The 56,972-nt window shown below is 52.4% G+C and carries 55 protein-coding genes (1 of these 55 only partly in view); 28 read left to right on the forward strand and 27 right to left on the reverse strand.

Features of this window, described 5'->3' with window-relative positions:
* Nucleotides 1–662: 662 nt before the first annotated feature.
* Nucleotides 663–2,285 (forward strand): hypothetical protein, encoded by a 1,623-nt coding sequence (locus DZC79_RS19480; RefSeq protein ID WP_118953294.1) that lies wholly within the window; start codon nt 663–665, stop codon nt 2,283–2,285.
* A gap of 282 nt (nt 2,286–2,567) precedes the next feature.
* A complete protein-coding gene (gene hppD / locus DZC79_RS19485) occupies nt 2,568–3,707 on the forward strand; it encodes a 4-hydroxyphenylpyruvate dioxygenase (protein ID WP_118953295.1) in 1,140 nt (379 codons plus the stop codon).
* 75 nt (nt 3,708–3,782) lie between these two features.
* On the opposite strand, the gene DZC79_RS19490 is transcribed toward hppD, so the two are convergent.
* Nucleotides 3,783–5,111 (reverse strand): saccharopine dehydrogenase C-terminal domain-containing protein, encoded by a 1,329-nt coding sequence (locus DZC79_RS19490; protein ID WP_118953296.1) that lies wholly within the window; start codon nt 5,109–5,111, stop codon nt 3,783–3,785.
* Between the two features lie 157 nt (nt 5,112–5,268).
* Between DZC79_RS19490 and DZC79_RS19495 the strand changes: the two genes are divergently transcribed.
* Together DZC79_RS19495 and DZC79_RS19500 are read left to right on the forward strand one after the other, a co-directional pair.
* Nucleotides 5,269–5,703, forward strand: a complete 435-nt coding sequence (locus DZC79_RS19495) for a hotdog fold thioesterase (RefSeq protein WP_118953297.1) — start codon at nt 5,269–5,271, stop codon at nt 5,701–5,703.
* Nucleotides 5,704–5,745: 42 nt separating this feature from the next.
* Nucleotides 5,746–6,543 (forward strand): glycosyltransferase family 2 protein, encoded by a 798-nt coding sequence (locus DZC79_RS19500; protein WP_118953298.1) that lies wholly within the window; start codon nt 5,746–5,748, stop codon nt 6,541–6,543.
* On the opposite strand, the gene DZC79_RS19505 is transcribed toward DZC79_RS19500, so the two are convergent.
* The 9 genes from DZC79_RS19505 to DZC79_RS19545 all read right to left on the reverse strand — a co-directional run bounded on the left by DZC79_RS19505 (nt 6,522) and on the right by DZC79_RS19545 (nt 14,332).
* Nucleotides 6,522–7,757 carry a 4-hydroxy-3-methylbut-2-enyl diphosphate reductase gene (locus DZC79_RS19505; protein WP_118953299.1) on the reverse strand — a complete coding sequence of 412 codons (1,236 nt, stop codon included), beginning with the start codon at nt 7,755–7,757 and terminating at the stop codon, nt 6,522–6,524. The two genes, DZC79_RS19500 and DZC79_RS19505, sit on opposite strands and share 22 nt — an antisense overlap.
* Before the next feature lie 10 nt (nt 7,758–7,767).
* The gene (locus DZC79_RS19510) at nt 7,768–8,322 is read right to left on the reverse strand and encodes an SRPBCC domain-containing protein (RefSeq protein ID WP_118953300.1); all 555 of its coding nucleotides are present in this window, start codon (nt 8,320–8,322) and stop codon (nt 7,768–7,770) included.
* 18 nt (nt 8,323–8,340) lie between these two features.
* Entirely contained in the window at nt 8,341–9,288 is a 948-nt protein-coding gene (locus DZC79_RS19515) for an arginase (RefSeq protein WP_118953301.1), read from the reverse strand.
* Between the two features lie 99 nt (nt 9,289–9,387).
* Entirely contained in the window at nt 9,388–9,876 is a 489-nt protein-coding gene (locus DZC79_RS19520) for a TlpA family protein disulfide reductase (RefSeq protein ID WP_118953302.1), read from the reverse strand.
* A gap of 69 nt (nt 9,877–9,945) precedes the next feature.
* Nucleotides 9,946–10,764, reverse strand: a complete 819-nt coding sequence (locus DZC79_RS19525; RefSeq protein WP_118953303.1) for a TPM domain-containing protein — start codon at nt 10,762–10,764, stop codon at nt 9,946–9,948.
* Between the two features lie 12 nt (nt 10,765–10,776).
* On the reverse strand, nt 10,777–11,241 hold the full coding sequence (locus DZC79_RS19530; protein WP_118953304.1) for a TPM domain-containing protein: 465 nt from the start codon (nt 11,239–11,241) through the stop codon (nt 10,777–10,779).
* A 57-nt stretch (nt 11,242–11,298) separates the two neighbouring features.
* The gene (locus DZC79_RS19535) at nt 11,299–11,898 is read right to left on the reverse strand and encodes a LemA family protein (RefSeq protein WP_118953305.1); all 600 of its coding nucleotides are present in this window, start codon (nt 11,896–11,898) and stop codon (nt 11,299–11,301) included.
* Nucleotides 11,899–11,990: 92 nt separating this feature from the next.
* Nucleotides 11,991–12,869, reverse strand: a complete 879-nt coding sequence (locus DZC79_RS19540; protein WP_118953306.1) for an NAD kinase — start codon at nt 12,867–12,869, stop codon at nt 11,991–11,993.
* An 80-nt stretch (nt 12,870–12,949) separates the two neighbouring features.
* Nucleotides 12,950–14,332: a BamA/TamA family outer membrane protein gene (locus DZC79_RS19545; RefSeq protein ID WP_157977290.1), complete on the reverse strand. Its 1,383-nt coding sequence runs from the start codon at nt 14,330–14,332 to the stop codon at nt 12,950–12,952.
* Between the two features lie 292 nt (nt 14,333–14,624).
* Here DZC79_RS19545 and DZC79_RS19550 point away from each other — a divergent pair, with 292 nt between their 5' ends.
* Nucleotides 14,625–15,476 (forward strand): class I SAM-dependent methyltransferase, encoded by an 852-nt coding sequence (locus tag DZC79_RS19550; RefSeq protein ID WP_118953308.1) that lies wholly within the window; start codon nt 14,625–14,627, stop codon nt 15,474–15,476.
* A 6-nt stretch (nt 15,477–15,482) separates the two neighbouring features.
* On the opposite strand, the gene DZC79_RS19555 is transcribed toward DZC79_RS19550, so the two are convergent.
* A complete protein-coding gene (locus tag DZC79_RS19555) occupies nt 15,483–16,121 on the reverse strand; it encodes a DUF2306 domain-containing protein (RefSeq protein ID WP_118953350.1) in 639 nt (212 codons plus the stop codon).
* 127 nt (nt 16,122–16,248) lie between these two features.
* Between DZC79_RS19555 and DZC79_RS19560 the strand changes: the two genes are divergently transcribed.
* From DZC79_RS19560 to rmuC, 7 genes are all read left to right on the forward strand, one after another.
* On the forward strand, nt 16,249–16,614 hold the full coding sequence (locus DZC79_RS19560; protein ID WP_118953309.1) for a winged helix-turn-helix transcriptional regulator: 366 nt from the start codon (nt 16,249–16,251) through the stop codon (nt 16,612–16,614).
* A 41-nt stretch (nt 16,615–16,655) separates the two neighbouring features.
* The gene (locus DZC79_RS19565; RefSeq protein WP_118953310.1) at nt 16,656–17,012 is read left to right on the forward strand and encodes a bleomycin resistance protein; all 357 of its coding nucleotides are present in this window, start codon (nt 16,656–16,658) and stop codon (nt 17,010–17,012) included.
* Nucleotides 17,013–17,073: 61 nt separating this feature from the next.
* The gene (gene mnmH / locus DZC79_RS19570) at nt 17,074–18,132 is read left to right on the forward strand and encodes a tRNA 2-selenouridine(34) synthase MnmH (protein ID WP_118953311.1); all 1,059 of its coding nucleotides are present in this window, start codon (nt 17,074–17,076) and stop codon (nt 18,130–18,132) included.
* A gap of 45 nt (nt 18,133–18,177) precedes the next feature.
* Nucleotides 18,178–18,567 carry a DUF1801 domain-containing protein gene (locus tag DZC79_RS19575; protein ID WP_118953312.1) on the forward strand — a complete coding sequence of 130 codons (390 nt, stop codon included), beginning with the start codon at nt 18,178–18,180 and terminating at the stop codon, nt 18,565–18,567.
* Nucleotides 18,568–18,644: 77 nt separating this feature from the next.
* Nucleotides 18,645–19,700 carry a selenide, water dikinase SelD gene (gene selD / locus DZC79_RS19580; RefSeq protein ID WP_232831885.1) on the forward strand — a complete coding sequence of 352 codons (1,056 nt, stop codon included), beginning with the start codon at nt 18,645–18,647 and terminating at the stop codon, nt 19,698–19,700.
* Nucleotides 19,701–19,714: 14 nt separating this feature from the next.
* Nucleotides 19,715–20,404 (forward strand): acyl carrier protein, encoded by a 690-nt coding sequence (locus DZC79_RS19585; RefSeq protein ID WP_118953313.1) that lies wholly within the window; start codon nt 19,715–19,717, stop codon nt 20,402–20,404.
* 58 nt (nt 20,405–20,462) lie between these two features.
* On the forward strand, nt 20,463–22,082 hold the full coding sequence (gene rmuC, locus DZC79_RS19590; RefSeq protein WP_118953314.1) for a DNA recombination protein RmuC: 1,620 nt from the start codon (nt 20,463–20,465) through the stop codon (nt 22,080–22,082).
* Nucleotides 22,083–22,301: 219 nt separating this feature from the next.
* On the opposite strand, the gene ytxJ is transcribed toward rmuC, so the two are convergent.
* Together ytxJ and DZC79_RS21760 are read right to left on the reverse strand one after the other, a co-directional pair.
* Nucleotides 22,302–22,637, reverse strand: a complete 336-nt coding sequence (ytxJ, locus tag DZC79_RS19595) for a bacillithiol system redox-active protein YtxJ (RefSeq protein WP_118953315.1) — start codon at nt 22,635–22,637, stop codon at nt 22,302–22,304.
* A gap of 1 nt (nt 22,638) precedes the next feature.
* A complete protein-coding gene (locus tag DZC79_RS21760; RefSeq protein WP_262607368.1) occupies nt 22,639–22,764 on the reverse strand; it encodes a hypothetical protein in 126 nt (41 codons plus the stop codon).
* 462 nt (nt 22,765–23,226) lie between these two features.
* Here DZC79_RS21760 and DZC79_RS19605 point away from each other — a divergent pair, with 462 nt between their 5' ends.
* Nucleotides 23,227–29,526 (forward strand): papain-like cysteine protease family protein, encoded by a 6,300-nt coding sequence (locus DZC79_RS19605; protein WP_118953317.1) that lies wholly within the window; start codon nt 23,227–23,229, stop codon nt 29,524–29,526.
* A gap of 140 nt (nt 29,527–29,666) precedes the next feature.
* Here DZC79_RS19605 and DZC79_RS19610 read toward each other — a convergent pair whose 3' ends face one another.
* Nucleotides 29,667–30,089 (reverse strand): winged helix-turn-helix transcriptional regulator, encoded by a 423-nt coding sequence (locus DZC79_RS19610; protein WP_118953352.1) that lies wholly within the window; start codon nt 30,087–30,089, stop codon nt 29,667–29,669.
* 99 nt (nt 30,090–30,188) lie between these two features.
* Here DZC79_RS19610 and DZC79_RS19615 point away from each other — a divergent pair, with 99 nt between their 5' ends.
* Both DZC79_RS19615 and DZC79_RS19620 read left to right on the forward strand, forming a co-directional pair.
* Nucleotides 30,189–30,566, forward strand: coding sequence for a nuclear transport factor 2 family protein (locus DZC79_RS19615; protein ID WP_118953318.1), 378 nt, complete (start codon nt 30,189–30,191; stop codon nt 30,564–30,566).
* A 108-nt stretch (nt 30,567–30,674) separates the two neighbouring features.
* The gene (locus DZC79_RS19620; RefSeq protein ID WP_157977291.1) at nt 30,675–30,959 is read left to right on the forward strand and encodes a hypothetical protein; all 285 of its coding nucleotides are present in this window, start codon (nt 30,675–30,677) and stop codon (nt 30,957–30,959) included.
* A gap of 66 nt (nt 30,960–31,025) precedes the next feature.
* On the opposite strand, the gene DZC79_RS19625 is transcribed toward DZC79_RS19620, so the two are convergent.
* From DZC79_RS19625 to DZC79_RS19645, 5 genes are all read right to left on the reverse strand, one after another.
* Nucleotides 31,026–31,787, reverse strand: a complete 762-nt coding sequence (locus DZC79_RS19625) for an SDR family oxidoreductase (protein ID WP_118953353.1) — start codon at nt 31,785–31,787, stop codon at nt 31,026–31,028.
* Nucleotides 31,788–32,104: 317 nt separating this feature from the next.
* On the reverse strand, nt 32,105–33,040 hold the full coding sequence (locus tag DZC79_RS19630) for a helix-turn-helix domain-containing protein (RefSeq protein WP_118953320.1): 936 nt from the start codon (nt 33,038–33,040) through the stop codon (nt 32,105–32,107).
* Nucleotides 33,041–33,381: 341 nt separating this feature from the next.
* A complete protein-coding gene (locus DZC79_RS19635; protein ID WP_118953321.1) occupies nt 33,382–33,933 on the reverse strand; it encodes a DNA-3-methyladenine glycosylase I in 552 nt (183 codons plus the stop codon).
* Nucleotides 33,934–33,936: 3 nt separating this feature from the next.
* Complete coding sequence (locus tag DZC79_RS19640; RefSeq protein WP_118953322.1) at nt 33,937–34,857, reverse strand: helix-turn-helix domain-containing protein; 921 nt, start codon at nt 34,855–34,857, stop codon at nt 33,937–33,939.
* A gap of 18 nt (nt 34,858–34,875) precedes the next feature.
* Nucleotides 34,876–35,673 carry an SDR family oxidoreductase gene (locus DZC79_RS19645; RefSeq protein ID WP_118953354.1) on the reverse strand — a complete coding sequence of 266 codons (798 nt, stop codon included), beginning with the start codon at nt 35,671–35,673 and terminating at the stop codon, nt 34,876–34,878.
* A 227-nt stretch (nt 35,674–35,900) separates the two neighbouring features.
* Here DZC79_RS19645 and DZC79_RS19650 point away from each other — a divergent pair, with 227 nt between their 5' ends.
* The 6 genes from DZC79_RS19650 (at nt 35,901) to DZC79_RS19675 (ending at nt 42,012) form a co-directional block, all read left to right on the forward strand.
* Entirely contained in the window at nt 35,901–36,794 is an 894-nt protein-coding gene (locus DZC79_RS19650; protein WP_118953323.1) for a DUF72 domain-containing protein, read from the forward strand.
* Nucleotides 36,795–37,007: 213 nt separating this feature from the next.
* On the forward strand, nt 37,008–38,090 hold the full coding sequence (locus DZC79_RS19655) for an NADH:flavin oxidoreductase (protein WP_198666958.1): 1,083 nt from the start codon (nt 37,008–37,010) through the stop codon (nt 38,088–38,090).
* Between the two features lie 72 nt (nt 38,091–38,162).
* Nucleotides 38,163–38,498 (forward strand): YciI family protein, encoded by a 336-nt coding sequence (locus DZC79_RS19660; protein ID WP_118953355.1) that lies wholly within the window; start codon nt 38,163–38,165, stop codon nt 38,496–38,498.
* Between the two features lie 3 nt (nt 38,499–38,501).
* Nucleotides 38,502–39,722: an RNA polymerase sigma factor gene (locus tag DZC79_RS19665; RefSeq protein ID WP_118953325.1), complete on the forward strand. Its 1,221-nt coding sequence runs from the start codon at nt 38,502–38,504 to the stop codon at nt 39,720–39,722.
* Nucleotides 39,723–40,030: 308 nt separating this feature from the next.
* Complete coding sequence (locus DZC79_RS19670; protein ID WP_118953326.1) at nt 40,031–40,936, forward strand: hypothetical protein; 906 nt, start codon at nt 40,031–40,033, stop codon at nt 40,934–40,936.
* A gap of 179 nt (nt 40,937–41,115) precedes the next feature.
* On the forward strand, nt 41,116–42,012 hold the full coding sequence (locus DZC79_RS19675; protein ID WP_118953327.1) for an alpha/beta fold hydrolase: 897 nt from the start codon (nt 41,116–41,118) through the stop codon (nt 42,010–42,012).
* 177 nt (nt 42,013–42,189) lie between these two features.
* On the opposite strand, the gene DZC79_RS19680 is transcribed toward DZC79_RS19675, so the two are convergent.
* The gene (locus DZC79_RS19680) at nt 42,190–43,299 is read right to left on the reverse strand and encodes an MBL fold metallo-hydrolase (RefSeq protein WP_118953328.1); all 1,110 of its coding nucleotides are present in this window, start codon (nt 43,297–43,299) and stop codon (nt 42,190–42,192) included.
* Nucleotides 43,300–43,378: 79 nt separating this feature from the next.
* The gene (locus DZC79_RS19685; RefSeq protein ID WP_118953329.1) at nt 43,379–44,587 is read right to left on the reverse strand and encodes a phosphoglycerate kinase; all 1,209 of its coding nucleotides are present in this window, start codon (nt 44,585–44,587) and stop codon (nt 43,379–43,381) included.
* A 215-nt stretch (nt 44,588–44,802) separates the two neighbouring features.
* On the opposite strand from DZC79_RS19685, the gene DZC79_RS19690 reads away from it, so the two are divergent.
* Nucleotides 44,803–45,282 carry a hypothetical protein gene (locus tag DZC79_RS19690; RefSeq protein WP_118953330.1) on the forward strand — a complete coding sequence of 160 codons (480 nt, stop codon included), beginning with the start codon at nt 44,803–44,805 and terminating at the stop codon, nt 45,280–45,282.
* Nucleotides 45,283–45,306: 24 nt separating this feature from the next.
* On the opposite strand, the gene DZC79_RS19695 is transcribed toward DZC79_RS19690, so the two are convergent.
* Entirely contained in the window at nt 45,307–45,501 is a 195-nt protein-coding gene (locus DZC79_RS19695) for a hypothetical protein (protein ID WP_118953331.1), read from the reverse strand.
* A gap of 133 nt (nt 45,502–45,634) precedes the next feature.
* On the opposite strand from DZC79_RS19695, the gene DZC79_RS19700 reads away from it, so the two are divergent.
* The 3 genes from DZC79_RS19700 to DZC79_RS19710 are packed head-to-tail and all read left to right on the forward strand — an operon-like array spanning nt 45,635 to nt 47,188.
* On the forward strand, nt 45,635–46,528 hold the full coding sequence (locus DZC79_RS19700; protein WP_118953332.1) for a pirin family protein: 894 nt from the start codon (nt 45,635–45,637) through the stop codon (nt 46,526–46,528).
* Nucleotides 46,529–46,915 carry an OsmC family protein gene (locus DZC79_RS19705; protein WP_118953333.1) on the forward strand — a complete coding sequence of 129 codons (387 nt, stop codon included), beginning with the start codon at nt 46,529–46,531 and terminating at the stop codon, nt 46,913–46,915.
* 60 nt (nt 46,916–46,975) lie between these two features.
* Entirely contained in the window at nt 46,976–47,188 is a 213-nt protein-coding gene (locus DZC79_RS19710; protein WP_157977292.1) for a lipoprotein, read from the forward strand.
* A gap of 262 nt (nt 47,189–47,450) precedes the next feature.
* Here the strand turns inward: DZC79_RS19710 and DZC79_RS19715 are convergent, their stop codons facing one another.
* The 5 genes from DZC79_RS19715 to DZC79_RS19735 form a co-directional block, all read right to left on the reverse strand.
* Complete coding sequence (locus DZC79_RS19715; RefSeq protein ID WP_118953335.1) at nt 47,451–49,754, reverse strand: multicopper oxidase family protein; 2,304 nt, start codon at nt 49,752–49,754, stop codon at nt 47,451–47,453.
* Nucleotides 49,755–49,889: 135 nt separating this feature from the next.
* Nucleotides 49,890–50,333 (reverse strand): DUF3347 domain-containing protein, encoded by a 444-nt coding sequence (locus DZC79_RS19720; protein WP_118953336.1) that lies wholly within the window; start codon nt 50,331–50,333, stop codon nt 49,890–49,892.
* Nucleotides 50,334–50,346: 13 nt separating this feature from the next.
* Complete coding sequence (locus DZC79_RS19725) at nt 50,347–50,778, reverse strand: heavy-metal-associated domain-containing protein (RefSeq protein ID WP_118953337.1); 432 nt, start codon at nt 50,776–50,778, stop codon at nt 50,347–50,349.
* Between the two features lie 96 nt (nt 50,779–50,874).
* Nucleotides 50,875–53,286 carry a heavy metal translocating P-type ATPase gene (locus DZC79_RS19730; protein ID WP_118953338.1) on the reverse strand — a complete coding sequence of 804 codons (2,412 nt, stop codon included), beginning with the start codon at nt 53,284–53,286 and terminating at the stop codon, nt 50,875–50,877.
* Between the two features lie 117 nt (nt 53,287–53,403).
* Entirely contained in the window at nt 53,404–53,967 is a 564-nt protein-coding gene (locus DZC79_RS19735; protein WP_118953356.1) for a helix-turn-helix domain-containing protein, read from the reverse strand.
* Between the two features lie 358 nt (nt 53,968–54,325).
* Here DZC79_RS19735 and DZC79_RS19740 point away from each other — a divergent pair, with 358 nt between their 5' ends.
* The 3 genes from DZC79_RS19740 to DZC79_RS19750 form a co-directional block, all read left to right on the forward strand.
* Entirely contained in the window at nt 54,326–55,198 is an 873-nt protein-coding gene (locus tag DZC79_RS19740) for a T9SS type A sorting domain-containing protein (protein ID WP_157977293.1), read from the forward strand.
* A 172-nt stretch (nt 55,199–55,370) separates the two neighbouring features.
* A complete protein-coding gene (locus DZC79_RS19745; RefSeq protein ID WP_118953340.1) occupies nt 55,371–56,033 on the forward strand; it encodes a FadR/GntR family transcriptional regulator in 663 nt (220 codons plus the stop codon).
* 68 nt (nt 56,034–56,101) lie between these two features.
* A protein-coding gene (locus DZC79_RS19750) for an MFS transporter (protein ID WP_118953341.1) crosses the window boundary here: on the forward strand, nt 56,102–56,972 show its 5' portion. It continues 395 nt past the right edge of the window; the window shows 871 of its 1,266 coding nt (coding positions 1–871); it begins with the start codon at nt 56,102–56,104; its stop codon lies off the right edge, out of view.

The raw sequence follows: 56,972 nt of genomic DNA on the forward strand, positions 1-56,972 counted from the left end.
ACATAGCCGGCGGAGCAGATACCATACATCAATGCGCGCCATCCGCAGCATGTACGATACCCGCAGGCGGTTGCAACGAACAAGATTATACTGCTACTTGCCCTGCAGGCTGTGTATTTCCACCTCAATCCGTCAATCAGTGCAGTATCAGCACTGATACAATAAGCAAAATGCCATAGTGCCCCAACACAAAGCCCGTCTGTCTCCCCCACTTTTAATTAAGTGATGGGTCATCCGATACCAGGATCCATATTTTTCCTGTCAACGCAAATATTCAAAATTCAAACCGATGAAGAAACAATCAATCGATTTAAAAAAGCTGGAAATAAAAAAGACATCTATTTCCAGGCTGGAAAGCAGTAACATTACAGGAGGAGACGCTTCACAATTTTGTGTGCCGTCGGAACCACAGCAGTCCGATATTTGCTCACATTTAGACCAATGTGCCTCACAGAGGTGTACGTGGAGACTTTGTTATTCGGTGTTGTGCTCCACCTCGCCCGTATTGAAATGTGTCGCTTAGGTCCGTTCCTGGAAAATAAAGGCTGTCTCCTGCGCATGTACGCAAACGTAGGAGGCAGCCTCAGGCGATAAGGAGACCGGACCCGGAATAGTATTGTTTCCGCTGGTGAATTTCCGCAGTATTTGCCTATCTTCAGCCCATGAATTTTGCCGGTAAAGGCCTGCACTGGCTTACAGCGAAAAATCACAGGATATTCTTTTTCTTCCTGGCGCTGGCCGGTTTGCTCTACCTGCCTTCCCTCGATGCCAAGTTTACCTCCGATTTTATTTTTTGGTCAAATCGTTATGATAAGCAGGGGACTGCCGGTTTAAAAAACGGCTTCGGCGATCCCAGCCTCAAGTATATGTACCACCTGCTGATGTATGGCTGCTACCGCTTGTTCGGTACGCATCCTTTTGGCTGGTATCTCATCTGCCTGGGACTGCATGCGCTTAACGCCACATTGCTGCAGGTTCTGCTGCGCAAGATCCTGCAACACCTGCAGATCGCACGCCCTTGGCTGCCGCTTACGGCGACCTTATTCTTCCTCCTCTCTCCTTACCAGACGGAAGCGGTGGTATGGGCTGCGACTATTCATTTCCTGTTTGCTTCCGTTATGTTGCTGACAGGTCTTATCGCATTGATCCGTTTCTGGGAAACGGGTGCCTTAAAAGCACTGGCCGGCCTCTTTATCCCGTTTGGCATTGGCCTGTTTGCGACTGAAGCCATATTCGTGCTGCCTTTGCTGCTGTGCTGCCTGACGGCTTTGTTTGTCTTAAGAAGCGACCTGAAAATACCTTTGGGTAAAACAATCCTTTGGGCACTGCTGCCGGCCTTCCTGATGGTAGCCGGCTTTGTGGGACTTACCTATCTCCGTTTCGGCAATCCCGTAGGGCACTATGGCGCTGCCATGCACCTGAATACCGACTTATCCTATATCGGTGTCAACTGTTTTAAATACTTCCTGAAGTTCGTTCTGTGGTTCCGGTACCTGCCTTTCAGCCACGCGGCCTTTCTCAATTACCTGGATAAGGATATGAACGGTGTGTATGTATTGCTGGCGCTGGGGACCGTGCTGCTCCTGTGCCTGCTCCTGCTTAGGAAAACGGGTCGAAAGGGAATGCTGCTGTGGTTTTTGTTCTTTAGTTTCCTGGCCGCCCTGCTCCCTGTGATCAACCTGGAGACTTTGTTTGTAAAAGACATCCAGTCGGATCGTTATGGCTATCTGCCTTCTCTTTTCTTCTACCCGCTCGCGGCTGCAGCCATTAGCTTCCTGTTCGGGGAATGGCTGCGGAAGCTTGTGGCCAGCTTGTATCTTATCGCCAGCATCATCTGTCTCAGCAACGCTGTACAAAAATGGCGCTTCGCCGGTGAGATGATCGAGAATCTTGTCCGTACTTTTCCTCATAAGGCAAGCGGCCGTGTCTATATCCTTAACCTGGTTGACACTTACGGCGGCGCCTACTGCCTGCGTATGGGCTTTGACGTCAAACTCACCCGTAAGTATGGCCATGATTTGCCGGATATAACCTCGCTAGCGCACTATACGATGTATGCGCCTGAAGATTCGGTGAGCGTGGTACCGAAAGGAAACAATACCTACGAGGTGCGTGCCGGTGGCTGGGGTGGCTGGCTATGGGGGATGCCGCTGGGCGATAGCCCGGAATACGAGGTGACTACCGACGGCAGCACACGGCAGTATACTATACATTTCAAAGACCTGAAGCCGGAGGATATGATCCTTTACCAGGCGGGCCCCGAATGGCGCGTACTTTCCCGTTAACAGGTCATTCTGATGATGTTAGGCAATTTTCATTTATTTTTGTGTCACCGGCCGGTCATTTGTATGTTGGCCTGACTTTTCGAGGCAAGAACCTAAAATCAATAAGCAGTGGAAAGAGAATTTCATAACTCTTCTTACATCAGGGTAAAGAAGAGGCTCAAAAAGCTGGTCATGGCGATGTGGAGCTGATAAGATGTTTTTTTTAAAAAAGTATCAGGGAGCGCAAACTCCTTTATACCCGATTCTGAATCTACCAACTAACATCTTAAATTTAATAAAGACATGTCTACAGTAACCGGAAAAACATTTGCTGAGAAAATAGCTCAGGCCCAGGATTTCCTGCCGATCAACGGTACCGATTATATTGAATTTTATGTAGGTAATGCCAAGCAGGCAGCGCACTATTACAAAACAGCCTTCGGCTTCCAGTCTGTGGCTTATGCAGGCCCCGAAACCGGTGTACGCGACCGTTCTTCCTATGTATTGCAGCAGGGTAAGATCCGTCTTGTGCTGACCACTGCATTGAACTCCGAGCATCCTATTTCTGAGCACGTGAAAAAGCACGGTGATGGCGTAAAGGTATTGGCTCTGTGGGTTGAAGACGCTTACAGCGCATTTGAAGAAACCACCAAACGCGGCGGAAAACCTTACCAGGAGCCTGTTACGCTTACCGATGAGTTCGGCGAAGTGCGCATGTCGGGCATTTACACTTACGGTGAGACGGTACACATGTTCATCGAGCGTAAAAACTATAAAGGCGCTTTTATGCCGGGCTATGAGGCCTGGAAGAGTGATTACAACCCTTCCGACGCCGGTCTGCTGTATGTCGACCATTGCGTGGGTAATGTCGGTTGGAACCGTATGCTGCCGACTGTAAAATGGTATGAGGATGTGATGGGCTTTGTGAATATCCTTTCTTTTGACGACAAGCAGATCAATACCGAATACTCGGCCCTGATGAGTAAGGTAATGAGCAATGGCAACGGCTATTCCAAGTTTCCCATCAACGAGCCCGCCGAAGGCAAAAAGAAGTCACAGATCGAAGAGTACCTGGATTTCTATGAGGGAGAAGGCGTACAGCATATCGCCGTAGCGACCAAAGATATTGTGAAGACCGTGATCGAACTGAAAGCACGTGGTGTAGAATTCCTGAGCGCTCCGCCCGATGCATATTATGAAATGCTGCCCGAGCGCGTGGGCTCTATCGATGAAGATATCAAGAAGCTGCAGGGACTGGGCATCCTGGTCGATCGCGACGAGGAAGGCTACCTGTTACAGATCTTTACCAAGCCGGTGGAAGACCGCCCTACTCTTTTCTTCGAGATTATCGAGCGCCATGGTGCGCAGAGCTTCGGTGCCGGTAACTTCAAGGCTTTGTTTGAAAGCATTGAAAGAGAGCAGGCCAAGCGCGGCAACCTGTAAGGTTATCGTTGTGATATAAACAAAAGAGAAGTCAAGTTTCGAAACTTGACTTCTCTTTTGTTTTACCTGTTACCATTAATCGATGATCTCAATAAACTCGATACCGTTTTTCTTCAGCTCCTTCAGCACAGGCACATAAACCTCCGGCATTACCGGGATGTGCACACCAGTGATGTTCCTGGTGCTGATCTCCTGCAGCAGGATCTTCTTGGCCAGGATCGCCATAGGCAGGCCCACGGTCTTGGACATGGCGCTGTACTGGCGGTTGTCGCCGGTTACGATCATAGAGCTGGTAAGCTTTACCAGCACGCCTTTCCTTTCGTAATCGATCTGGTGCTGCATCACGACCATATCCTTATCCAACGCTTTCATTTTCCAGCGCTCTTCCAGCAGGGTCTGCAGGATATCGGCCGAAGACAGCTGGCCGACGCCATTGATGCGGCGGTTGTCGAACAAGCCCAGCCAATCCATTTGCTTCATCTCTTTTTCATCGGCGCCGAATTTCTTCTTGAATTGTTCGCGCAGCTTGGCATCGTTGGCCACACCGACCACTTTTGCAGTCCAGTCGGCATATGAGCTGTTGTCGGCCTGGAACTTGTCGTCCTCATTCACCAGGCCGGCCTTGATCACCAGGTCCCAGCCTTTCATAAAGGCCGGATGACGCAGCGTTGCGCGCATAAAGGTTTTGATCTCGGGAAGGCTGTAGAGCTCCAGATACTTCAGCGAATCCCGGTTGGGATAATAGCTGAGCGAACCCAGCTCCGCCACTTTGATCTTTTTGCTGGCAGAGAACAACTGCTCGTATTTCGCTTCATGCTGCTTGCCGTTTTCCAGCCATACGGCACCTTGTTTTCCAGCCAGGACAATGTTGCGCGGGTTCCAGCTGATCTTGTAATGCCAGGGATTGTCGTCGCTCTCGGGCGCTACCAAGCCGCCGCAGTAGCTTTTGAAACTCTGGATCGTGCCGGCAATACGCTGTACGCCATGAATAATGGCGTTGGCCGACATGTGGTCGATACCAGGGTCCAGGCCCATTTCACACATCATGCAGATGCCCGCCTTTTTTGCCTCGGCATCCAGCGCCCTGATCTCCTCAGATACATAGGACGAGGTAATGAGGTTCTTTTTGAATTTCAAGCAGTCTTTGGCCAGCAGGTAATGCAGGTGGGGCGGCATCAGCGACAGAACGATATCCGCATTTTTGACCAGCTGCTGCCGGGCATGCTCGTCCATAATATCGATCACTGCGGCTTCTCCCTTGGGGTGCCCGTTCAGCTTTTCAGCGATCATTTCCGGGTTGGCATCCATTACGACCACTCTCCATTTTTGCTTCGCGTTGGAGAGCATATAGTCAATGAGATGAGCAGACGACTTGCCTGCTCCTGCAATAAGAACTGTAAGCATAGTACATTTTGTTAATTGGTTAGTAAGTGCATTGCAAATATAGTCAACTAGTACACATTTTTTTTACATTTAAAAAAAAAGGTTTGTTTTAATTGCGCACTTTTTAAAGTATAAATAAATCGGGTAAGCATTAACTTTGACGGCTCAATCTTATTGCATGTCAATCTGGAAAAAAGAAAATATAAGCCTGGATGAGCTGAATGCCTTACGCCATAAAACACTGGCGGGTGTTCTGGACATGCAGTTTACCGAGATCGGCGACGATTTTCTGCGTTTGCAGATGCCGGTAGACGAACGGACGCATCAACCCTACGGCCTGCTGCATGGCGGCGCTTCAGCAGCCCTGGCCGAAACTGTGGGTAGTGTAGCCAGCTGGCTGTGCATCGATACCGATAAGCAGATCTGCGTGGGTATGGAGATCAATTGCAATCATGTACGCGGCAAACGGAACGGTATAGTTACTGCTACGGCCACTGCCCTGCATCTCGGCGCTACTTCGCATGTATGGGATATCCGGATCACGGATGAAGGCGGTAAGCTGGTCTGTATCAGCCGCCTGACGATGGCAGTGCTAAAGAAAAAAGAGCCGTAAGCCTCTTGCCCCAATCGTATTTCTAAACACTATTCTTGTCTCATGCCTTCCGATCTGCAAATACCCGCACCCATAAGCCTCTGTATCGTTTCCAACCAGCTGAACAGCATGTTGGAGCGGATCGTAAGGGCGGCCTCGGGTTGGTTTGCTGAGATATTGATCGGCTTCGATGGTCCGGCTTCGGATATACCGGAGGCGCTGCTATCGGCCGTACCCAACCTAGGTATTGTACCCGTACAATGGGAAGGCTATAGCACCACTAAAAATAAGCTGGCAGAGCGAGCCCGCTACTCCTGGATCTTATCGCTCGACAGTGACGAGCTGCCCGATGAGCAGCTGTTCCAGTCGATAACGGCTTTACCTTTTGCTGATCTGCCACGTAACCGGATATATGCTTTCAGAAGACTTTCCTTTTTTGAGGGGAAAAAAATCAGGTTTGGTGCCTGGGGCCGCGATCACGTTACCCGCTTATACAACAGGGAGATCACAGCGTGGGATAATGCTATTGTGCACGAGGCGCTGACACTGCCACCAGGTACGGAGGCGCTTCTGCTGGAAGGCGTCTTGCTCCATTATACCGCTGATGATTACGCCACCTTCCTGGAGAAGAACCGGCGCTATGCACAGCTGTCGGCTGAAAAGTACTTTCAGCGGGGTAAGAAAAGTCCTTTGTGGAAAAGGCTATGTTCGCCGACCTTTACCTTTCTGCGCGAATATGTGTTCCTCGGGGGCTTCCTGGATGGAACGGCGGGCTGCAAGGTCGCCCGGATCAATATGCTATACACCCGCTGGAAATACGTTTACCTGTCGAAGCGCTATCAGGATCGTCCTTCCAGCTGATCCTTCACTTCCACCAGCTTTTCCGCATTGCCTGTCAGCTGACTCAGCCGCTCTACCACCCGCTCTACCAGGGCATCGGGGCAGCTGGCGCCGGAAGTGATGAGCACTTTCAATGGCCTGCCCGCCGGTAAAAAGCCTGCGGTAACTTTTTCTTTGCGCTCGTGCAGGTCGTAATGACGTATTTGTTCCTGGTCGACCAGGCATTGCTCGTGGTTGATAAAATAAGTAGGCAGCTTTTCTTCGCAAAGCTCTACCAGGTGAGAAGTATTGCTGCTGTTGTAGCCGCCGATCACCAGGGCAATGTCGGCCTTCTGCTCCAGCATGCCGCTCACAGCTGTCTGGTTATCGTTGGTGGCGTAGCACAGCGTATCGCGGGTATCGGCAAAGCGCTCTTTTACCGAGGTATCGTCGAGCTGAAAATGAGCGATCATTACCTGCTTCAGGTAATCGGCAATACCCTGGGTATCGCTGGCCAGCATGGTGGTCTGGTTCACCACGCCGATCCTGCCGAGATCGGTAGCGACATTAAAGCCTTTTGAATACTGGCCTTCAAACTCTTCATAGAAATGTTCGGGCTTTTCCCGGCCGGTGATATACTGCGCCAGCCTTTGCGCCTGTTCCATGTCTTTGACTACGACGGTGGGCGTATGCGCCTTGCTGTGGGAAAAGGTAGCGCGGGTCTCTTCGTGTCGCGGCTTTCCATGTACCACGATGGTATAGCCTTCTTTACCGATCTTTTCGCTGCGGTTCCATACTTTCTCAACAAAGGGACAGGTGGTATCATACTTTGTCGGTTCGATATGCTTTTCTTTCAGCAGCTCCTCGATTTCCAGCGTAGTGCCGAAAGCCGGTATGATCACAATATCGTCGCTGCTGAGCTCATCCCAGCTAATGAGCTGTCGGCCGTAAGTATCCATGATGAATTGCACACCTTCGGCAATAAGATCGGCATTGACCTGCGGGTTATGGATCATTTCGCTCAGCAGGAAAATGCGCTTGCCCGGATTTTCTGTTACGGCTCTGAAGGCGATCTCAATCGCATTCTCTACACCGTAGCAAAAGCCGAAATGCCTTGCCAGTATCACTTCCAGGCTCCCGATATCCAGTATGGTGGGGCTAAAATCTTTCTTCAGCTTATCTTCTTTCCTGCGCTGGTTCTTAATCGCTGTGATCAGCGGACTGCGATAATGTACAGGAACATCAAATGTCTTCATCGTTATGTTATTATGCGATCAACGCCTTCAGGGCTTCCAGCCTTTCCGACCAGTACTGCTTCCGGATAGCTGCCTGCGCTGCATCAGGCAGCTTCATGTGCTGCACCACGACTTGTGTTTTCTCAGGTGTTTTGGGATAGAGTTCTACACTTACATTGGTCGTGCCATCGCTCCAGGTAATGCGCAGGGACTTGTTTCCCGTGGCTTTCCTGATGGTGATCTGCTCACCGGGCAGCCATCGCGCCCTCAGCTTATTGTCGGTCCAGCTTTGGTACAGCAGCTGAACCGGTACATTCATGGTTTTGCTCACGCTAATCTCGAAACCGTTCTCTTTTTCACCCCGCTGCTTCAGGCCGCGGCTCCATTCGTACGATGTTGTCAGGAGGTTCTGGTTCCATTGCCCCAGCGGCTCCAAACCTTTGATGGCGCTTACAAGACCGAATATCGCGGCATGCTTCATCTCCTTTGCACCCTTCTGATCGAGCAGCAGGAACCATTCTTCCATCGTTTTACCAGTCTGTGCCCTGACCAGCTTATCGGTAATGATCGATCTTTCTTTTTCCATCTGGAACGCTTGTTTTCCTTAATTCACCAGCAGCAGGTTGACGCTGCGCTGGAGGATATTGAAAGCGATCTCGGCCATCAGGTTTTCCTTATCCAGCGTGGGGTTCACCTCGGTAATCTCAAAGCAGCAGATCTTGTGGTTCTGCATCAGCGTAGCCATAATGTCTTCCGCTTCCCTTTCCCGCAGGCCGTTGCTTACCGGTGTCCCGGTTCCCCTGGAAATGGAACTGTCCATGCTGTCTACATCGAAGGAGACATAGATATCGTCGCAATTGCTCAGGTGCAGCAGCGTTTGCCGTACGACATTCTCCACTCCCTTTTTGCGTACTTCCTGTACGGGAATGACTTTGATGTTGTGCTTCTTCAGCAGAGCTTCCTCTTCTTTTTCATAATCGCGCAATGCAATAAATACCAGGTCTTCGGGCAGCACTTTGGGCTGTATCTTACCAATGCCCTTCAGCTTATTCCACCAGTCTACGGTAATGCTGTCCAGCTTGTGGGTCTTGTTTTCGGTATTGTCTTCGCCCAGGGAAGCCGCCAGCGGCATGCCATGCATGTTGCCCGATGGCGTCGTATACGGCGTATGCATATCGGCATGAGCATCGATCCAGATCACGCCCAGCCGGCTTTTGGGCTTACCCATTTTAATGCCGGCGATCGTACCGCCTGCAGTGCTGTGGTCGCCCGACAGCACTATTGGGAACAAGCCTGATTTCAGCGTCTCGCTTACCGACTGGGATATCCGCTCATACATCGTATAAATACCCTTGATCCGCTTGGCATAAGGCGATTCCACAGGCTCATACAGCAGCTTATTCTCATCGGGGATCACTTCGGTAGGAATATTCACAAAGAGGCTGCTCATAAAGTCAAGAGCGGCTACTTTAATGGCGTCGACGCCCAGGCTGGCGCCTCTTGTGCCGGCGCCTATTTCCGATCGTACTTCAATGATTTTGATATTGCGCATATGCTCCAAAAGTACAAAAAAGGGCACAGCTTTCCGAAAGCAGGCCGCTTTTTGCCTGAAACATAACCCTATAGCATTACTTGTCTTATAGGAAATCCCTTATTGTGGCAGCTGCTTGTCGATCCAGCTTTTCAGCTCATCGACGCTGATCTCGTCGGGATGCAGTTTTTTTTCGCCGGTCTTATTATTGATGAGCAGAGTGGCCGGTAAGCCGCCTTCCCATTCAGGAGCGATCTTGGGGATATAGCTGGTAGGATTGGTCTCATTGAACCAGGCTACTTCAGGACGCAGCTTCTTTTTAGCTACCCAGGACTGCAGCTTGACCGGGTACTGCTCTTTGAAGTCGAAGCTCACAAGCAAAACTTTTACCGGCTTATCCTTGTACAGGTCGTGCACCATATTGAAGGCAGGCAGCTCCTTAACGCAGGGCACGCACCAGGTGGCCCAGAAGTTGACGATGTAAAGGGTGTCTTTATCGGCCGTGCGGGCTACGAGATCTTCGGCATTATAAGAGGCAATCTTTTGCGCATGCGCTGTATAGAGACCGGCAAAAAAGAACAAAACCGGGAGTAATAATCTTTTCTTCATCCGGTAAAGTTAGGCCCTTCGCCTGTTGCACGTTCCCCTCAGGGCATCTTTTACATTTTCTTTATTTTCCTACCAGCTACCGCTCGCACCGCCGCCGCCGAAGCTGCCGCCGCCAAAACCACCGAAGCCACCGCCTCCTCCGCCACTGCTGCCACTACCCCAACCGCTGCCGCCACTCCCGCCGCTGCTGAAAATGCTGCCGAGTATGGCGCCGGTAAGGAAATCGCTGCCGCGGCGGCTCATGTAATTGCCCCGGCCACCGCCGCCGCCACCTTTAATGGCGGCGATGATAATGATGATGACAATCACCACCAGGATGAGGATGGGAACACCCCAGAAGCCATCGTCGCCGGCATCAGGCGGCGCATCGTTCTTATACTCGCCTTTGGTCGCCGCGATCACCGCCCGGGCGGCCTTATCCAGGCCGTTGTAATAATTGCCGCTACGGAATTCCGGCGCTATCTCATTACGGATGATGCGGCCGCACATGGCATCGGTAAGTACGCCTTCAAGGCCTTGGCCCGGTGAGATATTGATCTTACGGTCTTCGGAAGAGACGAGGATCACCACGCCATTGTTTTTTTCTTTACGCCCCACACCCCAGTAATTGCCCAATTGCGTGGCATAATCTGCGGGCTCATAATCGCCCAGGTTCTTTATCGTAACAATGGTGATCTGCGTAGAGGTAGTGCGGTCGAAGTCGACCAGCAAGCGTTCCAGCTCATCCTGCTGCGCCGGGGTCATGATACCGGCCAGGTCGTTGACCAGGCGCGGCGGCGAAGGCCTGGGCGGAAAATTTTTAGTATCGGGCGCGCTCCATACGGAGCTAAAGCCTGGCAGGAGCAGGAGTAAAGCAAGAAAAAAGCTGAAGAATGCGGTCCGTTTCATGAGCGAAGGTTATCAGTTGCCAAAAACGATATCATCTGGTAATTCATTTTTATCGGTATCGCCGTTGTGCGGAAAATGTGTTGACAAGGCCTTGCCGATATTGATGGCGCAGGAGGCGATCCCTTCGGCAATGCGCCCTTCCTGGAAGAAGCGGCGCAGCAAGGACAGTTCAAACTGCCAGTAAGGGTCGCCGCCGGTCTTTTTATAAATACCTTCGTCGCCATAGAGGGCCATTTGCCGGTCGGTGAGCGCTACGTAGATGAGCACGGCATTGTGGGCCGAAGTACGTTCCATCTTCAGCTTGAAGAAGACCTCTCTGGCCCTGTCCATAGGATCGACATAGGTACAACGCGATTCGACAAACACGCGCACTTCGCCGGAGGTGTTCCGCTCGGCAGCCTTGATCGCTTCAACGATCACCTGCTGGTCCGCTGCTGCAATCAGCGGCTTCTTTTTCGATGCAAATAAACCGAACATATAGCGGTAAATTAAAAAAGCGGTGTTACCCGCTTTTCCGTTAAGAACGATCTTGTTTTAGAATTTCACTTCAGGCCTTTTCTCTGCACCGGCTTCGGCCTGGAACACTTCTTTCTGCTTAAAGCCCAACATGCCGGCAAAGAGGTTATTGGGGAAGGACCTGACCTTTACATTATAGCCTTGTACCGCATCGTTGTAGGCCATACGTGCCGTATTGATGCGGTTCTCGGTACCGGCCAGCTCATCCTGCAACCCGAGGAAGTTCTGGTTGGCTTTCAGGTCGGGATAGCGTTCCACCATGATATTGATCATGGCGCGGGCGGCTTCCTGTGTCGCGTTGCTGGCTTTCTGGATCTCGGCAAATTTTTGCGGGTTCAGGCTATCGACGGGCACATTGGTCGCTTGTTTCAGCTCCCCTGCCCTGGCCTGGGCTACCTGTACATAAGTGCTGCGCTCAAAATCAGCTGCGCCTTTTACCGTGGCCACCAGGTTAGGGATCAGGTCGGCGCGGCGCTGGTACTGGGTTTGCACACCACCCCATTTATTTTTTACGCTTTCATCCAGCGTCACCATGCTCCGTTGCAGGTTACAGGCCTGGCAGCCGCCGATAAGCACGATAGCGGCAAGTACAAGAATAACGATGAGTCCCTTTTTCATGTGTTGTTGTTTTTGTTAGCGTTATTTGTTCAAAAATAAAACTATTTAGTTGATGCCGCAATATATACGGCGAAATTTCGGCTAATAGCCGCCTAGTTCCGGCTATCGATGCCCCAATACAGCTTTTGCCGTATCGTCTTCAGGAAGTTGTGCTCGTCGAGCCGCACCAGGGAAATGGTGAAACGCTCTTTTTTAATGGCCAGCTGCACCTCCCGTGTAATGGTCTCCACACGGGAGTCGAGGGTACAGAGGAAGTTATCTGTACGGCCTTCGATCTCAAAAGAGATCACATTATCGTCAGGCACCACTATAGGGCGTATATTGAGGTTATGCGGTGCTACAGGCGTGATCACGAAGCTGGAGGTTTGCGGAAACACCAACGGCCCGCTGCAGCTGAGCGAATAGCCCGTACTACCCGTGGGGGTGGATACGATGAGACCGTCGGCCCAGTAAGTATTGAGGAACTCTCCGTTAAGATAAGTATGGATCTTGATCATCGAAGAAGTATCCTTGCGGTGGAGGGTGAACTCATTCAGGGCAAAGGGGCTTTCTCCAAACAAAGGGATGCTGGAATCCAGGTGGACCAGCGTGCGCTTGTCGATGGTATAAGAGCCCCGGATAAGGCCGTTGAGCGCCATATCGATCTCGTTCTCGGGTATCGCCGCCAGGAAGCCCAGCCGCCCGAGGTTGATGCCGATAATAGGGATGCCGGTATCACCGATAAAGCATACTGCGTCGAGCATGGTGCCGTCACCGCCCAGGCTGATCATAAAATTAGTGTTCCGGCTCAGGTCACTGTATCCGGTAAAGAGCAGAGGCTCCTGCTCAAAGTCGATATGCGGCTGCATCCGCTCATAAAAATCCTTGAAGACGGTAACGCGGACATTGTTTTCCTTCAGCAGGTGAAAAGTGTGCTGCAGCAGCGGAATATCTGCTTCCTCAAACACGCGGTTGTATAAAGCGATCAGCATTGTTTCAAACGGATGGGAAGGGAAATGAATAATGCTATGATGAAGGCAATGCCTGCCAATGGCCGGTATTGCAGAAACCCTTACTCGCCATTCCGGTGTAAATATAGCCCTTTTTCGTTGAGGTGATTGATCGTATACTCGATACGCACTTTAATATCATATAAGGTGACAATATCGAGGCCTACGCCGGCCGAATACAGCGCGCGGTTGTACAGCCGGTCGTTGAGCGGGTATTTGTTGTACCCGGCGCCTGCATCGCCGTATATTTTGCCATAGACCCTGATTGGGATCACTTCAAAAAAGCGGATGGGCAGGTTGATGCGCCAGTTGATCAGCTCGCGCTTGAGATTGGCCCTGAAGATGCCGAAGCAGGAACCGTCGATCACATAATATTCGTAGCCGCGCACATAATCGAATTCATAACCCAGGTTCTGCCGGAAAATATAAGGCTGGTCCTGAGGCAGCGAAGCCCGGGCGCGCAGGATGAAAGAGGCATACCACTTTTTCCAGGGTTGGATAAAATGATCATAATGCAGGTTAAAGCTGGTTTGCCATTGACCGCTTTGCAGCGCCAGCTTTTGCTCAAACAATCCTACAAAACGCCGGCCGGTAAGCGGATAATTCCAGTTGTCGACGCCATTGTACTCGTAGCGGTATACCAGCTTCAGCACATTTTCCTGGGTACGGCCACCGCCCAGGTACGCGGGATTCAGCTGGGCGATGGTATCGCTGATCCAGTAATGATGGAAGGAAAGTTCTACCAGGTGCGTGGAAGCATATTGCGGCCGGTAAGTATACCATACCGCCGCATCGAAGCGACGCTGCATAAAATGGCTGCTGCTGCGCAGAAACCTGAGCTTGTTGGTATCTGTTAAATAGGCGATCTCCCGGTTTTGCAGGCCAAAGACCGATACTCCGTAACCATGTTTCTGCGCTTTATCGGCAAAGGGACGCGCATAGCTGAGACCGATCTTCTGGGTATAGCCCGCCTGTCCGGTCACGCCCACTGTCTCACGGTTGCCTCTGAAATTGTTATGGTTCAGGGTAAGCCCGAGGTTAATGCGCCGCAGGTCGCGGTTTTGCTCGGTCCACCAGACATTAAAATTACGGTCGGCAAATTCAAAATTGGGATCGGGCATGATGGGAAAACGATCCAGCACGAAGATGTCCATAGCAAAGGTATCGCCGGCAATAGGCGTCCAGCTGATCTTTACCTCTGTAAACAGGCGCAGGTTGATCAGCCTGAGGCGGTTTTTCTCCAGCACAGCGGCCAAATCTGCCTTGGGCAGGCAATCGCCGGGCTTTACGCTGATCTCCCGGAGAAGGATACGGTCCCTGGTTTTCCTTTTGCCCGAAATGGTAATCGTCTTCAGGAAGGCGCAACCTTCACTGCCGGGCATTTCCGGTTGTGCATGGGCGGCAAAGACACCAAGGCAGAAAAGGATCAGTAAGGGCAGTCTCAAGACAGGGCTTTTTCAGGAAAGGGGCAAAGATAGGGCTTTGCTATGACTGGCTGTATTGCAAAAGACCATAACAAAGTTTAAGGCATGCAAGGGCATCGTATCTTTGTGGGGAACGGTATGTCCGGTTTGGTGTTCCCAAAAACACCTTCCGCTTTCGCAGACTGGAGCAGCAACGATTGCCGCAAATGCCTGGCGGCTTATGAGCTTACCGACGAGATGATGGATATCTCATCAGCTTGCGTTCACAACAATAAGCAGCGCATTTTGTCATTAATAGATAGGAATTACCTCAATGGAAAAGAACAACGAACAGCCTGACAATACAGCGGTAAGAACCGCCTTATGGCGTGCCCTGCATGTGCAGATCGATGCACCGCCCCATATTATAGAAGATAGCAAAGGCCTGCAATTGGTCGCCCCGGACGAAGGCTGGCAACAGCGTCCCGATATGCATGCTGATTTTACCAAAAGGCTGCGGGCCTCGATGGTAGCACGTGCCCGCTTTATCGAAGACCTGGTCGTGACGCAATGCGAAGCCGGTGTCCAGCAATATGTGCTGCTGGGTGCGGGCCTCGATACCTTTGCACAGCGTCGCCCGGATATGGCTTCCCGGCTGCAGATCTACGAGATCGACCAGCCCGGCACCCAGGCCTGGAAACAGCAAAGGCTGCAGCTGCTGGACTGGCCCATGCCCCAGGGATTACACTTTGTTCCTGTCGACTTTGAGCAAACGACCTGGTGGGAGCAATTGATCGGAGCGGGCTTCGACCTGCAGCTGCCTGCTGTAGTGGCCTGTACCGGCGTTACCTTGTACCTTACGGCCGATGCTATTAAGGATACGCTGCAGCAGGCGGTAAGGCTGGCGCCGGGCTCAACACTGGCCATAACCTTTTACCTGCCCATGGAGCTGATGGATGAAGCGGATCAACCATTGCAGCAGATTGCCGAAAAAGGCGCGCGTGAAGCCGGAACACCTTTTCTCAGCTTCTTTGCGCCGGATGAAGTGCTGGCATTGGCTCGGGAAGCGGGCTTTAAGGAGACCCGGATCATCTCCTCAGGGGACCTGGACCAACAGTATTTTTCCGGGCGAACGGACGGGCTCGCACCTGCCAGCGGTGAATTTTTCCTGCTGGCTCAGACTTAGAACCCGCTATTTCGCCAGGCCTTTCCTGCTGCGGATGAGCTCATACACGTAAAGCGGTACGGCCCATCCCATCCAGAACAAAGGGGTAGATATTTCTTCGTAGCTGCCCAGCTGCTGCACATAAGGAATTTTATAGGCAAAGCCGGAAATGAGAAAAGCCACTGTAACGATATAGCTGCGCGTCATCCATTCGCGGTGTAGCTGGAATTTCCTTTTGACCGCCGCATAATAAGCCACGAATGTAGCGCTGATCCATACGGATGCCCAGACCTGCAGGGTAAAGGCATTGGCCCAGCTTACCTTGTAGGCTGTAGTAAAAGCCAGCACCAGCGCACAGCTGCTGCTTACCAGGATCGCCAGCAGGTACACAAAACCGATAAAGCGATGCAGCTTCCAGCTGTAGTTGCGCAGCTTGGGCCAGAACTGAACAATTCCGCTAATAAGTGCTCCGCCGCCCGCAGTAATGTGTGCGATCAGCACCCAGCGCAATTCAAAGTATTTCCCCAGGGCTTCGGGTGTCAGCTCCAGGAAGCGGTCGGCGCCATGCATAAACAGCCAGGTGATAAAAATGACGGCGATCCATATCAGAAAAGGGATCAAGTCGGTGCGGGAAGGCCTGAATACCGCTTTGCTCTTGTTGTTCATATTGGTCATATTTTTCACAAAAATCCTGTGTGGTCCGCAGCTGCACAATAACCGAAAAAAGATTCGGTAGGGATCCATCATCATTCCTTATAGAGGGAATGCTTAATTTTACCGAAACCGGTATGCGATGTACACCAAAAAGATAGAAGAAGACCTGGACTGCGGTATCCGTGTAGCAGCGAAAGTATTTGGCGGCAAATGGAAATGCTGTATCCTCGATGCGATCAACAGGGGTATTAATCGCCCGGCCGATATCGGGCGCTATATCACCGATGCATCGGCCCGCGTAATCGAAATGCAATTGGCCGAACTATTGTTCTTCGGCGCTATTGAGAAATGCGCCGGGGAAGGCTTTCCCAAACGCACCGAATACCGTCTTACGCCGCTTGGCGAAAGCATATTGCCGATCCTGGCGCAAATGGACCGCTGGGGGCTCAGCCATTCTGAATTCATTAAGGAGCGGCAACGGGAACTGGAAAATGCGGAGGTATGATACGCTTAAAGCTATCCGATAACCATTAAAGGAAAGTCAATATGCTCAACACCATTCATCCCAAGCTGCCGATGCGCGACAAAACTGCCACCCGGGCTTTTTACATCGGCCAGCTCGGCTTCCGCGACATCGGCGAGATCGACTATCCCGGCTACCTGATGCTTGAAAAAGATCATATCCAAGTCCATTTCTTTGAGTTCAAAACGCTTGATCCGCTGCAGAATTACGGCCAGGTCTATATCCGCACCAACGATATCGACACCTTATATCAGCAGGCTATCGATCGCCGGCTAATGCTTCCAGCAGCAGGATATATAGAAAATAAACCCTGGGGCCAGCGCGAGTTTTCCCTGCTCGATCCCGATCATAACCTGCTGACATTCGGGCAGGCACTGTAGACAGTGCCTGCCCGGCCGCTAAAAAGGATTACCTTTACGGGCTATTCCGCAGCAGCAGGCTATGATCCACAACATTTCCATAGATGAGCTCCTCAGGCAGGCCCCCGCCCTGCCCCTGGTCGACGTGCGTACCCCGGCCGAATTCCTGCATGGTCATATACCGGGTGCCAGTAATGTGGCTCTGTTCACCAACGAAGAGCGGGTGCAGGTGGGTACTACTTATAAGCAGGTTGGGCGCGACGAAGCAATCCTGACGGGTTTCGACTATGTAGGCCCCCGTTGGTCAGGCTATATACGGCAATGCCTGGAGATCGCACCGGATAAGCGTATCGCGGTGCACTGCTGGCGTGGTGGCATGCGTAGCGGCGCCATGGCCTGGGCGCTTAACCTGTACGGATTCGAGGTATACCTGGTGCAGGGCGGCTACAAAGCCTACCGGCGCTGGTGCCACCGGCAGTTTGCCCGCAACTATGATCTGCATATGCTTGGCGGTATGACCGGCTCCGGTAAGACCCGTTTGCTGCAGCTGATGCAGGCACATGGCCAGCAGGTGATCGATCTTGAGGACCTGGCCCAACACCAGGGCTCTGCCTACGGTACGATGAACCGGATGCTGCAGCCAACACAGGAGCAGTTTGAAAACGATCTGGCCTGGCAGCTTCAATATCTCAGCGAAACGCAGCCGCTCTGGCTGGAAGACGAATGCCAGATGATCGGCAGGCGTTGCATACCCCTTCCGCTGTGGCAGCAAATGCGTATTGCACCGCTCATCGACCTGCAGGTGCCCCTGGAGCAGCGTGTAGCCAGCCTGGTACAGGAATATGGCAGTCTCGATCCGGGTTTCCTGGTCGAAAGCACTGAACGTATCCGCAAGCGTCTCGGTCCTGAACAGACCAAACATGCTATAGCCGCTATCCGTGATGGGCGCATGGCCGATTTCATCCGTATTGTGCTTGTGTATTATGATAAGACCTACCGCAAGGGCCTGGAGCGGCGTGAAGCGGCACGTATCCAATCATTACCCGCAAGCGGTTTGTCCACTGAAGCCGATATGCAGAACCTGCTACGTACCGCAGCGGCCGGCATTCCAGCGACAGTAGCGCCGGATAATGTAAGCTAAACGCAATAGGGGTAAAAACCGGCATCTTTTCGTATATTAGCCTCTATGCATCCCGATATCATTACCTACAATAAGACCCAAAGCCCCGAAGATCAACTCATATGCCAACTGCTGGCCGAACAGATCGACTTGCACCTACCCGGCGCCGAAAGCAAAGTATGGCATGCCCATCCCGTATGGTTCCTGGAAGGTAATCCCATAGTGGGTTACAGCCGGCGCAAGAGCGGCATGAACCTGATGTTCTGGAGCGGGCAATCCTTTGATGAGCCCTTACTGCAGCCCGAAGGCAAGTTCAAAGCCGCCGAAATCCGCTACAATGCTGTTGAGGAGATCAATACGGAAGACATCCAGCGCTGGATGCATAAAGCCCGCAATATCCAGTGGGATTATAAGAACATCGTGAAACGGAAGGGGGTATTGGAACGGATAGCCTAGCGCGCCGGAACATTGTCTTTACCCGTATTCTCCTACCTTTGCCCTCGCAAATGCCTGTAAAAGGCTTTAAAGAACTTATGGATACTGCAATCGAAACGACAGAATACAAGCTTACCCAATATTCTCACGGCGCAGGCTGCGGCTGCAAGATCAGCCCCGCGCTGCTGGACAAAATACTGCATACGAATGCCGCTACAGCCGTACCCGATCCGCGACTGCTGGTGGGTAACGATAAGCGCGACGACGCTGCCGTGCTCGACCTGGGCAATGGCACAGCACTCATCTCGACTACCGATTTCTTTATGCCCATCGTTGACGATGCTTATGATTTCGGACGTATTGCTTCAGCCAATGCCATCAGCGATGTGTATGCGATGGGTGGTCAGCCGGTGCTGGCGATTGCCATCCTGGGCTGGCCTATCGACAAGCTGCCGCCCGAAGTCGCAGGTCGTGTGCTGGAAGGAGCCCGGGCCATATGCGCCGAGGCAGGGATTACCCTGGCGGGCGGTCATAGCATCGATTGCCCGGAGCCGGTGTTCGGCCTGGCGGTGAATGGCATAGTCGAGGTAGCGCACTTGAAGCAAAACTCCACAGCTACAGCGGGCTGTCGCCTGTACCTCACCAAGGCCCTGGGTGTGGGAGTGCTGTCTACTGCGCAGAAACGGGGACTGTTGCAACCTGAAGATGCAGCCATTGCGCTCCGCAGCATGACCACGCTCAATAAGCCCGGCGCATTGCTGGGCGCTCAGCCTACGGTAAAAGCCATTACGGATGTAACGGGCTTCGGCCTCCTGGGGCACCTGGCGGAAATGTGCGTGGGCAGCGGGTTGTCGGCCGCAATTGAATTCGACAAGGTACCGGTGATCTCTTCCATACATCGTTATCTCGATCAAAACTGCATTCCCGGCGGTACCAACCGCAACTGGGCCAGCTATGGATCGAAGATCGGCGCATTGAGCGATCGTCAAAAACATATCCTGGCCGATCCGCAAACCAGCGGTGGCCTGCTGATAGCCGTTGCCCCCGAAGGCTGCGCGGCTTTCGAAGCATTGATGCAGGAGCAGGGCTATACTTTGCAATCCTTCGGTGAGCTAAAGCCGCAGGGCGATGGGCCAATGATCCGGGTGGTATAAGCCTTTATGCTATTATGATAACCTCTGGTAAAACGACAACCTTGGCCCATTGTGACGATGATGATATTTTCGATATCGTTCATGAGCTGGAAAAGTCGTTCGGGTTAAGTTTTGCCCGGGATGCTTTTCGTGATGTAAAGACTTTCGGCGATCTGTGTACGGTTTTTGAACAGCATCTTACCGCAGAACATCGCGATGACTGCACCAGCCAGCAGGCTTTTTACCGGGTGCGGAGCGCCATAGTAACCACACTACCTGTAGACCAAAATCAGGTTACGCCGGACAGCTCCCTAAGGACGCTTTTTTCCAAACCAGGCCGCAGGAAAAGAATACATGCCTTTGAGACATGCCTCGGAGTTAAGGTCAGTTTGCTGGTCTATCCCAACTGGCTGGTCCCGGTATCTTGCTTCCTGTTTGCATGCTCATTTATTGCGCTTCTCTTCAGCGGGAAAATAGCCATAGCCGGATTTATCCTTCTCTTCGTTGTCAATCGTCTGGAAAAATATTACGACAGTCAATTTGCTATGACAACAGTACGACAGTTGGCGGAACAGCTGACCATAGAACATTATACAGCAGCAAGAAGGTTCAACCATACTGTGAATAGAACCGAAATACGATACATTATCACTCAGGCCTTCTGTAAGCGCTTTGATATGGACAAAGCATCACTTATCCCTGAAGCTACCTTCGGCTGGGCCTGATTCTTGCCGATTTATTTTACCTTGTGTCCACACTACAAGGCGTAGCCAACACAATCCTATGAACAGCTCATCTCTTATTATAGGCCTCGCAGCAGGCTTTATACTGGCATTCCTGTTTGTTTATCTCTGGCTGAAAGCGCGTATGGTCAGCCGGAGCAACTATGACCGGTTGGTAGCCATCAATAATGAACAAGCTTCCGAATTAAAGCTATCTGTCCATCGCCGGCAGGAAGGGGAAGCGCAGCAACAGGTACTTATGGGTAAGCTGGAGCAGAAAGAAGCCGAAGCCTCGGCGTTGCAAATACAAGCGACCACCTTACGCAGCGAACTGGCGCATGCAGAAAACAAGGTCCTCGCGTTGAACAACGAATTGGATGAACAGCGTAACGAATACAAACAGCAACAGGCAGAAGTACAAGCGCAGCACCGGAAGCTGGCGGAGCTCACCGCCCTCCACCAAAGCGCGGCAGACGCATTGCAGCAATATAAGGCGACCAACGAACAACAGGCGCAACAGCTGTCTGCAGCTACGGGGCGCATCGCTCAACTGACTGCGCAGGAGAGCCGCTTATCGGCCAATAACAGCACGCTGGCAGAAAAGCTGGCGACACAAAAAGAAGAAGTGGAACAGCTGCAACGAACGGCCCATCTGCAATTTGAAAAGATTGCCAGCCAGCTGCTGGAAGAAAAGTCAGCGCGCTTTACGGAGACCAATAAGACGACATTGGAAACTTTGCTGAATCCCTTAAAAGAGGATATCGGCAGGTTTAAAACCAAAGTAGAAGAAACCTATGACAAGGAATCAAAGCAACGGTTTTCGCTGGAAGAAAAAGTGCGGGAGCTGATCGAGCAGACAAATAAAGTGAGCGCCGAAGCCAATAACCTGGCTACGGCATTAAAAGGACAAACAAAGAAGCAGGGCGATTGGGGCGAGATGATCCTGGAACGGATCCTGGAAACCTCGGGACTGACCAAAGGCCGGGAGTATTTCGTGCAGCAGACGATTAAAGATGAGGAAGGCCGCCAGCTGCGCCCTGATGTATTGGTCAACCTGCCCGATGAGCGCGTGATCATTATCGATTCCAAAGTATCGCTCGTCGCCTATGATCGCTTTGCGTCGGCCGATAGCCCCGAAGAACAGCAGGCGCAGCTGCGGGCGCACGTGCAATCGATATACCGCCATATCGACGACCTGAGGGGTAAACAATACGATAACCTGGACCGGGCCCTGGATTTTACCATGATGTTCATTCCCGTCGAACCGGCCTACCTGGCTGCAATCCAGGCCGACGCCGACCTTTGGGCCCATGCCTATGCCCGGCGCATCCTGCTTATCAGCCCTACCAACCTGATCGCCTGTCTGAAGCTGATCTCCGATCTCTGGAATCGTGAAAAGCAGAGCCGCAATGCCATGGAGATTGTGAAACGGGGTGAAAAGCTGTATGAGAAATTCATCAACTTCACCACCTCACTGGAAGAAGTCGGACGTCACATAGGCAAAGCACAGATGGCCTATGGCACTGCCCTGGACCAGCTGCGCAACGGCCGTGGCAACCTCGTTACACAGGCCTTGCAATTGAAAGCGCTGGGCCTTAAATCCCCGAAAACGATTGCTCCTACCCTGCTACCGCCGGAGATAGAACTTACGGAGACTGAGGATACGGATCAGCCGGAATAGAGATTGGCACTTAGAGACGTTGCATCGCCAGGGGAATAGAACGTTTGATTAATGTTTTGACTGTAGAGACCTTGCATGCAAGGTCTCTACAGTCAAAACAACGACAGGATAACGTTGCATGCAACGTCTCAACACAGAATGGCACTACAGATATGCAACATCCCTACATAAAACGGGTTAACCCTAAAAAGCAAGCAACATTCCTATAACACTGTTCTGCTATAAATGCTGTGCAATAGTAGCCGGATGAATTGCATGGTGTGAGCTGGTATAGACCACCTGTCTGTCTTTGAGCACGATGATCTGCGGTGATTGATGGATTACACCCAACTCCTGTGCGATCAGGTTGGATATAGGACGGTAGGTCAGCAGATCGAGGTAATAGAAATCAGCCTGGCCTTCGATAGCTGCATAGCCCTCTTCCAGGCGGTGTTTGGCATGAGCGCTGATTCCGCAGGTGGTACTGTCCTTAAAAATGATCTGTGGCCGCTGCACAGAAGCTTCGATGATCTGCTGCAGATCGGCCGCTGTGGTAATGGTATTCCAGGTATTCATATCACAAAATTACAGCTTTCAGCTTAAGCAGTCCTGATAGTCCCATAGAGGGTATCTTCCGGCTGGCAGGAAACCAGGGTTGGGTAAAGAAGGTATTGCTCATCACCAAGGCGTTAATTCGCAGCATAAGCCGCAATTTGTCCGAAAATCATCAATGCATTTGAAAATTGCGGGTGCTGTAACCCGCTGTGCTGTTCTTTCGTTTCGCTATGCCGGTATCAGCTTTTACAAAGCATTGCAAGGATAGCTCATTTAGGTCTGTGACCGAAATTTTGTCTGGCTGAACGTAGCCGAAGCCTGGCAAAAATTTCCGTAAAAATGCGCAGCAACCGAAGTATCTCTCTTTTTCGTTCTCCAAGCCGTTAAGGCGACAAGCTTGAACATAAAGCGCCCTGTGGCATAGCGCCGTTTCGGGAAAAGTACCTGCCCATCTTTGTGCGCCCGGCCATTGTAAGCAACATTGCTCATGATTCTGCCGCGCTGCGGAAAGGCTACATTGAAAAATACGTTTTAAAACGTATTCAGGCAGCCCCGGATCGGTTTTAGCTTTGTGCCCTGTCAACATGTTTACCTTAAACCCTACCCAATCATGGCATCATTACACCAGACACTGCGCTATGAAGGAACCAATCTTTCGCAGATCCTCGGCGAATTTCCTTCTTTCAGGCAGGTGCAGGCAAGCTTCCAGCTTCCTGCCTACGACTACATTCCGCTGGGCGACGGCTTCGCCGCCAACCGGAATTTCCTCCGAACGGAGACTTTTCCGAAAGCCTTGCAGATCGACAGCACCAGCTACCAGCTGGATCTTCCGGTATCCCTCCTTTGCGGCAGCAACCTGCTGGGCTTCCTCTATTACTGGGGCACACAGGTGAATATGAACGGGCAAACACCGCCCGATCTGCAGCGACTTGCCGATAACCTGTCGCTGGCCGTCGACGTTAAGGTCAGCACAGCAACACAACATTTTACCGCACTGCCTTTCCTGCTGCTTTCCGGTTACCTGACCAACCGTAACAATACGCTGGCCGTGCGGCACGAAAGCTTTGCCGCGATGAATGTTAACCGCGATACCTCAACAGACGTAGAAAAGACCCTGCGGGAGTACCTGGAGGACACGCTGGTGCTGCTCAACCTGGAAGCGATGGGTAAGCTGGCAGCGAAGCTACCCAATGTATCCTTTCCCTCCTTGTTTGTATTTGTGGCTTTATCTTTCAAAAAGGAGGGCGAAAAACTTCCGGTGCTGAAAGTACCCAGCTTCGAGGTGCTGACCGCACAGGCCAAGCAGCAATTCAATGTAGGCTTTTCAGACAGCGATTATAACCTGCTGAAGAAAATACCTGCAGCCCAGTATGAAGCACTATGGGATTTCCCGGTAACCATCCCGGAAGTAAAGCCTGCTGTCGTAAAAGGTGAGCTGGTATTCACCGGTGATGAAGCGGTTCAATACAGCGATCTCAGCAGCTACGACCTGGCGCTGGATTATGCCGGGCAATCGGTAAAGTATGCCTGGAATAATTATTCAAGTTCGGAGATCCCGGAACGCAAGGCTGTATTTGATTTTCACGAGACGCAGGATATCGTTATCGACACCGGGTCAGCAAGCCCGGTTATAGTCAGTGTAAGGCTTTACAATGGCAATATGCTGTGGCAGCATACCTATTCAGCCGATGACAACAAGCTGCAGCAGCTGCATATCGAAGTGCCATTGGTGAAAGTACCCGTGCTGGGCGCCGATCCTGCACATCCCGGCGCCGGCAGCAAGCCGCTACGCGGACAGGTGGTGCAGCTGGGCGGCGAATGCCTGCTGAAGGACCTTACCGTTATCCTCCAGGCCAAGGCCAGTGCTTCCGATCCTCTGTGGAAAGTGATTGGCGTAGCGACTACCGACATCACCGGCAGCTTTACCATGCCCTATCCCCTGGGCAGCTACGAAGTAGCTCAGGCCATTGTATCCCTGGCGCCAGACGAGCCTGTCCCGGTAAGCGTGATACCGGTTGAAGAACAGCAATCGGAGCAGCAAACCATAGCCAACGATTTCATATACATCCTGGTGGAAGGCGCCGACTGTGGCAGCGAAGAGGATGGAGACGACTGCCAATGCCACTCGACTGATAGCAAGACGCCCCGCCTGCCGGATCAGAGCGACCTGATTGGCTCCGATAAATTCTCACAGGACCTGGGTGGCGGCACCTGCATGAACCTGACCACGCCCAACCGTACGCTGAGCGAGCACACCTATTATGCCATCGTGCGTACTTCCGATCCGGATGTAGCTAACTATGTACTGGAGAAGAATACCATACAGCAAGCAGATGGCTTCAAAAAGGTAACCTTCACGCTGGGCGAAGGCAAAAAGGTGGAACGCAAGGAAGTTACTTACGAAAATCCCATCCGCTGGCAGGACGCGCCGGATACCGTTGATAAGGATAATCATTTATCGCTGTACCAGGCTGTTAATGTTGCTCATGGTCATCTCCTCACGTATAAGTCTGTGCTAAAGGCTGATGGCTATTCGCTGGGCGACCTGATGTACTCGCTGCCCCTGGCGCCGGGTCAGAAAAAGCAGATCGCCGTCTTCGATTATAAGCGTACGCTGCAAGGTTCGGAGAGTCAGCAGCTGACCCAGCGCGAAGGTCTTAATGCCGCGCTGGTAAACGATCGCAGCATCATCGACGACCTTAGCGGATCGATCAATGAGTACCTGCAGGGCCAGAGCTCGGCCAATACCGGCGGCGTGTCTGCCGGTTTGGGTGTGGGCGCTATACTGGGACCGGTAGGCGCCGTACTGGGTGTTTCCGGCGGCTATTCTTCTTCCTCCTCCAACGCTTCGCAGCAAAGCTCGCGCAATACTTCCCAGGCCTTCGGCGAAACCCTGCGCAACGCGATCATGCAAAGCTCCAGCGCTTACCGTTCGCTGAACGGTACCCTTATCGATACGGTATCGGAAGGACAGCAGTACGCAGCGACCACCGAAGTGGTGGCCAACCACAACCACTGCCATTCGCTGACGATGCTGTACTTTGAGGTGCTGCGCCATTACGCCGTTTTCCAGGAGATGGTCGGTGTGGAAGAATGCCTTTTCGTGCCGCTGATCATGACGAATTTCTCTATGGAGAACATTCATAAATGGCGGGACGTGCTGGCCGCCAACCTGATGTATCGCCCCTCGAATACTTACCTGCCCATGTTCCGCAACCGGAATCCGCTGCTGAAGGGCTTTGACGCCAACGACCGGGTAATGACCAACTGGGCCAATGTAGACTTCCCGGCCAACCGTTATTGCGACGATACGATTACCGAGATCACAGGCCAGATCAATTTCCGTGTCAGCATCCCCCGTCCCAAAACCCGCTTCGACCGCATTCTTTCCCTGCCCATTATCAAGAAGACCGTTACGACGCAAGGCGGTGTCGATGTGGTTGGCACGGTAGAGGAAAATATCAAGAATGCGGTGATCGGTGCGATCGTTCCTTGTGCGGCAGGCGGACCGACCATCAAACGCCAGACCAATACGACTGAAGTCATTACCCGCGGCCAGATCTTTGATATGTTCATGACCCTGGACGCCAATTATGAGACCGTACCGCCGGCCAGGTGTATCCGCGTGAACTTTGACTCTGTCGATTCACCCAATATACCTTTCCTTTTCTTCAATGATGCTTATACGCCGCTCGATTTCTTTGCCGGCATGGAGAAAGAGAAGAAGATATGGGACGCCTACGCTTCGCTGCTGGGCATGAGCACCAATGAGCTGCTGCGCTATTTCAACAACAACGTGATCGCCGACTGGGACCAGATATTTAACGATCATATCGCCCCCATGATCATTGCCAGGCTGATCGACCAGACCAAGATCTCCATTCAGCCGCTGAATGGTCTTGACTTTACTCCGCTGGATAAGTATAACGGCGGCAACCGCCTGCTGCGTTATAACCTGCGCGGCGGCACCTCCAAGACCCGCGCGGAGATCGATAAGCTGAACATCCTGTACAATATCGCGTTCAACAATAAGATGGAGTTCTTTAATTTCATCGACGCCTTCCGGGTGGAAAGCCTCAGGATCAGCTATGCCACGCCGCATTACAATGGAACTATCGTCAACGAGACGCTCAACGACGACCTGGTAGATGGTGTGCAGAATATCAATGCACCATTGAATTACGACGAGAAACGGAATCCCCGCCTGGAGGATAAGTTCATCGTGAACGAGCTGATCACCCACCTCAACAGTAACCTGGAATACTACAACAAGGTGCTGTGGCGTAACCTGGATCCTGACCGGCGCTACCTGCTGCTGGACGGCTTCCACATACAGGTGTACGACGATCTGAATCAGCCTGGGCCCATGAAAAGCCTGGCTTCCATTGTGAAGAACCAGCTGATCGGCATTGCCGGTAACTCGTTGATCTTCCCGGTAGCTGCAGGCGTAAAGGTAGACCGCTCCTACATCATTGTCAGCTCACAGGAAGAGGGCCAGGAGAAGGAGTCGAAAGTATCCTTGTTCGATCACTACCGCCCGCTTACCCCGCCCGATCCCTTCCGTATCAGCGTGCCGACCAGGGGTATTTTCGCCGAAGCCGTAATGGGCGCCTGCGACGCCTGTGAGAAAGTGAAAGACAATTCTTCCCAGGATTGGGATCGCTTCCGCACCGACGAGCCGACGACCTTTGCACCGGTAACTGTACCGACGCCGGAACCCACTGACTGGAAAGCGGCTTTCAAGGACTTCGCCACACCGATCGTCAACATACAGAACGCGCCGGCGCTGCCCGCACCGGGAGCCGGTCTGCAGGGCCTGGCCGAGCTGCTGGGCAAAAACGATATTTTTAAGGATATCACCGGCCTCGACGGCAACCAGAAGAATGCGATGGCTACTTACCTGTCCAACCAGGAGAATGCGAAAGCCTTTGCCCAGATGGCCAAAGACATGGCCATACAAGCTCACAATACGCAGAACGATGATAAGATCAAAAGCGCGATCAACGATGCGCAGACCAGCGGCAACATTACCAAAGAGGATGCCGGCAAGCTGACGAAGGACCATATCCAGCAAATGATTGACGGTGGCGAAAGCAAGCGTACCGACGCGGCCGCTGCCGCAGATAAGAAACCTTCGCTTACAGATGCTGCCGTGAAAGCCGCAGACCAGGGCAAGGCCGTAAAAGCCGAACATACCGACGCCGTAACCGGTAAGACGGAAAAAGTAGATATCGAAGGGACCAGCGCTGAAAATATACTGGCTATGGTGAGCGGCGCCGTACCGCAGCTGAAGCAGGAAAACAGCATGGCCTGCTGGGCTACCGCCGCAACGATGATGGTGAGCTGGAAGAAAGGCCTGTCCATGACAGTGCCTGATGTATTGGCCCTTGCCGGGCAGCAGTACGTCGATAAGTTCAATGCCGCACAAGGGTTGCAGTCTGCTGAGAAAGACGCCTTCATTACCGCGCTGGGCATGATGGGCGAACCGCCGGCCAGCTATACGCTGCAGACTTATATCAACTGGCTGAAGACTTATGGCCCGCTGTGGATCACAACCGATTCTTCCACTGCTACCGGCCCCTTCTCACCACACGCCCGTATCCTGACCAAGATCACCGGTACCGGCACGCCTGACGGACAAGGCACTTACTTTACCTTCAACGATCCGGCCACCGGAACGGAGATAAAAGAGTCCTTCGCTGATTTCCTGAGCGCTTATGAGCAAATGGTGACCGATAATCCCGGTGCGCTCTTCATCCAGATCGTGCACTTCAGCGACCCGGTAGCGCCTGTAGGCGAAGGCGGTCCCGCTCCCGATCCAGCCGTACAGGACCTGAATACGAACAAGCCCGCAGCTGCGGATACCCTGGTGATCAATAAGTCGGAGTTCAAGGCTGTGACCGGACTGAGCAACTGGAAACCTTCCGGCGCCCTGCACAATACCAAGCTCTTTTCCAAGCGTACCAGCAGCCAGGTCATCCACCTGGTGCTGCATGAAACCGCAGCCGATACCGGAAATGGCTTCTCTCCGCCCAATACCGCGCATATGGCAGTAAAGGCCGATGCAACGATCACGCAGTTCAACGACTTGCTGGAAAACGAGCAGCATGCTAACAATTTCAACACCACTTCTGTAGGCGTTGAGTTTGTAAACCGTGGCTGGCTGGCCAGCCCTAAAGACGACGACAGCGCGCATCCGCAGTACAGCTACGAGCATGAAGCCATTCCCGCGAAAGAATCCAAGCTGACTGCTGCTCAAAAGGAAAAGTTCAAGGAAGCCAACGGCTATCTCTGGTGCTTCTGGGGCTTTGGCTTCGGCATCTACCGTCTGCCGCAAAGCACGGCGCAGCTCGAGAAAGAAGTAGAGCTGGTGAAATGGCTCACCGTAGATCTGCCCCCGGTGATCAAAGCCTGGAAGGAAGGTGGTGGCTGGCTCTCCGGCAAGCCCGAGCTCGCAACGCTGGCCGGCTGGTTGTCGCTGCCCGCCGTCCCTGCCGAGAATAAGCCTTTGCTTGATATCCCGACCATCAGCAATACCTGGCTACAGCTCGTCTCCTACAATGAAGTGAAATCCCTCTGGAGCTTCAAAGCGGCCGATATACCAGCCGATGCGGATAAGGATAAGCAGCAATACTTCATCTTCACCACAGGACACGATTACATTACACCGGCCAATTTTGCCAGCCGCTCCGGCATCCTTTCGCACAACGCCCTGTACAACGGTCATAGCGATGGCTCCTTCCTCGCGCTGTACACCTGGTTGCGTCTGGCCAAAGGAAAATCGGATACCAAGGCTTTCGACCTCTGCAAAGACCTGATGAAAAACCATTTTATCATCGCTTCGCTGAAGACCGATCCCTACGACAAGAAGATCGTGCTGCTGAACGTGAGCGACGCCAACCTGGTATAGTCATCCGCATACCATAAAGCCGGGATACAGGCGTATCCCGGCTTTTATGTTCATATAATAGATCCTGCAGGCATCTTTGCTTCGATACAGATAAAGCAATGCTGAAGCCGGGATCTACCCTATCACAGGATTCAGCTATTTTACTGCTTCGACGCATGCCGGGCGTCACGATGCAGCTTATCAAGGTATTCGCTGATGACCGCCGCTTTCTCCTTTTTAATCCGTTTACCCAATTCCCGGCGCGGGCATTGCACATGATACTTTGCACCCCAGTCCATGATCTCGATCACAATAGGCAGGAGATCCACGCCTTTTGGCGTGAGGCTGTAGCAGTATTTGGACTTATTGTGCGGCGATACCTGCTTCTTCAGTATCTGTTCCGCTTCCAGCACACTCAAGCGGTTAGCCAGGATATTCGTCGCAATTTTTTCTTCCGATTCCAGGAATTCACTATACGATACTTTGCCCCGCAGCATAATATCGCGGATAATGAGCAGCGACCACTTGTCGCCGAAAACCTCCAGGGAGCAGCTGATGGGACAATCCGACCTGTTCTTTTCCATATATTTTTTTAAAAGTACTTGCATTTTGCAATTAGTTATTATCTTAGTGCTTGCAAAATGCAAGCAAATATACAATTCAACCTTTAAAAGAAAGCAGAAATGGAAAGCAACACCACCCGGCAACTGCTGGAAACCTATTATGAGGGCTTTGCCCGGAAAGAAGGATGGGAATCGGTCATTGCAGATGATTTCCTGTTTACCGGTGGCAATATGGCACACCCTGTACCTATAAGCGGCAAACAGGCTTATATTGAAGTGATCGCCCGATTTTCAAGGGTCTTTGAATCCATGACGGCCCGGGATATGATCATAGACGGCGATCGGGCATATGTTACCGGCAATTACGATTTTCGCTTTCCCAATGGCGAGCATATCAACGGTGATGTAGCAGAGCTGTGGACGGCAAAGGACGGTAAGCTGCAATCCCTGCGTATTTTCTTCGACACGCTTACTTTTGACCGCAATACGCCAAAGTAAGCCCAGGCGTTTCTGGCTTACAGCGAGGCGCTGGCTTTCCGTCTCCCGCAAAGTACAGCCCCGCCGGTTTTGTCTTCTTAAGGCACGCTATCCTTCTATAGCATTCGTATGCCGGTCCCTTGGCGGTCGTTGCCAGGTGATCCCTGTCCCGATACCGTTCGATTGTACCGATGGTTTCCAGGAAGCCTTTCATGGCCGGCCGGAAGCCTTCCTGCAAAAAGAAGTACGTCAGGCGCAATCGGCCTGGGGTTCCTGGAAGCAGGCCAGGAAGAAGTGCTGGTGCAGCGCCTGGCCGACGACCTGGCATCGGGCGCCTGGGACCGTCAATATGGTCATTATCGTATGGAACCCACCTTTATTTGTGCTTTGCGGCTCATCATCGCTACGCCATAAAAGAATAAAGAAAAGAATAAAGGTGTCCAGTTACATACCGGACGCCTTACTTTTGTGCTCATAGTTTTACAGGTTGATACCGCCGGAAGCCTCGATCCGTTGGGCATTCACCCATTTCGCATCTTCACTGCAGAGAAAAGCAACGACACCGCCGATGTCATCGGCTTGCCCTACCCGACCGAGCGCTGTAACCTGCGCGAGCTGCTGGCTCAGCTCAGGGCTGTTGCGTACCCTGCCGCCGCCGAAGTCCGTGGCAATGGGACCGGGCGCTACCACGTTGGCGGTAATACCCCTTGATCCCAATTCCCTGGCCATATAGCGGGTCAGCACTTCGATCGCGCCTTTCATGGACCCGTAAGCCGATGAGCCGGGATGAGCAAAGCGGGCCAGCCCGGAAGAAATGTTTACAATGCGACCACCATCATTCAGGAAAGGCAGCGCCTTCTGGGTAAGAAAGAATACGCCTTTGTAATGAATGTTGTGCGCAGCGTCGAACTGCTCCTCCGTTGTTTCAGCAAAAGGTGCGTACAGGGCTGTTCCGGCGTTGTTGATAAGGAAGTCGAAATTAGGGCTGCCGGTATACTGCTTCAGATGGCCGGTCACTTCCTTGAAAAAGACGTCGAAGGAAGCGACATTACCGGCGTCCAGCCGGAAGGCTTCTGCCTGCCTGCCCATCGACCGGATCTCGGCGACCACTTTCTCCGCCTCTTCTTTATTACTGTTATAGGTAAGGATAATATCACTTCCCTTGCGGGCCAGGCTCAGGGCCATATCCCGACCAAGTCCCCGGCTACCGCCGGTGACCAGGGCTATTTTGGTTGTTGCCATGTTCGTTTTCATTTTTTAATTTGATCAGTTAGCATTGACAAGGCAAAGGTCGGCAGGAAAGAAGAATAAGCGATTGCGCGGATCAATCCGATGTTTGTAAGAATCAAACTTGCTGATCTTTCTTTTCTCGCGGCGATGCAAAGACACGACGAAAGAATAATAAAGAGCAAAGTAAATTTATCACCAAATCGCGAAAAAGGGGAAGGTTTATCTGGCTGTATATCTTTCCAGGCTATACTATTTTGAGAAAATATCAGGTGGCTTTAGGTTTCCGCGAGTATGCTCATGCTTCGTCGCACCACGGCGAGAAAACAAAATTACCGGAACTGCAGCGGTGATACCGAAGTTTGCTTTTTAAAGAAATTGGAAAAGTGGGCTACCTCTTCAAAACCCAGGCAGTAGGCGATCTCGGAGATATTCCAGTCGGTCTGCTTCAGCAGTATCTTGGCCTCCTGCGCAATGCGGCTGCCGATAAGGTGCGTGGTGGTCTTCCCTGTGCTTTCCTTCAGTACCTTATTGAGGTAGTTAACATGGATCGCCAGGCGATTGGCATAGTCTTTAGCTGTGCGTAGCATCACTTTCTGGTTCGGCGATTCTATGGGGAACTGCCGTTCCAGCAGCTCGATAAACAATGAAGTTACCCTGGCGGAAGCGTTATGTTCGGGATACAGGGCCGTTGCGGGTTGCAGCTTTTGTCCGTAGTGGATCAGCTCCAGCACATAGTTACGGAGCAGGTCATATTTAAAAGCGTAGTCGGAAGCAATCTCCTTCTGCATCTTATTAAATACCTGCGCAAGCTCCTCTGCCTCCTCGTCACTGATCTGGAATACAGGATAGCCGCCCGAGCGGAAGATAGGTAGCTCATCAAGCACAACACCGCTTTTGTTCCGGATCAGGAACGCATCGGTAAAGACGCAAAAAGATCCCGATTGCTGCGCATCCAGGGGCAACCAGTGGTAAGGGACTTTGGGTGTGGCAAACAGCAGGGCGTTCTTCCCGATATCAATCACCTTATCCGCATACTCGGCGCGGTTCCTGCCCCGGATCAGGCTGATCTTGTAATAAGCGCGCCGGTTATACGGCATCACCGACTTGCGCTTCACTTCCTCTATTGTCTTCGCCAGGTCAAAGACATTAAAATGACCCACCTCCTTATTGATACCGGGAGGCAATAGCGTATCGATATCCCGGCCGGTAAAATTGGCCGCCTGCTGGTAAAATTCTTCGAGTGAAGTGCTTTTAATGTTTTTCATCTGATGAAAAGCGGGTTTGCAAAAATCAAATCCAACGCAAAGCTAGGCCTCACCGGTAAATAACCGTATAAAAATTTACATTTGTCATACAGACAATGCCTATAGCGCAAACAATGGATTAAGGAAACAAAGCGATCGGGATCCTTCATTCCGCATGCTGTGCAAGCTGTATTCAGGATGACGGTGGGAGCTTACAGAAGAAGTGGTGCCTAAAGCATAAACACGCCATTGTTATACTGAGGTCCCCGGAGGAACCGAAGCATCTCTTTGTCTTTTGCGCAAGCAAGGCAGAATCAGCCACTGCAGGAACAAAAAAGAGCGCTGTCACCAACGCTCTTGTCTTATTTTCTGGCCCACATGGGCTTTTGCTTCATCACCCTGGTGTATGTTTTACATTGCTCCGTATGCGCACCGGGCAGGAAGCCGATGCTCATCAGGAACTCGTTTACGATCTCGCCCCCCGTAAACCGGAATTGCTTTTTAAACAGCCTGACCCATTCTTCTTTGGTTTTCGGATGATGATGCTCCAGCCATTTCTCAAAAGAGCCATGTTCTTTTTGCAGCGCCAGTATGGTCTTTGCATTCTCGATAGCAGCGTTTATCTTCAGCTTGTTGCGGATAATACCGGGATCGGCCAGCAGGCGTTCTGTTTCCTTTTCGCCATAAGCCGCTACCTTTTTGATATTGAAATTATCGTAAGCCTTGCGGAAAGAAGCTTCCTTTTTAAGGATGGTTTCCCAGCTGAGGCCGGCCTGGTTGATCTCCATCAGCAGGCGGCCAAACAATTCGTTATCGTCATGGATGGGAAAGCCGTAATGGTTATCGTGGTAGTTGCGGTGCAAAGCCTTCCGTTCTTCAGGCTGCATGGTTTCGATAGCGCTGCAATAGGACATGAACTAATTTTTATGAAAGGATTGTTTAAAAGCCAGAGGCGTAAGGTTCGTCTTTTTCTTGAAGACCTTATTGAACGACTGCGGGTGCTCGAATCCCAGCTGATAGGCGACCTCCGCTACCGTGAGGTTATCGGTACTCAGGTATTCCTTGGCCTTTTCGATTACCTTTTCGTGGATATGCTGCTGCGTGTTCTGCCCGGTAAGCGAGCGCAGCATATCGCTGAGGTAACGCGGTGAAAAGTGCAGCTGTCCGGCCAGGTACTGTACTGTGGGCAGACCTTTCACCAGGGCCTGCTCATCGTTGAAGTATTCGTCCAGCAAGGCTTCCAGCTGTGCCAGCACATCATGATGCACCGCTTTCTGCGTCAGGAACTGCCGCTTGTAATACCGGTTGCTGTAGTTGAGCAGCACTTCGATCTGCGAGAGCAATACATCCTGGCTGAATTCATCTATGCTGTGGCTCAGCTCCTCTTCAATGTGCTGGAACACTTCCAGTACCGTTTTCCGCTCTTTTTCCGAAAGGTATAGCGCTTCGTTGGCCGAATAGGAAAAGAAACCATAGTTGCGGATATTCTTTGCCAGCGGATAGCCGTTCAGGAAATCGGGATGAATGAGTAAGGTATAGCCCCTGTACTCCGCATCGTCGGGGATGGCCAACACCTGGTGAGGAGCGGTAAATACGAGACCGCCGTCTTCAAAATCGTAATAGCTCTGCCCGTATTTAAGCTTACCAGGCTGCCCCTGCTTAAACGATATTTTGTAAAAGTCGAAGACAAATGCTTCTGGCAGCCGTTCTCTGTCTACCGAAATGCGGGTGTTGTCTACCAGGCCGATGAGCGGATGCATAGGCTTGGATAAGCCCAGCACCCGGTGCAGGTCCGGTATGGAGCGGAATCTCCTGAGGTTTGGCGTTTCTTTCTTCACGGTACGAAGTTAATTGATTTACGCGCCTAAAAATGCAGTCGCCATTTGTTGGTGAAAAGCATCATTGCCCAGCGCGCGGCGTTGTGCGTGCATCGCTTCAGCATCTGTTCCGGCCAGGTAAACCAATTGATCCTTACCGTCCGTAGCAGCTTCATACACTACAGCAGCAATCAGGTCGGCCGTGCTGAACTGGTGCTGATCTATTCCCGCAAACAGGCTGTCGGTCCATTGCTGGTAGGCGGGATGCGGGGTGAAGTCGAGCGAGCGGCCGATGAAATCGGTCAGAATGCCGCCTGGTGCAATTGTTTTGGTACCCACGCCGATCTTCCTCAGCTCAAAAGCCATGCTTTCGCTCCATCCTTCCAATGCCCATTTGGTAGCGTGATAGAGGGAGCTGAAGGGGAAAGTGATGTGCCCGCCGATAGAAGTGGTGGTAAGGAAAAGCCCCTGTCCCTTTTCCCGGAAATAAGGAATAAACGCCTGTGTCACACGGATCACACCCAGCACATTAGTATCGAACTGGCGCACGATCTGCTCGTCGCTGATGGCTTCCAACGGTCCCATAAGGCCGTAGCCGGCATTGTTGAACACCACATCGATATCGTCCATCGAGAGGGCTTGCTGAACGGTATTTTTTACCTGTTGCGGGTTGGTCACATCAAGCGGTAAAAGCGTAATATTGGCGATCTGTGCCAGCTCGGTTTCCTGCTCCGGTTTACGCATGGTGGCGATCACGTTCCAGCCTTTGGCGGCGAACAATTTAGCGGTTGCTTTACCCAGGCCCGAGGAGGCGCCGGTGATGAAAATCGTTTTCATTTTGCTTGATTTTTTATGTACACAAAGGTGCTGCGCCACTGCAGCTTGGAGGTTGCCAAAATGCAGAGGATTGTAGCCGGAATGACGTACCTGCGCTTTGGGGCTCAATAGTGCTATAGGGAAGTTCTATATTCTTTTTGCGGGCAAAAGAAGGCAAATGGACAGGCTAAGCCTGTGCTTCTCTAAAATTACTTAACTTGCTCCCGCACAAAAAATCACGCCATCTTATGCAATTCGGAAAAGTAGCCGATCCGGCACAAATCGACTTTACACTACCCAAAGACGCGCCGGAAACGGCCAGCGTGCTCAAGGCCCACCAGGATGAGGCGCCCTTTGAAGTGTATGTGGGCTGCGCCAAATGGAACAAAACCGATCTGAAAGGCTTTTATCCGAAAGGCACCAAGGACGAGCTGACCTATTATGCCACGCAGTTCAACAGCATCGAGCTCAATGCCACCTTTTATGGTATGCCCGACTGGAAGCAGGTGGAGACCTGGAAGGACAAGACTCCGGAAGGGTTTAAGTTTTTTCCCAAGCTGACCAATACCATCAGTCATTTCAAGCGCCTGATCGATGTAAAAGAGCCTGTAGAGCAGTTCTGCAATGCCATTGCTGCCTTCGACGACCGGCTGGGCATGGCTTTCCTGCAGCTGCACGATAATTTTAAGCCGAAAGATTTCGATCGCCTGAAAAAGGTGCTTGAGGAATTTCCCCAAGGCATTCCCTTGGGTGTGGAAGTCCGTAATGAGGAGTGGTTCACCAATAAAGAAGTGAGCAAGGCCTATGGCGACCTGCTCGAAAAGCTGGGCATGGCCAATATCATTGTCGATACGGCAGGGCGTCGCGATATGTTACACATGCGGCTTACCAGCCCCGTCGCCTTTGTCCGTTATGTAGGCGCCAACCACCCTACCGATGTGGACCGCCTCGACGATTGGATGGTGCGCATCAAAAAATGGCGCAAAGAGGGTTTGCAAAAGCTGTATTTTTTCGTGCACCAGAATATCGAGCTGGAATCGCCTTTGCTGGCTACCCATTTTATTGAGCAGGTGAACAAGGCCTTTAAGTTATCGCTGAAGATCCCCGCCAAACAAGCCGCTCAGAAATCTATGTTTGACTAAGTCTGTTGTGGTACAGACTATGATCATGGCTACTGTCAGGGCGCAATACGCGATCCTTTTGGATACCAATGGCTGTTGCAGCAAGTGATTCAAGCATGAAGAAAGCGTAACAGGCCAGGTATAGTAAAACAGGTTTGTTCGGGTTCCCTAAAAAAGACAAGTGTTTTGTCCCCCTTTTTCTGCTCCGATCGTCATGGGTAAAAAAATATACCTATGGATCGTTTATTCAGCCCTTTTCAGCTTAAATCGCTTAGTACCAGGAATCGTTTTGTGCTCTCGCCTATGACCCGGTCCTTCTCTCCCGGCGGCATTCCTACAGCAGAAGTAGCTCGCTATTACCGGCGCCGCGCCGAAGCCGAAGTAGGATTGGTGCTTTCGGAAGGGGCTGCCATCAGCAGGGTAGCCGCAGTTAATGACCCGGCTGTGCCGCATTTTTACGGTGATGAAGCCCTATCTGGATGGCAGCAGGTCATCGATGAGGTAAAAGCCGCCGGCGGACAGATGGGCCCGCAGCTCTGGCATGCAGGCATACAAGCGCCGCATAGTTCCGGCTGGCTGCCGGCCCTGCCTTTCGAAGGACCTTCTGCAAAGGATAACGGCGTTGCTATGACAGATGCCGACATCGCCGACACCATTGCGGCATTCGGTGCTGCCGCGCGGGATGCCCAAAGGCTCGGCTTTAATTGTGTCGAGCTGCAAGGCGCTCATGGTTACCTGATCGACCAGTTCTTCTGGCACCACACCAACAAACGCACCGACCGCTACGGTGGCAGCACACTGGCTGCCCGCAGCCGTTTTGCGCAGGAGGTCATTAAAGAAGTGCGCAGGCAAACCGGCGAGGGCTTTGCTTTGCTCTTCCGCTTGTCGCAGTGGCGCTTTACCGATGTCAAAAGCAAGCTGGCCGCAACGCCGCAGGAGCTGGAAAGCTGGCTGCAGCCTCTTGCGGATGCCGGCGTTGATATTTTTCATTGCTCTACCCGTCGCTTTTCCGACCCGGAGTTCAGCGGATCGGACCTTAACCTGGCCGGCTGGGCCAAAAAGCTTACCGGGAAAGCAACCATCATAGTAGGTTCCGTTGGCCTGGATAAAGATGTAACCACTATTTTTACAGGCGAAACAGCACAGCCTGCGGTAGCGATGGATGAGCTGCTGCGCAGGCTGGACCGTAACGAGTTTGACCTGGTAGCTGTAGGCAGGCCCTTGCTGGCCGATCCCTGCTGGGTACAAAAGGTAAAAGAGAACCGGATACACGAGCTCCAGGCATTTAACCCGGAGGCATTGAGCCGGCTGATCTGAAAAATGACAACAATATTTGTCCCCTTTGCACCTTTGCCGATCGTTATATGTGCAAACCAAAATTTTAAAAAGATGAAAGAGTTCGTATTGATCTTCAGGCTGGCCGATATGGCCGACGCTAGGCCTTCGCCGGAGCAGATCCAGGAAAGAATGAACTGGATGGGCAGTCTTGCCGCCCAGAACAAGCTGGCCGACAAAGGCAACAGCTTGTCACCTGTAAGCGCAAAAACGGTAAAGCCCGGCAACGTGGTTTCCGATGGTCCTTTTACCGAGATCAAGGAGTTTATTGCCGGCTATGTGATCGTTAAGACGGAGACTATTGAAGAAGCCGTGGAGCTGGCTAAGGCCAACCCGATCTTCAAAACGGGAGGCAGCATCGAGGTCAGGGAGGTAATTGTCCGTTCTTAAGCGATGAGCGAAACCCTGCTCCCCCACCTGTTCCGGCGGGAATATTCCAAAATGACGGCTGTGCTCTGCCGTCATTTTGGCTTGCAGCATATGGAAACTGCAGAGGATATTGTAAGCGATACCTTTCTGAAAGCTGCCGAGACCTGGCCCCTGAAAGGCATCCCCGAACATCCGGAGGCCTGGTTGTATACGGTGGCGAAAAATAAAGCCAAGGACTGGCTGAAACGGCAGCATCTCTTTGAAGCCCGTATACGGCCGGAGATCGGCCGGGATACTGAAGGCATGGCAACCGTGCCCGATTTTGAGCCCGGGGCGATAGCAGACAGCCAGCTGGCAATGATCTTTGCCGTCTGCAACCCGGTCAATCCGCCGGAAGCCCAGATCTGCCTGGCCCTCCAGATCCTTTGCGGTTTTAGCGTGGAAGAGATAGCCAATGCTTTCCTCACACATAAAGAAACCATTAAGAAACGCCTGCAAAGAGGGCGTGCAGCGCTGCGCACTGATGAATTCCGTATCGGCCTTTTGGATGAAGCTACCTTACAGGCGCGGCAGGCGGCAGTGATCAATACCCTGTACCTGCTGTTCAATGAAGGTTATCACTCCAAATCCAATGACCGACTTATCCGCGAAGAGCTTTGCGCAGAGGCGATGCGCCTGGCCCTGCTGCTGACGCAGAACGAAAAGACCAATAGCCCGGAGACGAACGCGCTGCTGGCCCTGTGCTGCTTCCAGGCTTCCCGGATCGGGGCGCGCAACGCGGCGGATGGTGAGGTGGTCCTGTTCGATGAGCAGGACCGGCAGCTTTGGGACCAGGAGCTGATCGACAAAGGCAATTATTTTCTGGTCAATGCCTGCAGCGGCAATACCTTATCGCGCTACCACCTGGAAGCGGGTATTGCCTACTGGCATACCACGCCGGCGGGAACAAACAAGTGGCGCTACATTCTCGACCTGTACAACCAGCTTTTGCTGCTGGCCTATTCTCCGGCTGCGGCCCTTAACCGCACCTTCGCGCTGGCGCAGGTTTATGGCCGGGAAGTGGCTCTGGAAGAGGCTTTGAAGCTGGACTTATCCCGGCTGAGCGATTATCATGCTTTGCTGGGCTACCTGTACACCGGCATCGATAAAACAAAAGCCCGGCATCATTATCGTCAGGCAATGGGCCTTACCGTTGCTCCTGCTGCCCGGCAGGTTTTGCAGAAGGCTATCGACAGCCTGGACTGAAATTTCTCACAGTGAGGATGTTTCATCTTCTTATTTTCTCACAGAGGCGCAAAGTATTAAAGTAATCCCGCGGCAGTGCAGCGAGAGCCTGAGCACATACATACCATTGCCCTATTGAGGTCTGCGCAGCAACCGGAATATCTCTTTTCTCACGAGGTACAAAAACAGACTACGCACGAATTAAAGTTTTCCGTACCGCCGCCCCGGGAAGGGAGATACATGCTGCTTTCGCATCGTTGCCGGAAAAAGAATACGGATCGATGAAGTGCTAGAGGCTGCTTATCTTTACCGGTCAAGCCTGTCAAGCTATGACCCTTACAGAAGTGATGGACCGTAATGCGGCCGATATTGCCTTTATCGCCGGCAACGGGATCAACCGTTTTCCCAACAATCCCAGGGCTATTTCCTGGGACGATCTGCTGCTCCGGCTCTGGAAGCGGTTTGCGCCCGACCGTTTTACCCGCGTACCGCAGGGGGTTACCTTGACTGAGTTTTATGACCTGCTCGATATTGCCAACAGCAATAAGCCGGGTATACCCTATGCCATACAGAAAGAGGCGGCCCGGCTTTTGTCGGGCTGGAGCTTTTTACCGCATCATACAGCATTCATGCGTAAAGCGCAACAGCTGAACGCGCCGGTGCTGACCACCAATTTCGACCTCGTGCTGCCATCTGCGATAGGCCTGCAGCCGTTTCATACCAGCACTGATCATTTTACCGATTTCTATCCCTGGACCACTTATTATGGCAACCGCCAGCTGGACTATCCTACACAGGGTTTCGGGACCTGGTATATTAATGGCTGCGTCCGTTATCCCCGCAGCATACGGCTGGGCCTGTCGCATTACATGGGCTCGGTAGAAAAAGCCAGGACCTTCCTGCATAAGGGTGGCGAGAGACGCCTGTTCGGCGGTAAAGCCCCCGAAGACTGGCTGGGCGCACGCACCTGGCTGCATATCGTTTTTCACCGCTCTCTCTGCATTTTCGGGCTGGGCCTGGAAGAGAATGAAGTTTTCCTGCGCTGGCTGCTGATCGAAAGGGCCAAATACTTCAAGAAGTTCCCGGCCCGTAAAAAGAAAGGCTGGTATATTGCACCCCGGCTGGAAAAGCCGGATGAACGTGCCTTGGGTAAAATACAGTTCCTGAAAGGCATGGGTTTTGAGCTGATTGAGGCCAATCGCTATGAAGATATTTATGATATGCCCTGGCATTGATTACAAATTGCTTACGTAACTTAATAACAACCAGGCAGCAGAAATGGGGATAAAAAAGTGAACCGATATTCATTTTTTATTTTCATTAACAGGTAAAAACCTTTAGTTTTATCACCCAAACTTCCAACAGGCGCCGGAAAATGTAACGTAAAATTAAAAGGAGCAAGCCGATCCGTATCATGCCTTATAAAGATCATTTCATTACCACCAACCGCATTAATCTCCATTATATCGAGTACGAGTGCCGTAAGAACAAACCAACGCTGCTGCTGCTGCATGGCCTGACGGCTAACGCCCATGCTTTCGACGGGCTGGTGTATAATGGCCTCGCCGATCATTTCCGTGTGATTTCTCCCGACCTGCGCGGCCGGGGACACAGCGACAAGCCGGCTTTTCAATACGGCCTGAAGCATCACGCCAGGGACATCATCGGCTTGCTGGATCATCTCGGCCTGGAGAAAGTATTCATCGGCGGACATTCTTTCGGCGGCCTGCTGAGCGTTTATCTGGCTAACTTTTACCCCGATCGTATCGAAAAGGTGATCATCCTGGATGCCGCTGCGGAAATGAATCCCAAGGTACCCCTGATGCTGATGCCGGTGCTCAAGCGCCTCGACAGGACCTATCCTTCTTTCGAGCAATACCTGGACTACGCTAAGAAGGCGCCGCAGAACAGCTTCTGGGATGAGGTGATGACGACCTATTACCGGGCCGATGTGCGCACGCTGCCCGACGGACGGGTGCAGCCCTACCCCAACCTGACCAAAATGATCAAAGTATCGATAGGTGTGGCCAACCAGCCCTGGCGCGTGCTCTTCAGCGAAGTAAGGCAACCCTCGCTGCTGATCAACGGCGCCGATATCTATAACCTGGGCGAGCCGATACTGCCCGACTTTAAAGCCCGCGAATCGGTGGCGCTGCTGCCGCAGGGAAGCTACCTGCGTGTAGATGGCAATCACCAGACCATGCTGTACGGCCCTGGCGCCGGGCAGATCGTAGCGGGGATCACCGCGTTTTTACAGGACAAAAGAGAGGCCGCTCCCCGGAAGAACACGGCTCGTGCTGCATTTGCTTAGCTTGTCGAAGCAACCTATGCTTGTCCCTTTGAAGGCTAAGACAGCGTTTACAAAAAATGGTGTATTGAAACACGTTTCAATACACCACTCTATCACTTAAGCCAGAAAAGGATTACAGCTTATTTCAAGCACCATTTTTGACCACATTGTCACAATTGAAACAGGTCCAAGAGGGCTTCAGGCCAACCCTTCCCACCAGCGCCTGCCAATAAACCGGCCATCCAGCAGCACCAGCTCGCCGATCTGCGGGGTGATCACCTTTACTCCGAGTGTTTCCGAACGTTCCAGGACCCTCCTTATCGAATCATCCCAGGCATGTGTGGCCAGGGCGAATTTGCCCCAGTGCACCGGGAACAATACCCTGGCGTTCAGATCGACAGCCGCCTGTGCGGTCTCTTCCGGCATCATGTGGATGTTGGCCCAATAAGGATTGTATTGCCCGTCTTCCAGGATGGCCAGATCGAAGGGGCCGAAGCGTTCCCCGATCATTTTAAAATGCGTATCATAGCCCGAATCGCCGCACAGGTAGAAACGCCAGGCGCCGGTTTCCAATACAAAGGAAGACCATAAAGTCTGGTTACGTTTGAAGCCCCTGCCGGAAAAATGCCGGGAGGGCGTTGCGGTAAACGAGGTGCCCTCTTTGATCTGCGTCGCTTCCCACCAGTCCAGCTCCCTGATCTTACCAGCCGGTATGCCCCAGTACTCCAGGTGGGCGCCCACGCCCAGCGAGGTAATTACCATAGCCACCTTATCTTTCAGCAGGCGCACCGAATTATAGTCCAGATGGTCGTAATGATCGTGGGTGAGCAAGAGAATATCGATATCGGGGAGATCGGCTACAGTGTAGATACTCACGCCTGCAAAGGCTTTGCTGCCCGCATATTGCACCGGCGAGGTCCTTTGGCTGAACACCGGATCGACAAGGATATTCAGCCCGTTTACCTGCAGCAGGTAGGAAGAATGCCCGAACCAGGTCAGCTGGGGTACATCCGAAACCGGTTGGCACAGATCCCGCTTGATCACGGGAAGCGCTTCAGCAGGCCGTTTCCGCTCATGCCTGCCGAAGAAGAAATCCCTGATCACTGTAAACATGCTGACCCCTCCGGTCAGCTGTGGCGTCAACGACTGGTTGTGAAAGCTGCCCTTGCGGTATTGCGGCGAATGCTGTATCCGTTCCAGGCGCGCGCCTGAAGGGCGCCTGCCGAAAGAGGGTTGCTTCATGAATACAATAGTAGCCAGTACGGGTACGGCCACGATCAGCACGATCACGATCAGTATGCTTACCATGAGAAGGAAACGATGAACCTGAGAAATGGTTGCCTGTAAAAGAAACGGGGCTGTCCTTGCGGCAGCCCCGTTGATTGGATTATTTGCTGATGGCTGCGATACCCGGCAGCTCCTTGCCTTCGAAGAATTCCAGCATGGCGCCGCCGCCGGTGGACACATAGCTTACCTTGTCGGCCAGTCCGAATTTATTGACGGCAGCAACGCTGTCACCGCCGCCGACCAGGCTGTAAGCCCCGCCGGCTGTGGCGGCTACTACCGCTTCGGCTATGGCCCTGGTACCGGCCTGGAATTTTCCCATTTCAAATACGCCCATAGGACCGTTCCAGAGAATGGTCTTTGAGGCTTTGATCACCTCGCTGAAAGCAGCGATGGCTTTTTCACCGATATCGAGGCCCATCCAGCCATCCGGGATATGCTTGTTATCCGCATTGTCCGTGCTGGCATCGGCCGCGAATTTGTCGGCGATCACGCTGTCGGCAGGCAGGTGGATGTTCACACCTTTATCTTTTGCTTTTGCCAGCAGGGCATTGGCCATATCCAGGCGATCGTCTTCGCAAAGCGAATTGCCGATCCGGCCGCCCTGCGCCTTGAAGAAAGTATAGGCCATACCACCGCCGATGATGATGTCGGTCGCTTTCTCCAGCAGGTTTTCAATAATGACGATCTTATCCGATACCTTGGCGCCGCCGATGATAGCGGTGAAAGGCTTTTCGCTGTTGTGCAGCACTTTTTCGCCTGCTTTTACTTCGGCTTCCATCAGCAGGCCGAACATTTTCTTACCGGGAAAGAATTGTGCGATCACGGCAGTAGAGGCATGTGCGCGGTGGGCGGTGCCGAAGGCGTCATTTACGTACACATCGCCCAGCTGTGACAGCTTTTCGGCAAAACCGGCATCGCCTTTTTCCTCTTCCTTATAATAGCGCAGGTTTTCGAGCAGCAATACCTGCCCGGGCTGCAGCGTGGCAGCTTTCTGAACGGCTTCTTCGCCGATGCAGTCAGGAGCAAACTGTACATCGCGGCCGAGCAGTTGAGAAAGATGGTCTACGATACGGCTCAGCGAAAAATCTTCTTTCTTCAGCTCGGGCTTCTTCTCCATATCCTTGATCGGGCGGCCCCAGTGGCTCATCAGGATCACGCTGCCGCCATCCTGCAGCACCTTGTTGATTGTGGGCAGGGCTGCACGGATGCGGGTATCGTCGGTAATCTTTCCTTCTTTAATGGGCACGTTGAAATCGACCCTGATCAATGCTTTCTGGTTGCTGAAGTCGTAGGCAGCGAATGTACTCATGTGCGTTATCTTTTTTTTATATCTTTTGGGAATAGGATGCAAAAGTAGGGAAAGGCGCCGAGATACCATGAGAACGTTGCCCAGCTGGATTTTATTGATCAGGGGAGCGGAGATTTGGCTATTTTTGGGACAAAACGAACAGACACCAGATGCTCCGCTTACGGTCTTTTTTCTACTACAGCTATTTACTGCCAGCAACACTTCTGATATTATCCATGCTTGTATCCGGTAATACGGTACAAGCTCAGGAACCGCAATATCCCGCATATGATACCGCAGCTGAAGAGCTGGGGGATATCCAGCGCGTGATCGACGCTACCCTGCCCGACATCGAAACGATGCTCAAAAAGAAAGGCACTTTCCGGCCTTTCGCTACGGTAATCCTGCTCAACGACAGTATTGCGGATATCGACGTGAAGGACAGTGCAAAGAGCTACACCGAAGATGACCTGAAGGAAGAGCTGAGCATAGACGCGCTCAAAGGAGCATATAAAGCGATCGTCATTTTTTCGGCGGGGCGTACCACCGACCCTTCCGATGGCAAAGAGACAAAAGCGATAACCGTTTTTGCTGAGCATACCAATGATGACTTCGCTTATCTCTTTTATTATCCCTATACAATTACAGCCCGCAGGGAAGTGATCTTCGGCGAAAGCTTCGGTGATTTTGCACCCCAGGTCATGTTCAAGCCCTGATCTGTCTGCTGCAATCTTGTCACATCAGGTGGGTTTGTCGCGGGTATTTTTTACCAGGCTGATACCAGCAAAGAAAAAGACTGCGCCCAGCAGGCCGTAAATGAGGATTTCCTTGACGTTGTAGCGTCCGCCGCTGCCATTGAGGAACTTCACACCTGCCAGAATAAGGCCTGCTATACCCAGCAGGGATAGTACAATACCCAAAACCCTTTTTTCCATATCACGGTTTTTTCATCTAACAAAAAAGCGCCTCAGAGGTTGATGTGCTCCATACGCAGATGCTATTTAATCGATACATTTGACCTGGAAACGGCAAAGACCGCTTTTGATCACCAGCTCAACCCGATACTTTATGTCCAATATTAACCTGATCATTGAAGAACGGCCGAGGAATATCGGCAACTTTATGGTTGGCCGCCTGCTTCCTTTCAAGGACAAACGGATGGTCGGCCCTTTTATCTTTATCGACCATATGGGGCCGGTAAGCCTGAGCGAAAAGGAGAATATGGATATCCCGCCGCATCCGCATATCGGCTTGTCTACATTGACCTACTTGTTTGAAGGCGCTATCATGCACCGCGACAGCCTGGGTACCGAGGTCGAGATCAAGCCGGGGCAGGTGAACTGGATGACCGCCGGCAGCGGCATTGTGCACAGCGAGCGCACGCCCGGATACCTGCGTCATTCGGATAAGACCCTGCACGGTCTCCAGATATGGGTTGCCCTGCCCAAGGATCATGAGGATATGGCCTGCTCCTTTTATCATGCCGATGAGGAAGACCTTCCGCAATGGACGGAAGGCGACATCCGCTACCGCCTTATTGCGGGTACCTATGCGGGTAAAGCGGCTCCCGTACCGGTGTACAGTCCTCTGTACCTGCTGGAGATCAAAAGCAGCACGGAGCAGACCCTGCATCTTGGCTCCGAGCTGTACGGCGAAGCCGGCCTGTATATCCTTGAAGGCAGCGTGACTGGTGAAGGGCATACTTTTGAGCCCAGGCAATTGCTCGTGGCCAAGGATGCCAGGCTATGCACTTTTACCATGGCGCCCGGCACTACCATCTATATCTTCGGCGGCGAGCCGCTTCCCGAAGACCGGCTGATCTACTGGAACTTCGTAGCTACCGACCACGAGCATATTGACAAGGCCAAGGAAAAGTGGAAAGCCCAGGATTTCGTTCCCGTACCGGGCGAAACCGGTTTTGTGCCGTTGCCACCCGAACCCTCCAACCTGAAAATAAAATAAATGGCGACCATTACAGCAATTACCGGCAAAGAGCACTACCGCACCGAGATCCGTACCAGCGCCCACGAGATCATCGCCGACGAGCCTTTGGGCTATGGCGGAAAGGGCCTGGGACCCGCGCCTGACGAGCTGTTGGCTGCAGCGCTGGGCAGCTGCACCAGCATTACTTTGCGTATGTATGCCGACCGCAAAGGCTGGCCGCTGGACCGTGTGGCGGTAACGGTAGGCCTGAGCCGGGAATCGGGCCGCACCGAAATGACGATGGACCTGGTGCTGGATGGAACGCTTGACGAGAAACAAAGAAACCGCCTGCTCGAGATCGCCCACAAATGCCCCGTTCACCTGACCCTGAACCAGCCGGTGACGATCCATACCAGCTTAAAATAAAAGGGTATTTCCTTTTTAAGCAGAAATGTATATTTTAGCGGCCTAAATGATGTCATGCATATGAAAAGAATCCTGCTTGTCCTGGTTGCCGGTGTGGTCCTGTCCTCGTGCTCGAAAACCTATACCTGTACCTGCACTTCGGTATTGCCCGACGGTACAGTGACCAGTGTAGAGCCCCATTCGATCAGCGGTACCAAAAGCGGCAGTGAAGACAAATGCAAGCAATTCGACCACGTGGTCGGTAATATTACTACCACCTGCCAGCTGAACTAAAATATTTTTGTTACCAGTAGCCACACAAAGAGCCGCATCGTTATGATGCGGCTCTTTTGCTGTGTATGATTCACAGGCAATGCTTCGATATTCATTTACCACTGAAGGTAAATACCACGATGGGTTTCCGATTCCGCACTCAGGGTGGCGATTATCAGCGTAGGTGCAGAACGGGTCTTGCTTTTACCAAGGTGATCCGCTGGTGGTCCCGGTTACAATACCATCAGCAATGCCCGGGCATTGCTGATGGCCGATAACAGCGTTAGTAGGATAATGTCAGTCCCGCACCGAAGCCCATGTCGCTGTCATAGTGGGTCCGTATGCTGAAATTCTTATTGAGGATATACCGGAGATCGAGCATATATTCCAGGTCGGTATTGAACATGAACCCCGCCCGCAGCCTGCGGGTGACGGGAATGTCTTCCCGCATCAGCTGCAGGCGTACAATGCCGTCGGTAAAGACTTCGGCCTGGAACTGCACCAGCATAGGCAGCGTATAGTTGACACCCAGGCTGAGCACGGCCCTGTTGTCTTTGGTGTTGCTTTGTCCGAAAATGTTTTTTTCATGCTCGTCGATGCCCATTTTCCGGTAGCGCCAGTCGAAGCCGATGAAGGGCATCAGCCATTGCATCCGGCCGATATAGCGGCCGATATGGGTTTCCGTTTCGTAGCCGTGCATATTGTTGTAACCCAGCCGCCATTCGGTACCGGCGCTCCAGCGGGCATTCTGCAGCATCAGGCCGCCATCGTTGCCGTTGGTTGCAAAGTCATTTTCGATCATAAAGTGCGGCATATTGCTTTCGTGCTGCAGCATCTTATAGGCTTTGGCTTTATCCGGCAATTGAGGATTGGGCTCCGAGCCCACGCTGAACACCCGGTTCATGCCGCTCATCATATGGTACAGGATATGGCAATGGAAGAACCAGTCGCCATTGGTATTAGCGGCAAATTCAAGGGTATCGGTCTCCATGGGCATAATGTCCAGCACGTTCTTAAGCGGTGCATGCGCTCCCTGGCCGTTCAGCACCCTGAAGTCGAAGCCATGCAGGTGCATGGGATGCCGCATCATCGAATTGTTGTGGATGATCATGCGTACGACCTCTCCCTTCTTGATGGCGATCTTATCGGTTTCCGACAGAATCTTATTGTCCATGCTCCAGACGTAGCGGTTCATATTGCCGGTGAGCTCGAAGTGAAGCTCCTTTACTGCAGCGCCCTCCGGAAAGGCGGTGATGGCCGGTGCACGCAGCATGGTGTAGTTCAGCGTAACGATATCGCTGAGGGCATTGCTGTTGTAGCGATTGTCGTCCATGTCCATGCCTTCCATCTGGTGACCGCTGTGCTGATGGGTCTCTTCCGATGCAGCCGGCTTCTTTTTACCTTCTTCGCCGGTGATCTCGGGATACATGACCACGTTCATGTCCATCTGGTTAAGGCTCATGTTCATACCCATATCATCCAGGTCGCCGTTCATCTTCATCATATCGTTCATCATCTTCATTCCCTTGAAATACTTGAGCCTTGGCAACGCACCGGCTTCCTGCTTTGTTCCGTTGCCGATCAGTAAAGAAGCTGAATTGGTACGGTCTTCCGTTGTTGCAAGCAGCTCATAGGCCTTCCCGTCTTCGGGGACCGTAACCACAATATCGTAGGTCTCGGATACCGCAATGATCAGTCGGTCCACCTCCACGGGCTCCACATCGTTGCCGTCGCTGGCAACTACAGTTATTTTACCGCCTGCATACCGCAGCCAGAAATAGGATGATGCGCCGCCGTTGGCTATCCTCAGCCGGACCTTATCACCGGCTTTCAATGTTTTCCCGTCAATGGCGCTGATCGTGGAAGCCGCGCTGCCGTTGGCCAGTATCCTGTCGTAATACACATCGCTGACATCCATGGCCAGCATCCGCTTCCATTCGTTGGCCAGCTTGATACCGAAATGGCCCGACACCAGCGCCTCTCCATAGCTTTGTACGGCATCTTTTTTAATAGCAGACCAGTCGTTGGCGTTGTGCAGCATACGATGCACATTGTCGGCGTTGTAATTGGTCCATTCGCTCAGCACTACCGGAACAGTGGGCAGATCGTCGATGCCCGGCCGGAAAGCAGGATCACCCGGCTTTTTCAGGAAAACAAGATTGCCATACATGCCTATCTGCTCCTGCATGCCGCTGTGGCTGTGGTACCAGTGGGTTCCGTTCTGGATCACGGGGAAGCGGTAAGTATAGGTGGCGCCCGGGGCAATAGGCATCTGGGTGAGGAAGGGCACGCCATCTTCGGGATTGGGGAGGAATACACCATGCCAGTGCAGCGAAGTGCCTTCCTTTAAGAGATTATGCACATGGATCTCTGCGGTATCGCCCTCGGTAAAAGTAAGGGTCGGCATGGGGATCTGCCCGTTCACGGCAATAGCTCTTTTGGTCTTGTTCGCATAGCGGACCAGGGTATCTTTGACATACAGGTCGTAGCGGACAACTTTAGGCGTACCGGAAGCCGGAGGCGTTTGTGCCCGGCCGGGAAAGGCGGCCGCAAGGATGAAGAGCAGGAGCAGGAGGTATCGGTTCATATGAATATGCGGAATGAGGATCTTTAGCGGTGATGCGGGAACAGGTTTCAGGGGACAGGATCGCTATCGGCAGAGGAAAGACAAGATGAGAACGAACCGACCGGTATGTTTTGTATCCTACCGGTCGGCTGTTGCTTACTTAAGGGTTTCCACGGTTTTACCGCAGGTCAGCATCTGGCTGCCGTAATATGGATTTTTAATCGCGGCATCCGTACTGAGCCAGTAGCTTTTCTTCATAGGGCAATACTGGTAATAGACCGGCTGGCTGATGCCTTTGCCTGCCTTTACCGTTTTCCAGATGATGGCCGAGACTTCGGAAAAGGCAGCCCGCTGCTTATCGATGGCCGTTGTTCCGGCCATTTTACCGATCGCCTGCTCCAGCGCTGCTTTCTCTCCGAAGGCTGGCGTGCTCTTCACGGCCTGCTGCAGAACAGTAACATCTGCTGCCACCTGTTTGTTGTTCGATTGTACCAGGTCGTTCTTGACCTTGAGGTAGGCGTCCAAGATGCTTTGATTGCTCTGGGCCCATGCTGCCGTACCCATGAATACGGAAGCAATGATTGCTGTTATCGATTTCATAGCTGAATGTATTTTAATGTTGGATTAATTCGGCCTTGAAGCCGCTTTCCTTGAGGGCGCTGACAATATCGGCAGCCGTAATGTTTCCCGGAACTACGGATAAGATTTTGTCCCTGGTTAAAGTATCGACCTGCCAGGAAACGATACCGGTCTCTGCATCCAGCATGGGCTTTACCTGGGCGACACAGCCGCCGCAATTGATATTCGTCCGGAAATGAAGCGTCGTTGGCGCTGCTTCCGGCGTCATGCCGGCGACGGTATAGCCGGCCGCCCCGATCACGGCGCTAAGGGCCTCTTCGCTGGTCTCCTCCGGTACGGACACGCTGACGTTTCCGGCTTCGGTATGTACCTTCTTCAGGCCGGGAATAGTGGCCAGGGCTTGTTCTACCCTTTTCTGGCAATGGCTGCTCTGCATGTCGGGAATAGCAATATGGATGTTTTTCATCGAAAGATTGATTATATGATTAAATGATTCAGAATACAAAATTAGGACTGTCCGGGGCTCCGGCTGTTACACAATCCCGGCTTTGATTTACAGGATTTACGCCTTCCATTTGAGCCTGAGGCTATTGCTTACCACGCTGACGCTGCTGAGCGCCATGGCAGCGCCTGCGATCATGGGGTTCAGCAGGAAGCCGTTAATGGGATACAGCACGCCTGCCGCAATGGGAATGCCGATAAGGTTGTAAATAAAGGCCCAGAACAGGTTCTGGCGTATGGCCGCTACCGTTTGTTTCGACAGGCGTATGGCCTGGGGTATCTTTTTCAGGTCGGAGGAAATGATGGTCATCTTGGCTACATCCATAGCGATATCGCTGCCTTTACCCATAGCAATGCTGACATCGGCCTGTGCGAGCGCGGTGCTGTCGTTGATGCCGTCACCCACCATGGCTACCACCTTGCCTTTGGCCTGCAGCTGCTTTACAAAGGCTGCTTTCTGCTCGGGCAACACACCGGCCTGGTAGTGGCCTATGCCGGTTTGCGCAGCCATAGCGCTTGCTGTGGCCTCATTGTCGCCGGTCAGCATATAGACTTCAATACCGGCCTGCTGCAGCTCTTTTACGGCTTCGATCGATGTTTCTTTTATCTTATCGGCGATCGCCAGCACAGCCAGGGCTTCTTTATCATCGGCAAACCAGATCACCGTTTTAGCGCTTGCCGACCATGCTATAGCTTTCTGCTCGAGGCTTGCTGCAATGGCGATCTGCCGCTCTTCCAGGAGCTTCCGGTTACCGGCAAGGTAATTCACCTTGTCGATCACAGCACGGGCGCCTTTGCCGGTAATGCTTTCAAAGTGTTCCAGCGGAACTGTTGCCAGGCCTTCGTAATAGCGGACAACAGCCTCCGCCAGCGGGTGCTCCGACTGCTTTTCCAGGCTGAAGAGCTTTTGCTTTGCTTTGTCGTCATGGTGCAGCCAGGCAATGTCGGTAACGACGGGGCGTCCTTCGGTAAGGGTACCGGTCTTGTCCAGGACAACGGCATCTACTTTCTTTGCCCGTTCCAGGCTTTCTGCATCTTTGATGAGAATACCCTGCTCCGCACCTTTGCCCACACCCACCATGATCGCCGTTGGCGTGGCCAGGCCCAGGGCACAAGGGCAGGCAATGACCAGCACGGTCACCAGCGCCATCAATCCCTGTGTAAAGCCATTGTCGCCACCAAACAGGAACCAGGCGGCAAAAGTAAGCAGTGCGATGCCGATCACGACCGGCACGAAAATGCCTGCGATCTTATCGACCAGCTGCTGCACCGGCGCTTTGCTGCCCTGGGCTTCCTGTACCATGCGGATGATCTGTGCCAGCATGGTTTCGGCGCCGACCTTCTCGGCCCTGAAGCTGAAGCTGCCTTTCTGGTTGATAGTGCCGGCAAAAACCTTATCTCCTTCACCTTTCAGTACGGCCACAGGCTCACCGCTCAGCATGCTCTCATCTACATAGGAGCTGCCCTGCGCTACCATACCATCGACGGCGATCTTCTCGCCGGGCTTGACCAGGATCTGATCCCCTGGGTTTACTTTTTCAACGGGTACCTGCATCTGGTGCCCGCCTTCATGGATCACCGTTACTGTTTTGGGCTGCAGGCCCATCAGCTTTTTAATGGCGGATGAGGTATTGCCTTTGGCTTTTTCTTCAAGCATCTTACCCAGCAGGATAAAGGCGATAACCACAGCTGCAGCTTCAAAGTAGACATGGGGATGCAGTCCCCTGGCATGCCAGTAATCGGGGAACAAAGTATTGAATATGCTGAAGCTGTAGGCCACGCCAGTGCTCAGCGCGACAAGAGTGTCCATATTGGCCGAACGGTGCCGGGCCTGCTTCCAGGCATTGACGAAGAAATCTTTTCCAAACCAGAGCACTACGGGCGTTGACAACAGCCACATGATGTAATTGGCATATGGGATATCCATAAAGAACATGCCGATGATCACCACAGGCAGGGATAAGGCGACGGCACCAATCGTCCGCAGCTTCAGCTGCCTGAACTTTTTGCTGTGGATTGCTTCGAGGGTCTCGGCTTCCTTATCTTCGCTTTCGATCAGGAGGTTGTAGCCGATCGATTGTACCGCCCGGCGGATGGCGTCGGTCTGGATCATGTTCGGCAGGTATTCCACCGTTACGCTGGCTGTGGCATAATTGACTGCTGCGTTAATGATGCCCGGCTGGGCCTTGACCATGCTTTCCACGCTGACGGCGCAGGAGGCGCAGGTCATCTGCAGCACGGGAAACGTTTTTTTGATCGTGGTGACGCCGTAGCCGAGGTCGCGGATAGCGCGTACGGCCTCCGGCAAGGCTTCGTCTGTGCTCGTAGTGATCACGGCGCGCTGATTGTTCAGCTCCACCTTATGAGTGGTTACGCCTTTTACCTGTTCCAGGCCATTGTCGACAATGAGTGAGCAGTGTTCGCTTTCCACGCCTTCCAGGGGTATGTATAGTGTTTGTGTCTCTGTAGCCATAATATAAATTTTACAGTACAAAGGTCCGGCAGCGAAGCGGGCTTGTTGTTACACATTTATGGAAAGGATTTGCAAGATTTACGGCAGCAGGCCTTTTATCGGTACCAGGCAGGCCGGTTATACTTTATCGAGGGGCTTTCTCTTCTCCGCTTTAATGTTTTTAAAATGACTGGGGGTAAGGCCTGTTACCTTTTTAAACTGGTTGCTCAGGTGGGCTACGCTGGAATAGTTCAACTGGTAGGCGATCTCGCTTAGGGTCAGCTCATCGTAGACCAGCAGCTCTTTCACTCTTTCGATCTTCTGGGCGATGAAATACTTTTCGACGGTTGTTCCCTCTACTTCCGAAAACAGGTTGGAGATATAAGTATAGTCGTGGTGCAGCCGGCTGCTGAGATAGTCGGAGAGGTTTGTCTTCAGGTCATTGTTATCCTGGTGGACCAGCGCAACGATCAGGTTCTTTATCTTTTCGATCAGTTGTCCCTTTCGGTCATCTATCAACGCAAAGCCCAGCTCGCTGAACGCAGCGGCTAACCTGGTCTTCTGCTCCGGGTCCAGCTCCTGCTCCAGCACGGCTTCGCCCAGAGTAACTTTCAGGGGGTGTACGCCCAATCGCTCCAGCTCCCCTTTTACGACCATGATGCAGCGGTTGCACACCATGTTCCTGATATAGATTGTTGTCATAAAACCTGTGCCCGCTCCAAAGAAAGACCGGACTGCAAAGGTACCGCTTAAATCGTTTACCAGCAGCCGGAAGCGTAAGACCGGCAAAGCCTGTCCTTTGGTTGGCGCCTGTTGCTCTAAGGTCGCTTTCCCCGGGATGTACAATTACTTTTCTTACAGGCTTCGTCAACTATTCTACTGCAGGTCCGCCGCATGCAACGGGATCTACAGGAGAACCTGCCTGCAGCACTACAGGTATAGATCTTTATGTCGCTATACCTGCTTTGAAAAAAATTATACCAATCTTCCTTTTTTCGCCAACGTTTTTTTTGAACCTGAGGTCTTACACTATCATCTAAAACCACATTCCACACACGTTATGAAAAGAATGCTACTTTGCATGGCCCTGCTGGGCCTTGCCGGGGCGATCTATGCCCAGCCCCTGACAACAGTAACCGGCGTCCGTATCTATGAGCACCACAGCTCCTCTATGAACAACGGGGCCGACTTCGGCGCTTCGGCCAACGGCTCAAAATCGGCTTATGATTTCGTCAACCGCAAGTATGTGTACAGCTACGACTCTGCAACGATGGGCGCTTATACCGGCGGCCAGCAGGCCAATATCGACCTTGTGGAGCACAATGGTCCCTTCGGCAATGGGCAGAAGTTCGGCTTCACTTCCGGTGTAAGCTCCATCTGGGGCGGTGACATCAAGGGAAACAGCAGCACCTACTGGATGCTGGCGCCGCAATCGTTCAACTACAGCACGGCTACCAATGCGAGCCAGATCTTTGCTGCGTTCAATATCAGCGCGGCATCCATGAGTGTTTATGAAGTGGAAGCCAATAAAGTATACCTGGGACGGGTGCGCAACTCCAATCTTTATGTCGCCATGCGCGTGACCAATGTTAAGAACGCCAGCGGTATGAGTGGTACACAGGACGCTTATTTCGATTTCGACTATAAGTATGCCCAGTATATACCAACCACCGGGATAGAGGATATAGCGGCGAAGGCGGCGCTGACGATCAGCCCGAACCCCGCTACGGACCAGGTGATGCTCAGCAATACCACACAGGAAACATTGTCAGCCAGGATCGTGACCCTTTGCGGGCAGAGCGTAGGCGTATTTACCGTAGAAAAAGAAGCGCGGCGCATCGTAGACCTTAGCGCTATGAGCAAAGGGATCTACTTTATTACCTGCACGCTGAAGGACGGGAGCAGCTATACTCAGAAGCTGATCCGAAACTAGAGAACTTACATCCGGGACTCAGGGTGCAATAAGGTCAGAACAGCGGACCAGGGCGGCTTTTGCCGTCCTGGTTTTACGCTATCTGCTGGTATTTGCCCCTATGTTGGACTACTTTAAAAAATATTTTCCCGTTCGGAAAAACAGCTTACCTTTGCATTCATCAGATGATAGGATGAATAACGCCGTATTAAAAAGACAGAGCCTGGCCGAATCGGTTGCCGAAAGCCTGCAGTCCGAGATCGCTTCAGGCACTTTTAAGGTGGGCGAACAGCTGCCCACCGAACCCGACCTGATGCAGCGCTTCGGTGTGGGGCGTTCTTCAGTGCGTGAGGCCATCCGTATCCTGGCGCACAATGGCTGGGTAAAAGTACAGCAGGGCCTGGGCACCTTCGTGGCTTCGCAACATGGTGCGGGTAAACCACTAACGCAATACCTGGAAAAGGCTTCCTTTGACGAGGTAGACGAAGTGCGCCTGGTGCTGGAGATCAAGATCGCCGAACGGGCGGCAGCGCATAGAACGGCTAAAGACATCGCACGGATGAAGCAATGCCTGAAAAAGCGGCTGGAATACGCGGAGGCAGGAAAGCTCGAGGCCTGTATGCAAGCCGACATCGATTTCCACTCCGCCCTGGCCGAAGCTTCCCGGAACGGTATCATGATCGATCTGTACAAGACCATCGCCGTTCACCTGAAGAAGGCCTTCCAGGAAAGACACAAGGATGTGAGCAGCTTTCTCGATTCCCAGGAAAGGCACGAACAATTGTTACAATATATTACAGAGCAGAATGCTCCTAAAGCAGCGCTAACTGCGACCCGTATCAACCAGCGGAGATAGCTTTGAAAGGGCTTTCTTAAGGCAGCACATTAAACATCAGATGATCTGACTTTTTAAATTTAAACCGGATGGAAACCAATACAAGCATAGAAGCGAATACCACGAAGAAGATCCTGATTACAGAGGGGCAGCCGGCTGCAGCGCTGGCAGAAAGGACCGTATTCCCCATATTGATGATGATCAGCATGGCGCATTTGTTCAACGATACGATCCAATCGCTGATCCCGGCCATCTACCCTATTGTCAAAGAAAGCCTGAAGCTCAGCTTTTCTGCCCTGGGCATCATCACTTTTGTGTTCCAGCTGTCGGCCTCCCTGCTGCAGCCTTTTATCGGGGCTTACACCGACCGGCGGCCGCAACCTTATTTCCTGGTGATGGGTATGGCCATCTCGTTAACGGGCCTGGTGCTGCTGGCCTTTGCGCGTAGCTACCCGCTGGTGCTGGCGTCTGTAGCCTTGGTGGGCATCGGCTCTTCCATATTTCATCCGGAGGCTTCCAAAGTGGCTTTCCTGGCAGCGGGTCCGCGCAGAGGCCTGGCCCAGTCTCTGTTTCAGCTAGGCGGCAACGCGGGCAGCTCTATCGGGCCCTTGCTGGCGGCGCTGGTGATCGCACCTTTTCACCAGGAACGCCTGGCCTGGTTCTCGATTGTGGTCTTGCTGGCGATGTTTGTGCTGATGCGTGTGGCTTCCTGGTATAAAGGGCATATGGCTTTACGGCAGAAGAAAAAGCGCGATGTGGCCACAGAAGACCTCGTGCCTTTGTCCCGCAGGAAGGTGATCTTCGCCGTAACGATCCTGCTGGTGCTGATCTTTTCCAAGTACTTCTATATGGCCAGCATGACCAGCTATTTCACCTTTTACCTTATTGATAAGTTTCATGTATCTGTTTCGGCAGCCCAGATGTATTTATTCCTGTTCCTCTTTTCCGTAGCGGCGGGTA

The sequence above is a fragment of the Taibaiella helva genome (assembly GCF_003545695.1).
Classification (GTDB): domain Bacteria; phylum Bacteroidota; class Bacteroidia; order Chitinophagales; family Chitinophagaceae; genus Taibaiella; species Taibaiella helva.

Bases quoted from the DNA above. Each gene is read 5' to 3' on its own strand.
- DZC79_RS19560 (WP_118953309.1), top strand. From the start codon at position 16,249: ATGTACACCAAAAAGATAGAAGAAGACCTGGACTGCGGTATCCGTGTA.
- DZC79_RS19705 (WP_118953333.1), top strand. From the start codon at position 46,529: ATGGCGACCATTACAGCAATTACCGGCAAAGAGCACTACCGCACCGAG.
- DZC79_RS19555 (WP_118953350.1), bottom strand. From the start codon at position 16,121: ATGAACAACAAGAGCAAAGCGGTATTCAGGCCTTCCCGCACCGACTTG.
- DZC79_RS19630 (WP_118953320.1), bottom strand. From the start codon at position 33,040: ATGAAAAACATTAAAAGCACTTCACTCGAAGAATTTTACCAGCAGGCG.
- DZC79_RS19530 (WP_118953304.1), bottom strand. From the start codon at position 11,241: ATGTTCGGTTTATTTGCATCGAAAAAGAAGCCGCTGATTGCAGCAGCG.
- selD (WP_232831885.1), top strand. From the start codon at position 18,645: ATGGATACTGCAATCGAAACGACAGAATACAAGCTTACCCAATATTCT.
- rmuC (WP_118953314.1), top strand. From the start codon at position 20,463: ATGAACAGCTCATCTCTTATTATAGGCCTCGCAGCAGGCTTTATACTG.
- DZC79_RS19685 (WP_118953329.1), bottom strand. From the start codon at position 44,587: ATGAGTACATTCGCTGCCTACGACTTCAGCAACCAGAAAGCATTGATC.
- DZC79_RS19510 (WP_118953300.1), bottom strand. From the start codon at position 8,322: ATGGAAAAAGAAAGATCGATCATTACCGATAAGCTGGTCAGGGCACAG.
- DZC79_RS19690 (WP_118953330.1), top strand. From the start codon at position 44,803: ATGCTTGTATCCGGTAATACGGTACAAGCTCAGGAACCGCAATATCCC.
- DZC79_RS19700 (WP_118953332.1), top strand. From the start codon at position 45,635: ATGTCCAATATTAACCTGATCATTGAAGAACGGCCGAGGAATATCGGC.
- DZC79_RS19550 (WP_118953308.1), top strand. From the start codon at position 14,625: ATGGAAAAGAACAACGAACAGCCTGACAATACAGCGGTAAGAACCGCC.
- DZC79_RS19715 (WP_118953335.1), bottom strand. From the start codon at position 49,754: ATGAACCGATACCTCCTGCTCCTGCTCTTCATCCTTGCGGCCGCCTTT.
- DZC79_RS19605 (WP_118953317.1), top strand. From the start codon at position 23,227: ATGGCATCATTACACCAGACACTGCGCTATGAAGGAACCAATCTTTCG.
- DZC79_RS19520 (WP_118953302.1), bottom strand. From the start codon at position 9,876: ATGAAGAAAAGATTATTACTCCCGGTTTTGTTCTTTTTTGCCGGTCTC.
- DZC79_RS19710 (WP_157977292.1), top strand. From the start codon at position 46,976: ATGAAAAGAATCCTGCTTGTCCTGGTTGCCGGTGTGGTCCTGTCCTCG.
- DZC79_RS19625 (WP_118953353.1), bottom strand. From the start codon at position 31,787: ATGGCAACAACCAAAATAGCCCTGGTCACCGGCGGTAGCCGGGGACTT.
- DZC79_RS19585 (WP_118953313.1), top strand. From the start codon at position 19,715: ATGATAACCTCTGGTAAAACGACAACCTTGGCCCATTGTGACGATGAT.
- DZC79_RS19480 (WP_118953294.1), top strand. From the start codon at position 663: ATGAATTTTGCCGGTAAAGGCCTGCACTGGCTTACAGCGAAAAATCAC.
- mnmH (WP_118953311.1), top strand. From the start codon at position 17,074: ATGATCCACAACATTTCCATAGATGAGCTCCTCAGGCAGGCCCCCGCC.
- DZC79_RS19655 (WP_198666958.1), top strand. From the start codon at position 37,008: ATGGATCGTTTATTCAGCCCTTTTCAGCTTAAATCGCTTAGTACCAGG.
- DZC79_RS19670 (WP_118953326.1), top strand. From the start codon at position 40,031: ATGACCCTTACAGAAGTGATGGACCGTAATGCGGCCGATATTGCCTTT.
- DZC79_RS19540 (WP_118953306.1), bottom strand. From the start codon at position 12,869: ATGCTGATCGCTTTATACAACCGCGTGTTTGAGGAAGCAGATATTCCG.
- DZC79_RS19575 (WP_118953312.1), top strand. From the start codon at position 18,178: ATGCATCCCGATATCATTACCTACAATAAGACCCAAAGCCCCGAAGAT.
- DZC79_RS19515 (WP_118953301.1), bottom strand. From the start codon at position 9,288: ATGCGCAATATCAAAATCATTGAAGTACGATCGGAAATAGGCGCCGGC.
- DZC79_RS19525 (WP_118953303.1), bottom strand. From the start codon at position 10,764: ATGAAACGGACCGCATTCTTCAGCTTTTTTCTTGCTTTACTCCTGCTC.
- DZC79_RS19495 (WP_118953297.1), top strand. From the start codon at position 5,269: ATGTCAATCTGGAAAAAAGAAAATATAAGCCTGGATGAGCTGAATGCC.
- DZC79_RS19725 (WP_118953337.1), bottom strand. From the start codon at position 50,778: ATGAAAAACATCCATATTGCTATTCCCGACATGCAGAGCAGCCATTGC.
- DZC79_RS19680 (WP_118953328.1), bottom strand. From the start codon at position 43,299: ATGGTAAGCATACTGATCGTGATCGTGCTGATCGTGGCCGTACCCGTA.
- DZC79_RS19720 (WP_118953336.1), bottom strand. From the start codon at position 50,333: ATGAAATCGATAACAGCAATCATTGCTTCCGTATTCATGGGTACGGCA.
- DZC79_RS19500 (WP_118953298.1), top strand. From the start codon at position 5,746: ATGCCTTCCGATCTGCAAATACCCGCACCCATAAGCCTCTGTATCGTT.
- DZC79_RS19650 (WP_118953323.1), top strand. From the start codon at position 35,901: ATGCAATTCGGAAAAGTAGCCGATCCGGCACAAATCGACTTTACACTA.
- DZC79_RS19645 (WP_118953354.1), bottom strand. From the start codon at position 35,673: ATGAAAACGATTTTCATCACCGGCGCCTCCTCGGGCCTGGGTAAAGCA.
- DZC79_RS19730 (WP_118953338.1), bottom strand. From the start codon at position 53,286: ATGGCTACAGAGACACAAACACTATACATACCCCTGGAAGGCGTGGAA.
- DZC79_RS19745 (WP_118953340.1), top strand. From the start codon at position 55,371: ATGAATAACGCCGTATTAAAAAGACAGAGCCTGGCCGAATCGGTTGCC.
- ytxJ (WP_118953315.1), bottom strand. From the start codon at position 22,637: ATGAATACCTGGAATACCATTACCACAGCGGCCGATCTGCAGCAGATC.
- DZC79_RS19665 (WP_118953325.1), top strand. From the start codon at position 38,502: ATGAGCGAAACCCTGCTCCCCCACCTGTTCCGGCGGGAATATTCCAAA.
- DZC79_RS19620 (WP_157977291.1), top strand. From the start codon at position 30,675: ATGCCGGTCCCTTGGCGGTCGTTGCCAGGTGATCCCTGTCCCGATACC.
- hppD (WP_118953295.1), top strand. From the start codon at position 2,568: ATGTCTACAGTAACCGGAAAAACATTTGCTGAGAAAATAGCTCAGGCC.
- DZC79_RS19660 (WP_118953355.1), top strand. From the start codon at position 38,163: ATGAAAGAGTTCGTATTGATCTTCAGGCTGGCCGATATGGCCGACGCT.
- DZC79_RS19565 (WP_118953310.1), top strand. From the start codon at position 16,656: ATGCTCAACACCATTCATCCCAAGCTGCCGATGCGCGACAAAACTGCC.
- DZC79_RS19735 (WP_118953356.1), bottom strand. From the start codon at position 53,967: ATGACAACAATCTATATCAGGAACATGGTGTGCAACCGCTGCATCATG.
- DZC79_RS19675 (WP_118953327.1), top strand. From the start codon at position 41,116: ATGCCTTATAAAGATCATTTCATTACCACCAACCGCATTAATCTCCAT.
- DZC79_RS19615 (WP_118953318.1), top strand. From the start codon at position 30,189: ATGGAAAGCAACACCACCCGGCAACTGCTGGAAACCTATTATGAGGGC.
- DZC79_RS19505 (WP_118953299.1), bottom strand. From the start codon at position 7,757: ATGAAGACATTTGATGTTCCTGTACATTATCGCAGTCCGCTGATCACA.
- DZC79_RS19490 (WP_118953296.1), bottom strand. From the start codon at position 5,111: ATGCTTACAGTTCTTATTGCAGGAGCAGGCAAGTCGTCTGCTCATCTC.
- DZC79_RS19610 (WP_118953352.1), bottom strand. From the start codon at position 30,089: ATGGAAAAGAACAGGTCGGATTGTCCCATCAGCTGCTCCCTGGAGGTT.
- DZC79_RS19740 (WP_157977293.1), top strand. From the start codon at position 54,326: ATGAAAAGAATGCTACTTTGCATGGCCCTGCTGGGCCTTGCCGGGGCG.
- DZC79_RS19635 (WP_118953321.1), bottom strand. From the start codon at position 33,933: ATGTCCTATTGCAGCGCTATCGAAACCATGCAGCCTGAAGAACGGAAG.
- DZC79_RS21760 (WP_262607368.1), bottom strand. From the start codon at position 22,764: ATGCTGCGAATTAACGCCTTGGTGATGAGCAATACCTTCTTTACCCAA.
- DZC79_RS19695 (WP_118953331.1), bottom strand. From the start codon at position 45,501: ATGGAAAAAAGGGTTTTGGGTATTGTACTATCCCTGCTGGGTATAGCA.
- DZC79_RS19535 (WP_118953305.1), bottom strand. From the start codon at position 11,898: ATGAAAAAGGGACTCATCGTTATTCTTGTACTTGCCGCTATCGTGCTT.